This is a genomic window from Tenacibaculum agarivorans, assembly GCF_001936575.1.
Lineage (GTDB): Bacteria > Bacteroidota > Bacteroidia > Flavobacteriales > Flavobacteriaceae > Polaribacter > Polaribacter agarivorans.
Genome location: NZ_MSMP01000007.1, coordinates 1 through 57,671 on the forward strand (window position 1 = coordinate 1; position 57,671 = coordinate 57,671).

The 57,671-nt window shown below is 31.1% G+C and carries 49 protein-coding genes (1 of these 49 running past the window's edge); 21 read left to right on the top strand and 28 right to left on the bottom strand.

All coding sequences use genetic code 11. The features are described from left to right. Positions 1-97: 97 nt before the first annotated feature. Together BVC87_RS06545 and BVC87_RS06550 are read right to left on the bottom strand one after the other, a co-directional pair. Positions 98-829 carry a LytR/AlgR family response regulator transcription factor gene (locus BVC87_RS06545; protein ID WP_075341563.1) on the bottom strand — a complete coding sequence of 244 codons (732 nt, stop codon included), beginning with the start codon at positions 827-829 and terminating at the stop codon, positions 98-100. Between the two features lie 3 nt (positions 830-832). After that, positions 833-3,049, bottom strand: coding sequence for a tetratricopeptide repeat-containing sensor histidine kinase (locus BVC87_RS06550; RefSeq protein ID WP_075341564.1), 2,217 nt, complete (start codon positions 3,047-3,049; stop codon positions 833-835). Positions 3,050-3,252: 203 nt separating this feature from the next. On the opposite strand from BVC87_RS06550, the gene BVC87_RS06555 reads away from it, so the two are divergent. Continuing rightward, the gene (locus BVC87_RS06555) at positions 3,253-3,951 is read left to right on the top strand and encodes an SIMPL domain-containing protein (protein ID WP_143569735.1); all 699 of its coding nucleotides are present in this window, start codon (positions 3,253-3,255) and stop codon (positions 3,949-3,951) included. Between the two features lie 51 nt (positions 3,952-4,002). On the opposite strand, the gene BVC87_RS06560 is transcribed toward BVC87_RS06555, so the two are convergent. Genes BVC87_RS06560 through BVC87_RS06575 form a run of 4 tightly spaced genes read right to left on the bottom strand, consistent with a single transcriptional unit; the run spans position 4,003 to position 8,326 of the window. After that, complete coding sequence (locus BVC87_RS06560) at positions 4,003-4,872, bottom strand: glucosaminidase domain-containing protein (RefSeq protein WP_075341566.1); 870 nt, start codon at positions 4,870-4,872, stop codon at positions 4,003-4,005. Next, the gene (locus BVC87_RS06565; RefSeq protein WP_075341567.1) at positions 4,873-5,805 is read right to left on the bottom strand and encodes a 1-aminocyclopropane-1-carboxylate deaminase/D-cysteine desulfhydrase; all 933 of its coding nucleotides are present in this window, start codon (positions 5,803-5,805) and stop codon (positions 4,873-4,875) included. Between the two features lie 15 nt (positions 5,806-5,820). Beyond that, on the bottom strand, positions 5,821-6,393 hold the full coding sequence (locus tag BVC87_RS06570; RefSeq protein WP_075341568.1) for a hypothetical protein: 573 nt from the start codon (positions 6,391-6,393) through the stop codon (positions 5,821-5,823). Between the two features lie 13 nt (positions 6,394-6,406). Next, entirely contained in the window at positions 6,407-8,326 is a 1,920-nt protein-coding gene (locus tag BVC87_RS06575) for an ABC-F family ATP-binding cassette domain-containing protein (RefSeq protein ID WP_075341569.1), read from the bottom strand. A 130-nt stretch (positions 8,327-8,456) separates the two neighbouring features. Here BVC87_RS06575 and BVC87_RS06580 point away from each other — a divergent pair, with 130 nt between their 5' ends. Then, entirely contained in the window at positions 8,457-8,861 is a 405-nt protein-coding gene (locus BVC87_RS06580) for a DUF983 domain-containing protein (protein ID WP_075341570.1), read from the top strand. A 24-nt stretch (positions 8,862-8,885) separates the two neighbouring features. On the opposite strand, the gene BVC87_RS06585 is transcribed toward BVC87_RS06580, so the two are convergent. From BVC87_RS06585 to topA, 7 genes are all read right to left on the bottom strand, one after another. Next, on the bottom strand, positions 8,886-9,929 hold the full coding sequence (locus tag BVC87_RS06585) for an NAD(P)/FAD-dependent oxidoreductase (RefSeq protein ID WP_075341571.1): 1,044 nt from the start codon (positions 9,927-9,929) through the stop codon (positions 8,886-8,888). A gap of 77 nt (positions 9,930-10,006) precedes the next feature. Then, the gene (gene porN / locus BVC87_RS06590; protein WP_075341572.1) at positions 10,007-10,882 is read right to left on the bottom strand and encodes a type IX secretion system ring subunit PorN/GldN; all 876 of its coding nucleotides are present in this window, start codon (positions 10,880-10,882) and stop codon (positions 10,007-10,009) included. Between the two features lie 21 nt (positions 10,883-10,903). Next, positions 10,904-12,436 (bottom strand): type IX secretion system motor protein PorM/GldM, encoded by a 1,533-nt coding sequence (gene porM, locus BVC87_RS06595; protein ID WP_075341573.1) that lies wholly within the window; start codon positions 12,434-12,436, stop codon positions 10,904-10,906. A gap of 34 nt (positions 12,437-12,470) precedes the next feature. After that, on the bottom strand, positions 12,471-13,127 hold the full coding sequence (porL, locus tag BVC87_RS06600; protein WP_075341574.1) for a type IX secretion system motor protein PorL/GldL: 657 nt from the start codon (positions 13,125-13,127) through the stop codon (positions 12,471-12,473). Between the two features lie 57 nt (positions 13,128-13,184). Further along, positions 13,185-14,555, bottom strand: a complete 1,371-nt coding sequence (gene porK, locus BVC87_RS06605) for a T9SS ring complex lipoprotein PorK/GldK (RefSeq protein WP_075341575.1) — start codon at positions 14,553-14,555, stop codon at positions 13,185-13,187. Positions 14,556-14,644: 89 nt separating this feature from the next. Next, on the bottom strand, positions 14,645-15,805 hold the full coding sequence (locus BVC87_RS06610; RefSeq protein WP_075341576.1) for a formimidoylglutamase: 1,161 nt from the start codon (positions 15,803-15,805) through the stop codon (positions 14,645-14,647). 38 nt (positions 15,806-15,843) lie between these two features. Beyond that, positions 15,844-18,327 (bottom strand): type I DNA topoisomerase, encoded by a 2,484-nt coding sequence (topA, locus tag BVC87_RS06615; protein WP_075341577.1) that lies wholly within the window; start codon positions 18,325-18,327, stop codon positions 15,844-15,846. Between the two features lie 201 nt (positions 18,328-18,528). Between topA and miaB the strand changes: the two genes are divergently transcribed. From miaB to BVC87_RS06690, 15 genes are all read left to right on the top strand, one after another. Next, a complete protein-coding gene (gene miaB / locus BVC87_RS06620) occupies positions 18,529-19,983 on the top strand; it encodes a tRNA (N6-isopentenyl adenosine(37)-C2)-methylthiotransferase MiaB (RefSeq protein WP_075341578.1) in 1,455 nt (484 codons plus the stop codon). An 83-nt stretch (positions 19,984-20,066) separates the two neighbouring features. After that, the gene (locus tag BVC87_RS06625; protein WP_075341579.1) at positions 20,067-21,287 is read left to right on the top strand and encodes a sigma-54 interaction domain-containing protein; all 1,221 of its coding nucleotides are present in this window, start codon (positions 20,067-20,069) and stop codon (positions 21,285-21,287) included. 29 nt (positions 21,288-21,316) lie between these two features. After that, a complete protein-coding gene (locus BVC87_RS06630) occupies positions 21,317-21,832 on the top strand; it encodes an LptE family protein (protein ID WP_075341580.1) in 516 nt (171 codons plus the stop codon). Further along, positions 21,826-22,542, top strand: coding sequence for a hypothetical protein (locus BVC87_RS06635; RefSeq protein ID WP_075341581.1), 717 nt, complete (start codon positions 21,826-21,828; stop codon positions 22,540-22,542). Before BVC87_RS06630 ends, BVC87_RS06635 begins: the two co-directional genes overlap by 7 nt. Further along, positions 22,542-22,877, top strand: a complete 336-nt coding sequence (secG, locus tag BVC87_RS06640; protein WP_075341582.1) for a preprotein translocase subunit SecG — start codon at positions 22,542-22,544, stop codon at positions 22,875-22,877. Before BVC87_RS06635 ends, secG begins: the two co-directional genes overlap by 1 nt. A 181-nt stretch (positions 22,878-23,058) precedes the next feature. Further along, on the top strand, positions 23,059-23,334 hold the full coding sequence (locus BVC87_RS06645; protein ID WP_075341583.1) for a co-chaperone GroES: 276 nt from the start codon (positions 23,059-23,061) through the stop codon (positions 23,332-23,334). Positions 23,335-23,413: 79 nt separating this feature from the next. Further along, a complete protein-coding gene (gene groL / locus BVC87_RS06650; RefSeq protein ID WP_075341584.1) occupies positions 23,414-25,048 on the top strand; it encodes a chaperonin GroEL in 1,635 nt (544 codons plus the stop codon). Positions 25,049-25,165: 117 nt separating this feature from the next. Continuing rightward, on the top strand, positions 25,166-26,146 hold the full coding sequence (locus BVC87_RS06655; RefSeq protein WP_075341585.1) for a hypothetical protein: 981 nt from the start codon (positions 25,166-25,168) through the stop codon (positions 26,144-26,146). Between the two features lie 15 nt (positions 26,147-26,161). Then, a complete protein-coding gene (locus BVC87_RS06660; RefSeq protein WP_075341586.1) occupies positions 26,162-26,665 on the top strand; it encodes a hypothetical protein in 504 nt (167 codons plus the stop codon). A gap of 65 nt (positions 26,666-26,730) precedes the next feature. Continuing rightward, positions 26,731-27,522, top strand: coding sequence for a hypothetical protein (locus BVC87_RS06665; RefSeq protein ID WP_075341587.1), 792 nt, complete (start codon positions 26,731-26,733; stop codon positions 27,520-27,522). 12 nt (positions 27,523-27,534) lie between these two features. Next, positions 27,535-28,107, top strand: a complete 573-nt coding sequence (locus BVC87_RS06670) for a Crp/Fnr family transcriptional regulator (RefSeq protein WP_075341588.1) — start codon at positions 27,535-27,537, stop codon at positions 28,105-28,107. A 12-nt stretch (positions 28,108-28,119) separates the two neighbouring features. After that, positions 28,120-28,818, top strand: a complete 699-nt coding sequence (locus BVC87_RS06675; RefSeq protein ID WP_075341589.1) for a hypothetical protein — start codon at positions 28,120-28,122, stop codon at positions 28,816-28,818. Between the two features lie 82 nt (positions 28,819-28,900). Beyond that, the gene (locus BVC87_RS06680) at positions 28,901-29,254 is read left to right on the top strand and encodes a YciI family protein (RefSeq protein ID WP_075341590.1); all 354 of its coding nucleotides are present in this window, start codon (positions 28,901-28,903) and stop codon (positions 29,252-29,254) included. 23 nt (positions 29,255-29,277) lie between these two features. Beyond that, positions 29,278-29,805 carry an SRPBCC family protein gene (locus tag BVC87_RS06685; RefSeq protein WP_075341735.1) on the top strand — a complete coding sequence of 176 codons (528 nt, stop codon included), beginning with the start codon at positions 29,278-29,280 and terminating at the stop codon, positions 29,803-29,805. 139 nt (positions 29,806-29,944) lie between these two features. Further along, a complete protein-coding gene (locus BVC87_RS06690; protein WP_200799172.1) occupies positions 29,945-30,487 on the top strand; it encodes a Crp/Fnr family transcriptional regulator in 543 nt (180 codons plus the stop codon). Positions 30,488-30,854: 367 nt separating this feature from the next. Here BVC87_RS06690 and BVC87_RS06695 read toward each other — a convergent pair whose 3' ends face one another. Both BVC87_RS06695 and BVC87_RS06700 read right to left on the bottom strand, forming a co-directional pair. Further along, positions 30,855-31,262 (bottom strand): response regulator, encoded by a 408-nt coding sequence (locus BVC87_RS06695; RefSeq protein ID WP_075341592.1) that lies wholly within the window; start codon positions 31,260-31,262, stop codon positions 30,855-30,857. A 16-nt stretch (positions 31,263-31,278) separates the two neighbouring features. Continuing rightward, positions 31,279-32,601, bottom strand: a complete 1,323-nt coding sequence (locus tag BVC87_RS06700) for an ATP-binding protein (RefSeq protein ID WP_075341593.1) — start codon at positions 32,599-32,601, stop codon at positions 31,279-31,281. 238 nt (positions 32,602-32,839) lie between these two features. Between BVC87_RS06700 and BVC87_RS06705 the strand changes: the two genes are divergently transcribed. Continuing rightward, positions 32,840-33,577, top strand: a complete 738-nt coding sequence (locus BVC87_RS06705; RefSeq protein ID WP_075341594.1) for a hypothetical protein — start codon at positions 32,840-32,842, stop codon at positions 33,575-33,577. A gap of 81 nt (positions 33,578-33,658) precedes the next feature. Here BVC87_RS06705 and BVC87_RS06710 read toward each other — a convergent pair whose 3' ends face one another. From BVC87_RS06710 to BVC87_RS06725, 4 genes are all read right to left on the bottom strand, one after another. Beyond that, positions 33,659-34,018: a heavy-metal-associated domain-containing protein gene (locus BVC87_RS06710; RefSeq protein WP_075341595.1), complete on the bottom strand. Its 360-nt coding sequence runs from the start codon at positions 34,016-34,018 to the stop codon at positions 33,659-33,661. Between the two features lie 14 nt (positions 34,019-34,032). Beyond that, positions 34,033-36,276, bottom strand: coding sequence for a TonB-dependent receptor (locus tag BVC87_RS06715; RefSeq protein ID WP_075341596.1), 2,244 nt, complete (start codon positions 36,274-36,276; stop codon positions 34,033-34,035). A 61-nt stretch (positions 36,277-36,337) separates the two neighbouring features. Next, on the bottom strand, positions 36,338-36,754 hold the full coding sequence (locus BVC87_RS06720) for an HYC_CC_PP family protein (protein ID WP_075341597.1): 417 nt from the start codon (positions 36,752-36,754) through the stop codon (positions 36,338-36,340). A gap of 106 nt (positions 36,755-36,860) precedes the next feature. Next, positions 36,861-37,838, bottom strand: a complete 978-nt coding sequence (locus BVC87_RS06725) for a polyprenyl synthetase family protein (RefSeq protein WP_075341598.1) — start codon at positions 37,836-37,838, stop codon at positions 36,861-36,863. 73 nt (positions 37,839-37,911) lie between these two features. Here BVC87_RS06725 and BVC87_RS06730 point away from each other — a divergent pair, with 73 nt between their 5' ends. Continuing rightward, positions 37,912-38,427, top strand: a complete 516-nt coding sequence (locus tag BVC87_RS06730; protein ID WP_075341599.1) for a hypothetical protein — start codon at positions 37,912-37,914, stop codon at positions 38,425-38,427. Positions 38,428-38,432: 5 nt separating this feature from the next. On the opposite strand, the gene BVC87_RS06735 is transcribed toward BVC87_RS06730, so the two are convergent. From BVC87_RS06735 to BVC87_RS06755, 5 genes are all read right to left on the bottom strand, one after another. Beyond that, entirely contained in the window at positions 38,433-40,907 is a 2,475-nt protein-coding gene (locus tag BVC87_RS06735) for a hypothetical protein (protein ID WP_075341600.1), read from the bottom strand. A 6-nt stretch (positions 40,908-40,913) separates the two neighbouring features. Beyond that, complete coding sequence (locus BVC87_RS06740; protein ID WP_075341601.1) at positions 40,914-43,391, bottom strand: hypothetical protein; 2,478 nt, start codon at positions 43,389-43,391, stop codon at positions 40,914-40,916. A 51-nt stretch (positions 43,392-43,442) separates the two neighbouring features. Then, positions 43,443-44,186, bottom strand: coding sequence for a hypothetical protein (locus tag BVC87_RS06745; RefSeq protein WP_075341602.1), 744 nt, complete (start codon positions 44,184-44,186; stop codon positions 43,443-43,445). Next, positions 44,187-45,227 (bottom strand): 23S rRNA (adenine(2503)-C(2))-methyltransferase RlmN, encoded by a 1,041-nt coding sequence (gene rlmN, locus BVC87_RS06750; RefSeq protein WP_075341603.1) that lies wholly within the window; start codon positions 45,225-45,227, stop codon positions 44,187-44,189. A gap of 170 nt (positions 45,228-45,397) precedes the next feature. Continuing rightward, positions 45,398-46,423: a hypothetical protein gene (locus BVC87_RS06755; protein ID WP_075341604.1), complete on the bottom strand. Its 1,026-nt coding sequence runs from the start codon at positions 46,421-46,423 to the stop codon at positions 45,398-45,400. A 208-nt stretch (positions 46,424-46,631) separates the two neighbouring features. On the opposite strand from BVC87_RS06755, the gene BVC87_RS06760 reads away from it, so the two are divergent. Beyond that, the gene (locus BVC87_RS06760; protein ID WP_075341736.1) at positions 46,632-47,156 is read left to right on the top strand and encodes a glutathione peroxidase; all 525 of its coding nucleotides are present in this window, start codon (positions 46,632-46,634) and stop codon (positions 47,154-47,156) included. Positions 47,157-47,163: 7 nt separating this feature from the next. On the opposite strand, the gene BVC87_RS06765 is transcribed toward BVC87_RS06760, so the two are convergent. The 3 genes from BVC87_RS06765 to BVC87_RS06780 form a co-directional block, all read right to left on the bottom strand. Continuing rightward, positions 47,164-47,739, bottom strand: coding sequence for an NAD(P)H-dependent oxidoreductase (locus BVC87_RS06765; RefSeq protein WP_075341605.1), 576 nt, complete (start codon positions 47,737-47,739; stop codon positions 47,164-47,166). Positions 47,740-48,592: 853 nt separating this feature from the next. After that, positions 48,593-49,642 (bottom strand): tRNA preQ1(34) S-adenosylmethionine ribosyltransferase-isomerase QueA, encoded by a 1,050-nt coding sequence (gene queA / locus BVC87_RS06775; protein WP_075341606.1) that lies wholly within the window; start codon positions 49,640-49,642, stop codon positions 48,593-48,595. A 66-nt stretch (positions 49,643-49,708) separates the two neighbouring features. After that, positions 49,709-50,941 carry a 3-phosphoshikimate 1-carboxyvinyltransferase gene (locus BVC87_RS06780; protein WP_075341607.1) on the bottom strand — a complete coding sequence of 411 codons (1,233 nt, stop codon included), beginning with the start codon at positions 50,939-50,941 and terminating at the stop codon, positions 49,709-49,711. A gap of 42 nt (positions 50,942-50,983) precedes the next feature. Here BVC87_RS06780 and BVC87_RS06785 point away from each other — a divergent pair, with 42 nt between their 5' ends. Continuing rightward, on the top strand, positions 50,984-54,094 hold the full coding sequence (locus BVC87_RS06785; protein WP_075341608.1) for a VPS10 domain-containing protein: 3,111 nt from the start codon (positions 50,984-50,986) through the stop codon (positions 54,092-54,094). 102 nt (positions 54,095-54,196) lie between these two features. On the opposite strand, the gene BVC87_RS06790 is transcribed toward BVC87_RS06785, so the two are convergent. Beyond that, positions 54,197-57,671, bottom strand: the 3' portion of a protein-coding gene (locus BVC87_RS06790) for a fibronectin type III domain-containing protein (protein WP_075341609.1). 638 nt of this gene lie beyond the right edge of the window; the window shows 3,475 of its 4,113 coding nt (coding positions 639-4,113); its start codon lies off the right edge, out of view — the gene reads right to left on this strand; its stop codon occupies positions 54,197-54,199.

Below are 57,671 nucleotides of genomic sequence, written 5' to 3' on the forward strand. Positions count from 1 at the left end.
ATCCTTTTCTTATTAACTCAAAGCAAGCATTGATAATCGATAATTGTTTATTGATCATTGGAAAAAACTTCCAGCTTCAGGCTCCAGACTTCTGACTTTACTTAAAATAAGCTAATAAATTTCCTTTTTTAGAAGCTGATACTAAAATTTCTTTCCCATTTGTTAATTCTACACTTCCTCCTTTTCCTTTTTTGTACTTAGTGATTGCATTGATATTCACTAAATACGATTTATGAATTCTAGCAAAAGGATACTCATTTAATACTTCTTCAAAATGTTTTAGTGTTTTGCTTACCACTTTTTTAGTTTCTTTGAAATGGATTTCCGTGTAATTATCATCTGCCTTGCAAAAAATGATATTGTCTACATCTATAACTTCAAATCCTTCTTGAGTAGGAATAGTAATTTTACCTTGGATTGAATTGACTTGAGGTGTCAAAATTTTATTTTGTAATTGACTTTCTTTCTCTTTAATTTCAATAACCAGATTTACTGATTTTATCAATTCATCAATTGATATTGGTTTTAATAAATAATACGTTGCTTGATTATTTAATGCTTCAATAGCATAATGATCATAAGCCGTTACAAATATGGTTTCGAAAGTTTTGTTTTCTACTTTTTCCAATAAATCAAAAGCGTTTCCAAATGGCATTTCAACATCTAAGAAAACTAAATCCAATTCATGGGTTTGAATTAACTCGTAAGCTTCTTGGATATTACTTGCTTCTCCTAAAATTTCTATATTAGGACAATACTTCCCAATATAGTTTCTGAGTATTTCTCTACTTATTTGTTCGTCTTCAACTATTATTGTTTTTAGCTTCATAACTTATTTTTTTAGGATTACTTCTACTCTTGTTCCACTTCCATCTTCAAAAGCATCTGTGATTTTTACTTCTATTTTGTCTTGGTACATATCATTTAATATGGCAATTCTATTTTTTATAGTACTCATACCCTTCGATTTTTGTTTGAGTTGATTTTTTGTTTTCATCTCAAGCGATCTCTTTCTACCGATTCCATCATCTGTAATTGTAATTGCAATAGTCTCTTCACTCTTTTTATCAATAGCGATAGTCAGTTTTCCTTTTTCTTTTTTATATCGTAAACCATGCCAAATAGCATTTTCTATATAAGGTTGTAAGAGCATTGGTGGAATTTGAAACTGTTCTATATCTATAGACTTATCTACAGTAATAGTGTAATCAAATTTATCTTTAAATCGGTTATGTTCCAACTTCACATACAATTCTAACAATTCAATTTCCTTGGTAAAAGGAATAAAATCTTCATCAGAATTTTCAAGTACAGAACGCATCAATACAGAAAATTCAGATAGATATCTATTGGCATTTCTTTCATCATTTACTGCAATAAAACTATTTACTGAATTTAACGCATTAAAAATGAAATGTGGATTCATTTGTGAACGCATCGATTTTAAGGCTAATAGATTATTGGCTAGCTGTTGTTTTTGAGTCGATCTATGTTTGTAAAATGCTAACAAACTCATTAAAAGTAATCCTCCAATTAAAGAGTAAATAACCACAAGCTGCGTTTTACTTTTCTCTAAAGTCAACTCTTTATCTTTAATAGCTAAACTAATTTTGCTATCCGAAAGTTCTTTATCGCGCTCTAAAATTGCTATTCTACTTTGATTATCAGCTATTTTTTTAGTGAGTCTTTTTATTTGATAGATCTCTTGTTCTTTTTTAATGTATAAAGTATCTACAATATCAACAAAATCTCTATAGGTTTTTAATGCATTGATATAATCACCCACAGTAGCATAAACTTCGGATAGTTTTCTTGTCGCATGTTTTTGTACTTCAAAATCTTCTTTCTTATCTGCTTCTACAATACTTTTCTCTAAATATTCAATAGCTTCAGGATAATTTTCTTTTTGGATATAAGCATTTCCTATTTTATAGTTCAATCTTTGAGAGGTTAATGAATCTTTCTCCTCTGTTGACTTATTTTCATATTTCTTAACTACAGTATTTAGATCATTTTTATCAACATTTTTTAAGATTTCTTTTCTTAGCTTTATCTCATTGTCGTATTGTTTGGTTTCATTATAAAAATCCGCTACCTCTTGTTGTACTTGTAATGAAGGTTCTTCTGCTAATTCTGAAGCTTGCTTTAATGTATTTAAAACAGCTGTATTAGCTTTATTTATATTCCCTTCTTTTGCATAAACATTCGCCAGTTTTGCATTAAGGTCAGGTACAACATCGTTAATAAACTTTTCATTCGCAATCTTTAGTGCTTTTTCATAATATGATTTACCTTCTTTATACTCTTTTTGCTTAATTGACACATCTCCTAAACCTTGTAGAATCTGAACTTGATTATAGATACTTAAGCTTTTATCTTTAAGCTTAGTATATGTTTTTTTACTATCATCATATTTCTTTGCTAAATATTGTGTTTTAGCGAGTTGTAGTAATGTTTCCGTTTTTTCATTGATCTGTAATGAGATCTTATAGTTACTGATAGCAATATCATACTGCTTCCAAAAGAAATAAATATCTCCTAAAATTTTATAGGTATTTGCATTTCTACTCCTAGATTCATTGGCTTTTAATGCTTCTTCAATGAAAGTTAAACTTTTATCTAAATCTTTTTCTTTGTAAAAATTTGCTGAATCAATAAGTTGTGTATAATTGGATGTTCTTCTTCTAACTTTAGATTTGGACATGAAACTACTCCTACTTATTTTATCGATATCTTCAATTACTATTTTAATATCTTCATCAGAAGTTATGGTATGAATTACGGTTTCAAAATCGGGGTGACTAACTCTTAATTCATCATTAACTCTAGCTTTCACCCGATACACCCCATGAATATCACACCTACTTGTACTGAATGCATTTACGCTAATATTTGCATCTTTTACATACTCTCCAGTATCTTTATGTACAATCTTCACTTTTAATTCAAATCCTCCTCCATTATCTAGCACAAAATTTTGTGCACTCACAATAGCTCCTGATAGGATTGATAATAAAAATGTTATGTAAAATCGTAAACTCACTTTCATGTTTCTTAATAAACAGTATGTAAACTTATCACCAAAAAATCAATAAAAAAAATAGGGAGATTCAAATTGAAGTGAAAAACACATGAAAAAGCATAGGTTTACTCAACTAAAGAAGCTTTTTACTAATCCAAACCCTTTTGTTACTCATAGTTCTTTTTTTGTTAAAAAAGTTGCTACTAGCTTTGACAAAAAGAGAAATCTATATGAAAATAATTACTACTATATTTTTATTACTCACGACCACTATTTCCTTTGGACAAAAAACTGCAGAAGAAAAACCGTATATAGAAGTTACTGGTACTGCCTTTAGAGAAGTTGTTCCAGATGAAATTTATTTAGATGTTCCTTTAGAGGAGCGTATTGAAAAAGGAAAGAAAATTACAATTCAACATATTGAGAACAAACTAAAACAAGAATTGAAAACTTGTGGTATTCCTGAAGAACATCTTAAAATATCAGATTTAAACTCTACATTGGTAAAAACAGGATGGTGGAATAAAGAAATTTTAGCTAAAGCGAATTATGAATTGAAAATTCAAAACACGAATCATTTGAAAGATATTTTTGAAATTTTTGAGAACCTAAACATAAAAGGAGCTACCATTACTAAAGCAACCAATTCAAAAATTCAACGTATTAAAAGAGAAGTACGAATTTTAGCTATAAAAGCTGCAAAAGAAAAAGCGGATTATTTATTAAATGCCATAGGACAAAAATCTGGGAAACCTTTAATTGTTAACGATGTGAGTTCTAAAAACACTATAGATTTCTCAATGGCTAATGTAGCATATAATAGACGTAAATTAGTTTCCAACCAAACTAAAAATTATACTAAAAATACTATACAATTTAAAAATATAGAGGTTTCATCTAGCATCTACGTAAAGTTTGAAATCCAATAATTGAAAAAAGGAAGAGTCGTTTAGTAAAGAGTAACATTTGTTACTCTTTTTCTATTTTCTTAAAAGCAACTCTTGTCCGATACTAATTGTATTATTTTTTAATCCATTAATCATTTTCAATTGCTGAACAGAAATTTTAAATTTTCTTGCAATAGAATATAAAGTATCACCTTTAATTACTTTATAGAAAAATCGGGTACTTGTAGTATTAGTATCTGTATTTGTTACTGTAGTTTGAGTTGTATCTTTTTTTTGTACAACTACAGGAGTAGACGGAGGCGTTGGAGGTCTATTTTTTTCTCTGTCGTATTGATCTAAATTGTACTTATGAATTAATGCAATTAATTTTTGAGGATATTTTTTATCGGTTGCATATCCTGCCCGTTTCAATCCATATGCCCATCCTTTATAATCTGTGGTTCTTAATTTAAAAAGTCTTGCATATCTTTTTCTTCCCGTTAAAAATTTAGAATGATCTTCATATGATCTTTCAGGGTGTTTATATTTTCGAAAGCATTCCGCAATTTTATCATCATCATGAGTAACGCTTTTTCCCTTCCAACCTCTGTGGCATTTTATTCCAAAGTGATTATTAGATCTAATAGCTAAATTACTTCTTCCGCTTCCTGATTCTAAAATCCCTTGAGCTAAGGTAATACTAGCAGGAATTTTATATTTATGCATTTCTCGTACTGCTATTGGAGCAAACTTTTCTATGTATTCATTTGTAGTTTTTACAATACTTTTTGAAGTTACTTTCTTTTTTTTAGTGTGTTCTACAGTAGGAATTTTAGATTCTTCTTTTATAACAGGCTCATCAACCACTATAGGTTTTTGAGGGGTTGTAGTTACCACCTGTTTTTTAGATCCACAACTTGATATTATTAAAAGTATACTTAATACTAAAAATTTCAACTTCATTTACACCTGAATTAAATCCATATTCTTTTTTGCTAACCTTCGATTGAATCCATCTATTCCTTGAATTCCACCTGTATGAATGGCTAAAATTTTACTTCCTTTTTCAAATTGCTTTTTCTTAATCTTATCTACAATTCCGTATATCATTTTTCCTGTATAAATCGGATCAAGCAATATACCAGTATCCGATTTAAATTGATTGATAAACTCTATTAATTCTTTGGTAAACTTTCCATAACCTCCAAAATGATACTCAGTCTCTAAGCTCCAATTCGTTTTGGTTACCAATTGTTTAATCTCATCATACAAAAAATCACCTTTTAAGGCTGGAAAACCTATTACTTGTTGATGACTTTTTGTTGAGTTTATCAAACCGGCTATGGTACCTCCGGTTCCAATAGCCGAACAAATATAATTGAATTTTTCATCTTCATTTGTCAATACTTCTTCACATCCCTTAATAGCCAGTTTGTTCGTCCCTCCTTCAGGAATTAAATAAAACTCTCCTAGCTTCTCTTTGATACTTTTTATAAAACTGGGCGTACTCTTTTTTCTGTATACGTCTCTTTGAATAAACTCAAATTTCATTCCATTATTATGAGCTACTCTTAAGGTACTATTTTCAGCAATAACTTTTGAAAAATTAATCCCTAATTCTTCTCCTCTTATTATACCTATAGTTTTTAAGCCATTAAGATTACCTGCAACAGCCGTAGCTACTATATGATTTGAAAAAGCACCTCCAAAAGTTAACAATGTATCCTTTTGTTGATGCTTTGCTTCTAAAATATTATACTTTAGTTTTCTGAATTTATTACCAGAAACATATGTATGAATTAGGTCTTCTCTTTTAATCCAAAGTTCTATTTCATACTCTTTTAAAAAAGATAAATTTACTTGCTGATTTTCACTTTTTATGTTCTTACTAAACATAAGCTTTGTTTGTCACTACCAAAAGTTAGCTTCTCTTTCTGAATACCCTATACTTATATTTTCCCAATAAATTTCGCCTTCTTCTGTCTCTATAAAAACTCTATAGAATCCTTTAGCATAACCAGACACATTTATTATAGGAGTACCAGAAGTTTGTAAATCAATATCTTCTACAGCGCTATCACCTATTTCTTTGCTGGTGTACATTCCGTTAGATAATGTCGATTCAAAATCTATATTTTGAAAATCTCTAGTGGGCACTCCTTTAACTATCCATAGTTTTTTTACTTTTTTTGACGTACCTATACTAAATACATCCTCTACTATTGTTGGGTACACTGTAAATACCGAAGAAATAATATCAGAAACAGAAATTGGTTCGTCATCTTTTCTGTTCTTAGCATTTGTTCCTGAATCGTTCCTTAACACATTTGGATTTCCATACACTCCATTAGTAGTCCCAGTAACATCAACTAAGTTGATTCCTGTTATAATATTTAATTTCCCTGCCTCTTCAGGGTTATTTGAATTTCCACTACAAGCTGTTAATAATACTATTATTAATACTAATAAAATACTTTTTCTCATCGTTGCTTTATATTTAGGTTAGTTTATCTATGTTTTCTTCTACTTCTTCCCATTCTATCATTAAATCGTCTAGTTTATTTTTCTTGGCTTTATATTCTTCAAAAAAATTAGGTCTAGAAGATACTTCATCATAATTCTGTGCTAATTCAAGATCAATTTTTTCAATTTCTTGCTCTAAATCAGCAATCGATCTTTCAATTTTGGAAGATCTATTTCGTAATTTTCGTAATTGCTTCTCTTCTTCTTTAGATAATTTATAAGCCTCTTTTTTAGAAGTATCTTTAGTTTCTTTTACAACTGTTTTCTTTTCTGCCTCACGTAAACTATCTATTTTGTGTTGTTCTAAGAAATAATCTATTCCTCCAAGATATTTTTTAATCACTTTGTCTTTAAATCCATAGACATTTGTTGCTAAACCTTGAAGAAAATCACGATCGTGTGATACTAAAATTAGTGTTCCTTTGAAGTGTTTTAATGCTTTTTTCAGTACATTTTTTGAAGCAATATCTAAATGGTTTGTAGGCTCATCCATTATCAATACATTAAAAGGAGTCATTAACAGCCTACATAAAGCTAGTCTATTTCGTTCTCCTCCAGAAAGTACTTTTGCTTTTTTATCTACAGCTTCTCCTCCAAATAAAAATGCACCTAACATATCTCTAACTTTAACTCTATTGGAGTCATTAGCTGCTTCTTCAACAATTTCTAATACTGTTTTTTCTGGCGGAAGGTACTCAGATTGATTTTGAGCAAAATATCCAACTTCTACATTATGCCCTAACTTCAACATCCCTTCAAAAGGAATTTCTCCCACCATCATTTTAGCTAATGTTGACTTTCCTTGTCCATTTTGACCTACAAAGGCAACTTTAGCATTTCTTTCGATCATTAGGTTTACATTTGCTAACACGTGCTTGTCACCATAACTTTTACTAACATCTTCAGCTTCTACTACAATTTTACCTGGCTCTTTAGAAACCTCAAAACGTACATTCATCACAGCATTTTCATCCTGATCAACCTCTATACGTTCAACCTTATCTAACTTTTTAATCAGCGACTGAGCCATAGATGCTTTACTCGCTTTAGCTCTAAATTTCTCGATAAGTTGCTCAGTACGCTTGATTTCTTTTTCTTGATTTTTTTGAGCTTGCATCTGCTTTTCTTTGATGTCTGCTCTTAATTCAAGATACTTAGAATATGGCTTTTTGTAATCGTAAATTTGACCTAATGAGATTTCAATAGTTCTATTGGTAACATTATCTAAAAACATCTTATCGTGAGATACTGTTACTATTGCACCCGCATAATTTTTCAAGAAACTCTCTAACCAAATAATAGATTCAATATCTAAGTGATTAGTAGGCTCATCCAGTAGTAATATATCATTATTTTGTAGTAATAACTTAGCTAACTCAATACGCATTCTCCATCCTCCTGAAAAGGTGTCCGTAAGTTTATCAAAATCTTCTCTTTGAAATCCTAAACCTTGTAGTATTTTTTCAGTCTCTCCTTGGTAATTATATCCTCCAAGTAACTCGTATCGTTCCGTTAATTCATTTAAGTCAATAATCAATTGATTATAACTCTCACTTTCATAGTCTGTTCTTTCCGCTAATTGTTGATTGATATTTTCTAACTTCCCTTCAATCTCTTTAATTTCTTCAAAAGCTTGATAGGCTTCTTCTAAAATAGTTCTTCCTTGTACAAAATCTATATCCTGACGTAAAAATCCAATACTAATATCTTTATCAAAAGCTAATGTACCTCCGCTACTTTCAATATCTTTAGAGATTACTTTTAATAAGGTAGATTTCCCTGCTCCATTTTTTCCTATTAGTCCTACTCTATCTCCTTTTGTTAATTTAAAAGTAATACCTGAGAACAAATCTGTTCCCATAAATGTGACTGTTAAATTATGAACGTTTAGCATTGATATTATGAATTATGATTCTTTAATAAGTTAATTTTATCTTATTAATTATTAAGTCCTATTTATTTTCCTGAAATTTGTACAAACTTACAAAACTGTATTCGTACGGCGTTGCAAATTACTACAATATATGTTTGGCAAAAAAACTAAATTCTACAGTATTCTTAATAATAAATGTCCAAGATGCCATGAAGGTGATTTTTTTAAACATAAAGCATCTTTTAATATTAAAAAAGTAACAGCTTTACATGAGAACTGTTCGCATTGTAATTTAAAATACATGATGGAACCCTCTTTCTTTTTTGGAGCTATGTATGTAAATTATGCCTTGGCGGTGGCACTATTTGTAGCTGTCTTTGTAATTTCTAAAGTTATTTTTCAACAGACTATTTTAACAAGTTTTATTGCTGTTGTCGTAGTTTCTTTACTACTTACTCCTTTTACTTTACGCCTTTCTAGAATTATTTGGATCAATCTTTTTGTTAATTATGATAAAAAGTATGGTACTAAAAGTAAAGAAGTGAGTACGAAATAACCAATAAGCTTTATAATTTGATTATCAATTATTAAATCTATTGATGTCTATTTCAGGATCTAATTTCTCTCCCTTTTCTAGGTGATTAAATAAGTTTTGAGCTACAGTTGGTGCAATCATAACACCTCGTGTTCCTAATCCGTTTAAAACAGCTAATTCATTGTGTTTTGGATGAATTCCAACTAATGGTCTCCTATCTTTAACAGTTGGACGTATTCCTGCTGTATGATCTATGATAGTAAATGGAACTGTAATTGTTTTCTTTAATTTATCTATCAGTTCTAGTTTTCCTTCCTCTGTTGGTGATAATGTTTTATCTGTCCAATTAAAAGTTGCCCCAACTTTATAGGTATCATTCCCTAAAGGAAGTACAAAAACAGCAGACTTTACTAAAAAATCTATATTTAATTCTGGTGCATGGATTGTAATGATTTCTCCTTTGGTTCCATTTAATGGTAGTTCAGTAAAGAACGGATTCTTTTTTAATCCAAAGCCTTCACAAAACACGATTTTGGATGCTTTAATGTTTTTATATGCAAGTTTACTCTCAGTAAGTTCTAGTGCATCATAAGTAAATGATTCTGATATTAAACGATTAGTCTTAATTAGAAACTGTCTATACTCAGAGATTAAATCTTTAGTATCTATTCTTCCTGTACCTTTTAATTCTCCAAAACCAAAATCACCAATTATACCTTTAATCTTTCCTTTTGATATTTCTGACTTCATATACTTAGACAAATTCGGTTTGTCTAACGCAGCATACCAATTGTTTTGATCTCCAATAGAATTGAATACTTTTTTAGCCGTAAATTTAGTATCAAAGTCTTTTCCTAAGCTTTCTCCTATTTTATCATAAAAAGGCATGGCAAATTCAAGTTGTTCATGCCCATTCCATACCGGAGTAAATCGTTTTAAAATAACCGGATTATATGTTCCACTAGCAACACTAGAGGAGTTTTGAGAATTATCTTCAAACACAACAAAGCTTTTGTTATGTTCTATTAATTGTTCCACAAATGCTAAACCTGCTAGTCCTAATCCAACAACGATGTAATCAACTTTCATATATCAAAAGTACTATATATTCATAAAAAAAGCGTTCTGAAAATTCAGAACGCTTTTATTTATAATTTTAAATAGAATTAGTAATTCCACATATCCATTTCACGGTTACGAACTCCTTCTTTAATTCTATCAGCTTCTAACAATTGGAATAAAGAATTTCCACGGATATAGTCACTAATTTGTCTGTCTCCGTATAAGTTTTCTTCTTTCACTATAGTAGAGTTAAAACGTCTTGCATTTAACAAGTTATCGTAAGAAATTGGGTGTGCTGAATTTTTAGGATTAAACACCTTAGATTCATGAAGAACCTCTCGTGCATCTGGGAAGAATACCCAGAATAACTCGTAGATTTCATCATCCTCCACTTCATCAACTCCCATAACTTGAACATCAGGTCCCATTGGAGCTAATGCTAACATTCTATATTTTAACTCTCCTTGACGCTTATCAAAATACCAAATTCCTTTAATTAGGTATCCTTTGATATCCTGAGCTTGTACATAGTAAGTATCCGTATATCCACCTTCTTCTTCACCTCCATCAACTTCTCTTACGTTTACAGTTTTCTCCTCAATTTCTTTCATACTAATTCTAGTAGTGAAATAAGAATCGTTGTACACCTCTTTGATTCTCCCTGTTTTAATTCCTTTTAACAAGGTATCAAATAACGAACGTCTTAGGTTAGAAGTACTAGTAGTATCAATTGGATAATAGTACGGTAAGTTAATTTTTTGGTTTAAATCTACGAACTCCCATACCACTTTAGACCATAGGACATCTCTATCACTAATGTATCCATAAGGTAATGGTTTGTCGTTATCAGAGTCTATTTGTTCCTGAGTTTTAACACCAATCGCCTCTACTGTTTTAGCATTTAATAGATTGGCTTGTGCAAAAGTTGCACTAGTTATAGTTAATGCTATAATTACCAAATTAAAACGCTTCCAATTCATACTATTTAATTTTAATTATTTTTAGTTTGAAACTTTAATACCAACTCCAACTACTTTTTTAACTTTTGCACCAGATCCGGCTACAGTTGCATTGATATCAAAAATGTTTATTACGTCTCCTCTACGAGCTTTAGCAATTGCTTTTTTAGCTCTTGAAGACATACGAGTTCCTGTTACTGGTACTGCTGGTTGTCCAGGTACTTTTACTTTAAAACTCGATACTTTTAATGTTAAATCAAATAAGAAATCAGGTAATCCTGCACCAATAGTAGTTTTACCGATACTATTTTTAGGCATAGAAATAGTACCATACTGTCCTCTAATCATACCTACGGCTGGTGGAATATCTTTAATTCTAAACTTCTTATTTGAACTTACTTTCTTACCATCTGGTAATGTACCAGTTACACGAATAGTTACTTCATTTCCTTTACCAGGAGTCATTACATAACTATCTCCTTTCTTTCTTCTTAAACCTGCAGCTGAAGCAGATACTTTGTTAGAAGGTACACCAGGCATCGAAATCGTCATTGGATTTTGTAAACCACGGTATACTGCATTCATTTTATCTGCAGAAATTACAGCTTCATTTGGTCTTGGAATTACAGAATAACCTCCTGTGATAGGAATCTCTACTAAAGAATCGTTTTCTTTAAAGAAAAATGTTCCTTTAAGTTCACGGTCTCCAACACTACCTGCTGGTCCATCAATGATAACCTGACCTGCTTTAATTTTATCTTCTGGCCAATCTTTACCATTTATTTCTACTTTTTCGGCCTTTAAGTTAGGATCATTTCTACCTAACACAATTTTACCAGATAATTTTTCTCCCGGATAGTATGCATTCTTTTGAAATACTACCATTGCCTCATAATTCTTCAAAGATACTGCACTCTCTAATTCACCTTGTAATAATTTTGATAGTGCATCAGTTTCCGTAGTTTTAATATCTGCTTGAATTTGAGTAAGTTTTGTCAATGATGCAATTAATGGAAAACCTTCATAATTATAATTTAACCAGTTTAATTGTGCACCATCTTTATTCTTAACCGGATCTGTACTGAATCGAGATGATATAACACCTGCCAATTCCGTTTCTCCTAATACATTTAAAGCTGACTTTCTGAATTCATCCATTTTAGATACAAACTCTTTACCTTCAGGAGTAATTGTACCACTTACAAAAAATAACTCGTCTAAAGTTTTAGACTTATCCATAGTTTCGTAATCTTTCTTATCTTTTAGATCCGAAGTTATTTTAGTTTTTAAATCCTCGATGTATGTATAGAACTCATCTGCTTCTATTTTTAACGTATCTGTTTTTCCTTTAGCTGCACCATACTGCTTTTCTTGCTCTTGTGCTTTCCTTGCTAAATTTTCGTACGCTTTTAAATTTTGCTCAGTTGCTCTTGTGTTAGCATCTGTTAACTTTTCGTTCATTAGACCGAAAGCTGATAATACCTCCTTACTCATATTCATTGCTAACATTGCAATGAAGATCAGATACATAAGGTTAATCATCTTCTGCCTTGGAGATTGTTTTCCGCCTGCCATAATTTAAATTAGTTTATTTAAAAAGTTAATTAAATTATTTAGTTGCCATTGCAGAAAGCATACCTCCATATACTCCATTTAATGAAGATAAATTTGTTGCTAATGATTGCATTTGCTCTTGTAAACGTTGGCTATTTTCAACCATTGCAGAATTTAATTCTGATTGTCTAGAAGCATTTTCTACTTGTGTTTGGTATAAGCTATTTAAAGACGCCATTTGAGAAGCCGCTTTAGACATTTGCTCATTATAATTATTAGTAGCTGAGATAGACTGAGATGCAGAAGCTAATGGCTCTACTGCTCCTTGGAAATCTTTAATACTGCTTCCTAATCTAGATACTAATTGTGCATCTAACTTTGCTTCTTTTAAAATATCGTCTAACTTCTTAGATAATAAAGATTGTGCTTCTTCTGGAGTAGCTTCTTTTTTATCCTTCTTTCTTCCTGAAGGAGAACCGTCAGCTAATTCAGGGTAAACTTTAGTCCAATCTAACTCATCTTCTACTGGCTCGAATGCAGATAATGCGAATACAACAGCTTCTACAGCCATACCTAACGTAAGCATTACTCCACCGGTTAAAGGACCAATTTTAAAGTGCATAATTTTAAATAATGCTCCTAAAATTACTACTGCAGCTCCTAAACCATAAGCCATATTAAACAATTTCTTCGTCGATTTTGATTGTGCCATAATTTTGATTTTTAATTAATTAGGGATATATATGTTTGTGTTTATAAACTATTTTAGTTATTGCTTTTTTGTTCCTAGATAATCTTGTACTGTTCTGAAACCGATATAACTTCTTGCTGTATCTGCATATTCCCAGTCACGAGAACCTACTTCTAAGAAATAAGCAACGTCTTTCCAAGAACCACCACGTACAATTTTACGGTGATTAATTCTATTTTCTACGTTTGGATTCATTGTTGATCCCATGTAGTAAGACATTTGATTATAAGCTGTGTTTGTCCACTCTGATACATTACCTGCCATATTATATAATCCAAATCCATTAGGATTATATGATATTGCTTCTACTGTATATAAAGCACCATCTGCTGCATAATCTCCACGTACTGGCTTAAAGTTTGCTAAGAAACATCCTCTATCACTTGTAGTAGAAGGCCCTCCCCAAGGGTATTTAGCGAAGTCTAATCCTCCACGAGCTGCATACTCCCATTCTGCCTCAGTAGGTAATCTGAATGAAGGAACTAAACCTAAACTCTTTTTTGATAATTGATATGAATTCTTGTTTTTAGTTCTCCAGTGGCAAAAAGCTCTAGCTTGGTGCCAGCTTATTCCAACTACTGGATAATTTTCAAATGCTTTGTGTGCAAAATACTCTTGGTGCATTGGATCATTATAAGAGTAGTTAAAATCTTTAATCCAAACTGTAGTATCAGGATATATATTTAATGTTTCGTCTTTTAAGAAGTCTTTTCTGTTTTTTCCAGTTCTTGCAGCTTCTTCATTATCAAACCAGAAGTATCTGTATTCTAAAAGTTTTGTATTAAAACTTCTAATACCATTTAATGCTTCATCTTTTTTAATGTATAATGAATCCATTACCTCTACATAGTTTTCATCTGGATAATCTTCTCTGTTCCAAACTAATTCTTCTTCCCAACTTAATGGTTTTATCGAATCTATTCCTTCACCTATTTCGTAGTAATTTTCTCTCATATACTTTTGATATGGAGATTCGTTTACTGTATCTTTAGAAGCAAAAGCATATAATTGGATTCCTTCAGGCTTTTTTCCATCTCCTGCAGTTTCGTCATCTGCAGCAAATTCTGCTTGGTATGCTAATTTTGTTCTTACTACAGAGTCTCTCACCCAATTCACAAATTGTTTGTATTCACTATTTGTGATTTCTGTTTCGTCCATGTAGAAAGGTTGTACTGTAACTGTTCTTGTAGGAGCATTCATAGCACCTAAAGGATCTTCGTCTTGTTTACCCATAGTAAATGACCCACCTTTGATAAAAACCATTCCATAAGGTTTTTCAGCAAACCATTTTCTCTTAGATTTTACACCTACAAGCTCTCCTCTATCATTGTTAGAACCACAACTGTATAGAACTACTAATATTAGGGCAAATAGTGCTACTTTCTTCATATTTTTTTTATTAAAGAGTTTGTAACTTTTTTTAAACTATATTTTTTATTCAACATTTTACTTAATCAAGAAACACAAATATAACTTTTTTATGTAAGTTTTTGTTGTGCTTTATACCATCTTTCAGGAATTTTTTGCTCTGTGGCCTTAATATAATCTTGATATGCACATGGTATTAACGCATGTCTTTGATATTTATTATCTGTAATTAGATTAATCTCCATCCACCAACGCCCACTTTTATCACTTTTATAGAAATTAATTGGATCATCATCTTCTAAAATCACACTAAATTTCTCATAATTTTTTTTGCAACAATACGGATAATCTTTTGCTCTAAAATTTACTCCTTCGACGAAATACCAAATTGCTTGGGCAATTAAACTAGATGTTTGGTTATTATCATCAAAACTGTCGTTATATTCATAGATACCAAAAGAACTCACTTTGTCACTTATTCCTGCATATCTTGCAATTGCACAAAGCTCTTCTCCATAAAATCCATTAGGATTTGCGTTTTTATTTGCTGGAGCATCACTTTGACGGACACTACCTATATCAACACTAACTATATCTGCATCTCTTAATATTGGCTCTACCAAGCTTAAGTTTTTAACCTCACCTAATCTATATGCATCAAAATATAGATTTTGAAGTAAATTAATTTCTTCTTGTGAATTAAAATAAGTTTGATATCCAATATTACTATAATTGAAAAGGTTATTAGGCTCTTCCATTATAATTTTACTTAAATAGGTTTGAGAATTTAATTCTTCTTCTAGAGTACCTAAATCGAAATGGCTATCAACTACAGATAAGTTAATTGTTTGTTCTAGCTTATCATATGCCCTGTAATTTGCATATGTAACATCTTGTCCACCTCCTATGATTACTACAACAATATTTTCTTTTACTAAAGAATATACTACTTCAGAAACTGCAAAATAAGTATCTTCTATAGTATTCCCTTTTTCTATATTTCCAATATCTGCAACTTTCAAGCTCCAATCTCCAGGAAATAATTTATAAAAATTTTGTCTGATTTTTGACAGATCTTGTCCGCAACCTAAATTGCCTTCTGACCTTCTATCTTCTTTAACCCCTAATAATGCCACACTAACATCTTGCAAATCGGGAAACCCGTTTTGAGTAGTATGGATTAATATGTTGTTTCCTAAAGAATTTGGTGATTGCAACACAGAGTGGGCATACACTTTTTCATCTATAGGAGATAAAAAATCAGTGTTCATTACTATGGGGATTAGTGAATGCGGGGCAATATATAAATTTATTTTTTCCTAGAAGTGCTTCTAGTTGTTTTTTTAGTTGTTTTTTTCGAATCCATTAATTTCACCGCTTCTTCCTTAGTAAATTTGTCGATTTCTGTTGTTTTAGGAAGTTCTATTTTAGTTTTACCTTTAATAACATTGAACCTTCCCCATCTTGCTTTTTCTACTCTAATCCCAACATCTTCCCAGTTGTGAATTAGCTTTTCTCTTTCCTTCTTCTTTTTATCTTCAATAAGTTCTTCTAGATCCGACTGTGTTAAGTTATCGAAATCATATTTCTTATTGACATTTATAAATATTGAATTCCATTTTATAAAAGGACCGAATCTACCTACTCCTTTTTGTATGGGCATTCCTTCATAATGTCCAATTGGAGCATCCGCTTTTCTTTTAGCCTCAATCAACTCAATTGCTCTGTCCATATCTACCGACATTGGATTTTCATCCTTATCTAAAGAAACATATTTTCCATCAAACTTAATATATGGCCCAAAACGTCCGTTTGCCACTATTACTTCTTTTGCTTCATACTCTCCTAAAGTTTTCGGCAGCTTAAATAAGTCCATTGCCTCTTCATAAGTAATCGAACTCATAGACTGATCTGCTTGTAAACTAGCAAATTTAGGTTTTTCTTCATCTGTAGCTTCTCCAATTTGTACCATAGCTCCAAATCTTCCTAAACGTACATATACATTCTTACCTGAATCTGGATCTACACCTAACAATCGTTGTCCACTTGCTCTCTCTGCATTTTCAGCCACATCTTTAACTGTAGGATGAAAATCTTGATAAAATTCTTTAATTACAGATGTCCAATTCTCTTTTCCTCCTGCAATATTATCGAAATCAGTTTCAACTTTAGCCGTAAACCCATAATCTAAAATACTAGAGAAATTAGCAACCAAGAAATCATTTACAATATTACCTATATCAGTAGGCATCATCTTTCCTTTATCAGCTCCTACTTTTTCTGTTAAAGTTTGCTCTTTAATTTGATCGTTCTTTAGTACAATCTGCACATATGATCTTTCTGTTCCTTCCGCAGTACCTTTTTCAACATAACCTCTCCTCTGTACTGTTGATATAGTTGGCGCATAGGTAGAAGGACGACCAATACCTAATTCTTCTAAGTGTTTCACTAATGATGCTTCAGTATATCTAGCTGGAGGCCTTGTGTACCTTTCTGTAGTATTGATATATTCATTATCCAAGCCTTCGCCTACTTTCATCTTAGGTAGCATTCCTGCTTGCTCTTCTTCTTCATTATCTGTTCCTTCTAAATATACTTTAAGGAAACCTTCAAAAGTAATTACCTCTCCGTTAGCGGTAAATATTTTATCGTTTTTATTATTAGATATTTTAACATTGGTTCTCTCTAACTGAGCATCGCTCATTTGAGAAGCAATAGTTCTTTTCCATATTAAACTATATAACCTATCCTGATCATAATCTACACTAACCGTATGTTGTGTCATATTTGTAGGACGAATAGCTTCGTGCGCTTCTTGAGCCCCTTTAGATTTTGTTGAAAAACTTCTAGGTTTACTATATGACTCTCCGTAAGAATCTTTAATTTCTTGAGCAGCTGCATTTACAGCTTCAGATGATAGATTTACACTATCCGTTCTCATATAGGTAATTAACCCCGCTTCATATAAACGTTGGGCCATTAACATGGTTTTAGCTACAGGGAATCCTAATTTACGAGAAGCTTCCTGTTGTAAAGTTGATGTTGTAAATGGTGCTGCTGGTGATTTTTTAGCTGGCTTAGTTTGTAGATCTGAAACAGCAAACTCAGCTGCTATACACGAGTTTAAAAATGCTTCCGCTTCTTCTTTAGTTGAAAAGTTTTTCGGCAGTTTTGCTTTAAACTTTTTACCATCTGCGTTAATAAATTCTGCGTCTACTCTATATGAAGCAACAGGCTTAAAACCTTCTATATCACGCTCACGTTCTACAATTAAACGAACAGCAACCGATTGCACTCTACCCGCTGACAAACCAGCTTTCACCTTTCTCCATAATACAGGAGAAAGCTCATAACCTACTATTCTATCTAAAACTCTTCTTGCTTGTTGCGCATCTACCAAGTCATAATTAATAGTTCTTGGATTTTCTATGGCTTTTAAAATTGCGTTCTTAGTAATTGAATTAAAAACAATACGTTTTGTATTCTCTTTATTTAATTTTAGTTGTTCTGCTAAATGCCAAGCAATCGCCTCTCCTTCACGATCTTCATCGGATGCTAACCAAACCATTTCTGCCTTCTTCGCTAAATCTTTCAATTTTTTAACTACTGATTTCTTATCGGAAGAAACAATATATTTGGGTTTAAAATCTCCGTCTACATTAACACCTAATTCCTTCGATGGTAAATCTGCGATATGACCATAACTCGACTCTACTTGAAAATCTTTACCTAAAAATTTCTCTATCGTTTTTGCCTTAGCAGGTGACTCTACAATTACTAAATTCTTCGCCATGTATCTTTTTTATCTGGTTTTTGACACCATTTTAATAGCATCTCTTACTATGCAAAAGTATATAGTTTTTTTTTATTTAAAATTGTTTTGCAAGAATTAACGCTAATTTAAATTAGATTACATGATTATTTTTGATGACAATTTGTCATACAATCATAAAATTGGTTGTATATTTGCCGCCTACTTAGAAGAGATACGAATATGGATCAGATTGAAAAAGTTATAGACGAAAAAAAACAGGGAAAACCTCTATTAACTGAGCAAAAAGAAGGTAATGCAAAAAAACTTTTCATTGAAAGTTACGGTTGCCAAATGAATATGAATGACAGTGAAATTGTCGCTGCAATTCTTGCTGAACAAGGTTTTAATACCACAGGCAATATTGAAGAAGCCGATTTAGTTCTAGTAAACACTTGCTCTATCAGAGAAAAAGCGGAACAAACTGTTAGAAATAGACTTCAAAAATACAATCACGCTAAAAAGCGAAACCCTAAAATGAAAGTAGGAGTTCTAGGTTGTATGGCTGAACGATTAAAAGCGAAGTTTTTAGAAGAAGAGAAAATAGTAGATTTAGTAGTAGGGCCTGATGCTTATAGAGATTTACCAAATCTTGTTGAAGAAGTTGAAGCAGGTAGAGATGCTGTTAATGTTATCCTTTCTAAAGAAGAAACTTATGCTGATGTTTCTCCTGTTCGCTTAAATTCTAATGGAGTTTCTGCTTTTGTGTCGATTACCAGAGGTTGTGATAATATGTGTACTTTTTGTGTAGTACCTTTTACACGTGGTAGAGAACGCAGTAGAGATCCGCAAAGTATTATTGAAGAAATTCGATCAATGCATGATCAGAATTTTAAAGAGATTACATTACTAGGACAAAATGTTGATTCTTATTTATGGTATGGTGGCGGACTAAAGAAAGATTTCAACAAAGCTTCTGAAATGGCTAAGGCAACTGCTGTAAATTTTGCACAACTTTTAGATATGTGTGCTACTGAGTTTCCAAAAATGCGTTTCCGTTTTTCGACTTCTAATCCACAAGACATGACCTTAGATGTAATTCATGTAATGGCTAAGCATAAAAATATTTGTAAATACATCCATTTACCAATCCAAAGTGGGAGTAATACTATGCTTAAAGCTATGAACCGTTTGCATACTAGGGAAGAATATTTAGAATTAGTAGAAAACATATACAAGATTATTCCTGAAATGAACTTAAGTCAAGATATGATTGCCGGTTTCTGTGGTGAAACTGAAGAAGATCATCAAGATACACTTGACTTAATGGAGAAGGTAAAATATAGTTTCGGATTTATGTTTGCGTATTCAGAAAGACCTGGAACTTTAGCTGCTAAAAAAATGGAAGACGATATTCCATTAGAAGTTAAGAAAAGAAGATTACAAGAAATCATAAATCTTCAACAAGAACACAGTTTATACAGAGCCAAAGAACATGTTGGTAAAGTTCAAGAGGTGCTCATTGAAGGAACGTCTAAGAAAAGTGAAAATGAATGGAAAGGACGTAATACTCAAAACACTGTAGTTGTATTCCCTAAAGAACATTATAAATTAGGTGATTTTGTGAATGTAAAAATAGAAGATTGTACTTCAACAACATTGAAAGGTGTTGCTGTTGGATATTCAGAAAACAATTAATAAAAAGTCCTAAGGAGAAACACCAAAGTCAAAAAGTTATTTATTAATATGAACTTTTCTCTTTAAACTTTAGACTAAAAAGCATGGAAAACTTACAAGCAGTAAAACAACGATTTGGAATTATTGGTAATGACATTCACCTAAACAGAGCTATAGAAAAAGCTGTAAGGGTTGCTCCTACCGATATTTCAGCTTTAGTTATTGGTGAAAGTGGAGTTGGAAAAGAAAGTATTCCTAAAATTATTCATCAACTATCTCATAGAAAACATGCTAAATATATAGCAGTAAACTGTGGAGCAATTCCAGAAGGAACCATAGACAGTGAATTGTTTGGACATGAAAAAGGAGCTTTTACTGGAGCTACACAAACGCGAAAAGGATATTTTGAAGTTGCTGATGGAGGGACTATATTTTTAGATGAAGTTGGTGAATTACCTTTAACTACTCAAGTTCGTTTATTACGTGTCCTCGAGAATGGTGAATTTATCAAGGTTGGTTCTTCTCAGGTTCAAAAAACTAATGTTCGTATTGTAGCTGCTACGAATGTAAACATGCAAGACGCTATTAGAAAAGGGAAATTTAGAGAAGATTTATATTATCGTTTAAGCACTATAGAAATTGCTCTTCCTCCTTTAAGAGAACGAGGAAATGACATTCATTTACTATTTAGAAAATTTGCTTCTGATTTTGCACAGAAGAATAGAATACCAGTAATTCGCTTAGATGAAAATGCCAGTAAAATTCTTTTAAATTATAATTTCCCTGGAAATATTAGACAGCTAAAAAATATTGCTGAGCAAGTTTCAATCATGGAAGAAAACAGAATTATTTCTCCAGAAATTTTAACGCAATATTTACCTAATAACTCAAGTAATTTACCAATGCTTGTTGATTCTTCTTCATCTTCTAATGATTTTTCTACAGAACGAGATATTATGTACAAAATCTTATTCGATATGAGGAATGACATTAATGATCTCAAGAAATTAACATTAGATTTAATGCAGAGTGGAAATGTGCAAGAGGTAAAAGAAGAAAACAGAGGATTAATTCAACGTATTTACAATGATCCTCCTCCTTCTCACAGCGTGGAAGTAGTAGAATTACCAGAAGTTTCTTCTCAGAACAATTATGATTTTATTGAGACTATTGAAGAACACGAAAACTTATCTTTACAAGAAAAAGAAGTTGAAATGATCAAGAAATCATTAGAAAGAAATAGAGGTAAACGAAAATTGGCGGCAAAAGAGCTTGGGATTTCCGAGCGAACATTATACCGTAAAATCAAACAATACGATTTGTAATTATTGCAAATTATAACTTGAATCTAAAAATGAAACATAAAATTTCAATATTTCTAGCTGTTTTTAGCTTTGTTTTTCTTGCTGGTTGTGGAGTTTATTCCTTTTCCGGTGGAAATACTGGTGATGCTAAAACTATACAAATCAACTTTTTCCCAAATCAAGCTCCTTTAATAGAACCTACGTTAAGCCAACGATTCACTCAAGAATTACAGGATTTATTTACACGTCAAACTAACTTAACTTTAGTAAGATCTGGAGGTGATTTACAATTTGAAGGAGAAATTACAGATTATAGAATTACTCCTATGAGTGCTACAGCTAGCCAAGGTACACAAACTGCAGCACAAAACAGATTAACAATAACTGTTAATGTTCGTTTTACTAATACTCTGAAAGAGGAAGATGATTTTGAAAGACAATTTTCATTCTATCATGATTATGGAGCTTCTGAACAACTAGCAGGTGGAGTTTTGGATTCTGCTTTAGAAATTATATTACCGAGAATCCATCAAGATATTTTTAACGCTTCTGTAGCTAAATGGTAAAAGAAAATTACATAGAAATCCTTACTGATATTCAAAAAATAAAATCTTTTAATTCTCAAGAATTAAAAAACATAATTGATGATTATCCTTATTTTCAATCTGCTAGAGCTTTGTACTTAAAAGCACTTAAGGATCAAAAAAGTTTTAGACACAACAATGAACTAAAAATAACTGCAGCATACACATTAGATAGGTCTGTTTTATTTAACTTCATTACTTCTGAAATTTTTAGTACAGCTACTGCTGACAAGGAAATAAACTCTAACATTGACACTGAAGAAATTGTAAGTGAAGAGGTTAAAACCCCTAAACAAAAAATTGAACAAGAGCTAGAGATTGGTAAACCGTTTACTTTTACTAAAAATGAATCTTATTCATTTAATCAATGGCTACAATTATCTTCTTCAACAACACCTGCTCCAAAAGAAAGAAATGAAAAAGAATTGCAAGAAGATATTATCAATAAATTTATAGCTAACAATCCGAAAATATCAAGAATAGACAAAAATGCAGTTCCTAATAATAAGCCCAACAAGGTAGATAAAGAACCTACTTTAATGACTGAAACGTTAGCTAGAATTTATTTAGAACAAAAGAAATATGATAGTGCTATAAAAGCTTATGAAATATTAAGTTTGAAATATCCAGAAAAAAATAGTTTCTTTGCAGACCAGATTAAAAAAATACGAAATTTACAAAACATAAAATAATGACAACGTACACTATACTATTAATTTTAATCTTAATCGTTGCAATTGCTTTAATTCTAATTGTAATGGTACAGAATCCTAAAGGAGGAGGTTTATCATCTACGTTTGGTGGTGGAGGTATGAATATTGGAGGTGTGCAAAACACCAATAACTTCTTAGATCGTACTACTTGGACATTAGCTATAGCAATGTTTGCTTTAATATTATTAGCTAATTTCGCAATTCCAAGAGGAAATAGCAACAACGCTCCAGATTTAAAAGAATCGTTAGATGGTATTGAGACTACTCAACCAGAACAACCAGCTGATCCAGCAACAAAAGATTCTGTTCAGTAATTGAATAGATACTTTTCAATATAATATTAAATGCCAACGATGACACGTTGGCATTCTTTTTTTCTCAGAATACGTATTTTTTTTTAGCACAGTAAAATTGTCAGTTTTGTTCTAATGGCATAATTTCTGACGAATTGAAAAAGACGTAAATAAAGATTAATCAAAATTATTTAAAAATAAAATGGGATTAAACATCAAACCTTTAGCAGACAGAGTTCTAGTAGAACCAGCTGCAGCTGAAACTACTACCGCTTCAGGAATTATTATACCTGATAATGCAAAAGAAAAACCACAAAAAGGAACTGTTGTTGCCGTTGGAAATGGTAAAAAGGATGAGCCTTTAACTGTAAAAGTTGGCGATACGGTTTTATATGGAAAATATTCTGGAACTGAACTTAAGTTTGAAGGAAAAGATTATTTAATGATGAGAGAGTCTGATATTTTGGCCATCATCTAATCTTAATTAAGTAAACAAATCAACAATTTACCTATTGATTTAATAATAAAATATTAAATCATACAAATTCTAAAATAAAATGGCAAAAGACATAAAATTTGATATCGATGCTCGCGACGGACTAAAACGTGGTGTAGATGCATTAGCTAACGCTGTAAAAGTTACTTTAGGCCCTAAAGGACGTAATGTAATTATTTCTAAATCTTTTGGTGCTCCTCACGTTACTAAAGATGGAGTTTCTGTAGCAAAAGAAGTAGAGTTGGAAGATGCTCTAGAAAATATGGGAGCGCAAATGGTAAAAGAAGTGGCTTCTAAAACTAACGATTTAGCTGGTGACGGTACTACTACTGCTACCGTTTTAGCGCAAGCAATTGTAAAAGAAGGATTAAAAAACGTTGCTGCAGGGGCTAATCCAATGGATTTAAAAAGAGGAATTGATAAAGCTGTAAAAGCATTAACTGAAGATTTAGCAAAGCAATCTAAAGAAGTTGGTGATTCTTCAGAAAAAATTCAACAAGTAGCTTCTATTTCTGCTAATAATGATGCTGTTATTGGTGATTTAATTTCTACTGCTTTCGGAAAAGTTGGTAAAGAGGGTGTAATCACTGTTGAAGAAGCTAAAGGTACTGACACTTACGTAGATGTTGTTGAAGGAATGCAATTTGATAGAGGATATTTATCTCCTTACTTTGTAACCAATGCTGATAAAATGATTGCTGAGTTAGAAAATCCATACATCTTATTGTTTGATAAGAAGATTTCTAATCTACAAGAAATTTTACCAATCTTAGAACCAGTTGCACAATCAGGTCGTCCTTTATTAATTATTGCTGAAGATGTAGACGGTCAAGCTTTAGCTACTTTAGTAGTAAACAAATTAAGAGGTGGATTAAAAATCGCTGCTGTTAAAGCTCCTGGATTTGGAGATAGAAGAAAAGCAATGTTAGAAGACATCGCAATATTAACTGGAGGTACAGTAATTTCTGAAGAAAGAGGTTTCTCTTTAGAAAATGCAACTTTAGATTTATTAGGAACTGCTGAAACAGTAACTATTGATAAAGATAACACTACAGTAGTAAATGGTGCTGGTGATGAAGAGCAAATTAAAGCTCGTGTGAATCAAATTAAAGCACAAATTGAAACAACTACTTCTGACTACGACCGTGAGAAATTACAAGAGCGTTTAGCTAAGTTAGCTGGTGGTGTAGCTGTATTATACGTAGGTGCGGCTTCTGAAGTAGAGATGAAAGAAAAGAAAGATCGTGTAGATGATGCTTTACATGCAACTCGTGCTGCAGTAGAAGAAGGTATTGTTGCTGGTGGTGGTGTAGCTTTAGTTCGTGCTAAAAAAGTTTTAGAAAGCTTAACTTCTGATAACTTAGACGAAACTACAGGAATTCAAATTGTAAATAAAGCAATCGAGTCTCCATTAAGAACTATTGTAGAAAATGCTGGTGGAGAAGGATCGGTTGTAATCAATAAAGTATTGGAAGGTGAAAGTAACTTTGGTTACGATGCTAAAACTGAGCAATATGTTGACATGTTAGAAGCTGGTATTATTGATCCTAAAAAAGTAACTCGTGTTGCTTTAGAAAATGCTGCTTCTGTAGCTGGTATGATCTTAACTACTGAATGTGCTTTAGTAGACATTAAAGAAGATGCTCCTGCTGGTGGAATGCCTCCAATGGGTGGTGGAATGCCTGGAATGATGTAATTTTAGATTACAAATAGTTTAAAAACTCTGTCAAATATTTTTTTAAACTATACACATATACAAAAAGCAATCTCAAAATGAGATTGCTTTTTTATTTTTACGAAAATATACGATTAAATGTACTATAAAAAGTTTCTTATCTTTTCTTTACTATTACTCTTTTCAAATGGTGATGTATTTTCACAAGAATTAATTGAAATTAAACCCAATAATACTTCTCATAAATTCCCTTTTTTAAAATATCAAAATAAACCAGACATTCAAGAAAAGGTAAATGCTTTTTTACAATTGAAGTACTTATTACATCTACCAAATGATTACAAAAACAATCCTTTTGAAAAAGTATTCAATAGAGAAATTGTTGCTAATGATTATGAATTTATCAATTGGAAACAACGAAAATTAAATGATAATATAATTTGTATTCAACTCGACCAAAAGTTGAACGGAAAGTCAGTGATTTATCTTGAACATTTCGATAAAAGAACAGGAGATTTTTTTGATTTATATGACCTTTTTAATAACAATGGAAAACAAAAACTTCATGAAGAAATTTCAAAAAAAATCAAACAACTAGTAGATATTGGTAAAGTCCCATCTTTACAACATAATGTCAATATTTCTTATCGTTTACTTGAAGAACAATTAGAAATTGTTTTTATCAAGATTACTAACGAGAAACTCATTTTAACTTATGATGCATTAAAACCATTTTTATCTGCATTTGGGAAAAACTTATTTTTCCCTTCAGAAGACATTATTAGAAGACCAGACTTATCTAACAAATTACTAAGAGCTGAAAGTGATTCATTTATGGGGAAAGACATCTATCATATTTTAATTCTTAAAGTCGCCACAGATGGTAAAACAAAGATCTACAAATGGAGAGATAAGCGTAAAAAAGCTGACAAGTATACCGAAGCTTTTGTGAAAAATGATAGTATTAAAGCTGATGATTTTGTTTGGGATTCTTTACAAGAAAAGAAAGTACATGCTATGAACAAATTGCATTTAAAAAGATTAGATAATGATAGTGGCTGGAAAGGCGAAATACAATCTGGATCAATGGTACAATATTTAACTTTTAAAGAATACTAAAAACATCTTCAAACAATGGAAATCAATTTACCTAATAAACTCCTAAAAGCGTTAGAAAAAGAAGCTAAAAATGCCAATGTAAGTTTAAATGCACACATTATTAAAAAACTAGAATCAATAACGCCTCCAAGTGAATACATTGATCTCAAAGTTTTAGAAAAGGGATTACCTGTATTAGTAGATTTTTTAACTCAAATTCCAAGTGTAGATGTTCTTTCTAGCGATATAACCCCAGACGCATATTGGTGGATTAAATTGAATATTGACATTCATCATCATCTTGCTTGGCAAGTTATACAAGAACTAGGATTTGTTCTAAATTACATTTCTATTCAGGAACCTATGCCTACGGTATTTAAACCTGTTTCACCTCCTCCTTATTTAAATGGAGGACCTGAAGATTTTTTGTCTTGGACCATAGAATCTACTTATAATTATATTGATCCTAAATGGGTAAAAGACGTACTTGAAGGCAGACTTCCAAATCCTGTAAATGATGAAAGTAATTGGAATGGATAACATAAAGAGTTATATTGAATCCCGAACAAACAATGTAAACGAAACAACAGTCTAAAAAAATTATTATGGGTTGGGATATTAGCTATCATCCGATTTCTAAAGAACAAATAATTGAACGATATTTTAATGTTCTTAATGACAAATCGTTAATTACTGAATTATCTAATAAACATCAAATTAAAGATTTTTATGCTAAAAAATATGAAGAGCTAATAGATATTGCATTAGTTACTACACCTGAAGATGTTTTCGATAAAACTCATGGATACTACATAGCCGTTGTTCAAGGTTTTTTTGAAAAATATTTTTATGTAAGAGGTAGTGCTATTTCTTTTTTGGAAGGAGATGAGCTATCTAGGTATACTAAAAATTGGGAAGAAATTCTTCCTAAAGGTTTACTTACAGATGAAATACACAATCGGATTACAGAAAATTACTGTTCTGGGAAATTCATTCCTAAAGAAAACATAACACAACTACTTGATGATTATGAAAATAATATAGAATTACAAGAAGTTATTCATACTTTATTTTCACACAAACGTATTGCTATTTTTCTAAAAGCATTATACTATGCTCAAGACAAAGGACTTGGACTCTTAGAAGCTACCGAAGTAGTTGAACCTAATCCAATAGATTTAAATAGTTCTGCCTGTTATTCTAATCTTTTCAATTGTGATCCACAAGGAGCCTTACTATATCAAGAAACTGCGATGGAACAATTTGCAGAAATTGAAAAAGAAAAAGGTTTAGAATCTGGGACTATAGCATCTAATGCAGAATATGAAGTTAAAAACCATGAACCTGTGCAACAAAAAACTAAGAAGAGTTTTTGGAAACGATTATTTAAAAAGTAATCCTCTTTTGCTATGGAACACCATTTTTTACATACTATTTTTAAACCCGAAAACTTCTCTACAGAAGAACTTAAGTTAATACTTGATCAATTCGAAAGTGTCACCTTTAAAAAAAATGATACTTTAATTGCAAAAGGCAAGATCGCTAATTACTATTATTTCTTAGAAAGTGGTTTTTTACGCTCGTATAGTATTAATTTAGAAGGAAATGATATTACTACAAAGTTTTTTTCTGAAAGTGATATTGTTATCGATTGGCATTCTTATTTTCTGAAAAAACCTTGCAGAGAATCTACACAAGCTTTAACAAAAGGTAAATGCTGGAAAATACATTTTAATGATTTTATGAACTTATTTCATATTGAAGCTTTCAGAGAAGTGGGAAGAACTCGATTGGTTAACAATTATTTTGAACTTAAAAATCATTCGGTCTCCGTAATTGTAGATCAAGCTAAAGATCGTTATTTACAACTCATCAAATCCAAACCAAAACTAATTCAGAATGTTCCTCTTAAACATATAGCCACCTATTTAGGTATAACTGATACGTCTTTAAGTAGAATCCGAAAAGAAATAACTCTTTAAATACTAACTTATATGTTCTCCAATCAAATACCTTTATTTATAAGTATACTTTTTCTTATTGCTTTTTGTTTTCCCATACTACTAATTGCTAATTTATTTAAAGATACTTCTCAAAGTAATACAAGAAATAGAACTATACTATTTTACACTATATACTTAGCATTAGTAACAATAGCTAGTTATTATGGGTTATTCGACACAATTTCTCTACCTCCTAAAATTATACAACTCACAACTTTCCCTCTATTATTATTTTATCTGATCATAATTAGTAATACTACTTTTTATAAAAAGGCATTAAAAAAAATAGCTTTATCTAAATTAATACAAATCCATATTTTTAGACTTATCGGCAGTACCTTTATCATTCTATATGGTTATAGCTTACTTCCAAAGTCTATTGCTTTAATTGCCGGGATTGGTGATATAACTACTGCTATATCTTCATTATTTGTTGCTAAAGCAGTAATAAATCAAAAGAGCTATGCTAAAAATCTTGCTTTAATTTGGAATACTTTCGGAATGCTTGATATCCTAGTAACTTCTACATTGGCTATACTATTAACAAAAAAGAGTATCGATACAGGTAGTTTAGGTGTTGAGTTCTTAGCTGAATTTCCATTTTGTTTTATTCCAGCCTTTGCTCCTGCTACTATTTTATTTCTTCATATCTCTACTTTCAAAAAAATCTTAAACCCTAAATACGCTTAAAGTTGTTTTCTTGTCATATGCCAAGTTTTTTCTGAGCCTTCATTTTTAGTTTTGAAGTGTTATTAATTTTAAACTAAAAAACATGAAATCAGATCAGTTATTTATGATGGTATTTAGATTTGAACCAAACTTTGAATACCAACCAACAGCACAAGAACAGAAAGAAATTAGCGAACAATGGGGTTCTTTTATAGGAAATATTGCCATAAAAGAAAAACTAGTGAGCACACATCAATTAGGTTTTGAAGGGAAACAGATATTTTCTGATTTAAGCACTAAAGATGAAATTTTAATCACCGATCACAAAACTATAGGCGGAAATATGATTGTTAAAGCCAACTCAATTGAAGAAGCTACTGCAATGGCTAAAGAAAGTCCTATTTTAAAAATTGGAGGGTCTGTAGAAGTTCGTAGCATTATCCCAATGGAAAACTAAATAAATTTAAAAAAATGAAGAAAATGATTATAACAACTCTATTGGTACTTATAGCACTATTTTTAAGTATCGGCTTTTATAACGCAAGTAAATTACAACATATACATATCCAGAAAAAAGTAACCATACAATCAGATTTAGAACCTGTTTTTAATCAAGTAGTATATTTAAAGAATTTCCCTAAATGGTCTCCTTTTTATGAAGCAGATCCTAGTCAAAAAATTAAAATCACTGGAAATGATGGAAATATAGGAGCTAAATACCATTGGGAAGGTAATGGAGGTAAAGATTTAGGTTATCAAGAAATCAAAAAAATAACTCCAAATAGCTACATAAAAATGGTATGCGATATTGAAAAACCTTTTAAAGCTAACCCAACATTTGAATATCATTTTACAAAACAAGATAACTCTGTACTTGTTACACAAGATTTTAATTTAAAATCTGGATTTGTAGATGCTTTTTTTATGGGATTATTTGGTGCAAAAAAAGACATGGAAAAAATGAATGCTAGAGGTTTGGAACTACTCAAGAAAATATTTGAACACTAATCGTTTTGAGAGTAAGTAATTAAAAGCAACCTAAATAAGGTTGCTTTTTTTGACTATCATTATTTTATCTTTTAAATTAGTAGTGATTTTTTATTATTCATATATGTCTCTTCATAATTTTCTTAAAAAATTAAATCCAATGTCAGACGATAAAGCTGATTATATTAGTACTTTTTTTGAGAAAGAAACTGTAAAAAAAGATGATCTACTAATAAAAGAAGGGAAAACTAGTAAAAAATCTTATTTTTTAGAAAAAGGGATTATTCGTTGTTATATTATTGATCTTAATGGAGAAGAAGTTACTACCCGTTTTTATTCTGCTCCTGACTTTTTAAATGATTATTTATCTTTTTTCAAGCAAAAACCTAGTGAAGAAAATTATGAAGCTTTAACTGATTGTAATGTTTGGAGTATTAATCATGAAAAGGTGCAATATTGTTTTCACAATATACCCGAATTTAGAGAATGGGGTCGAATGCTATTAACATTAAATTATGTTAAAATGCATAAGCATATGATTTCATTTCATAAATATACTGCACAAGAACGTTATGAAAACTTACTTAAAAAACATCCAGAAATTATTCAAAAAGTTCCTTTAAAAATTATCGCTTCTTATTTAGGGATTACCAAGTTTTCATTGAGTAGAATACGTAAAAATATAGTCAAAACTACTGTTTGATTTATTCTTAGAACTTTTATTTTCTTTTCTCTCTTATAACCATACACCTACTTAAAAGATGTTAGAAATAAAAATTTAACACTCTTCATAAATAAATCTTTTTACTTAAAATACAGGGTTTTACCTTTTTTATTACAACCTAATTAGTTGTAATTTTAAGCAACTTTCTTTCCCCCCGATCACAGTGTATGTTGATCAGAAAGTCTCTCTTTAACTACGGGAGACTTTTCCTTTTTTAAATATATATTTAGCTAAATTTTAATTGAAAAAAGGGTTAAAAGACAAATTATGAAAACTTTTTGAGGAGTAACTCAAGACCTATTCAACTGTCTTGTTTAATTTCTTTTATTAACTATTTATCATTTTGTTAATCGTTTTTGAAATATTTTTCTTCCAAATCCGCTAACATTTCTTTAGTGAGTGGTTTGTTTCTAAACTCAGATATTAATTCGTTAGAAATAGCCCTCTCTTTATCATTCGCATTTAAAGAAGTTGTTAACATTACAACTACAATCTGTGCTCTTTTATGTTCTGGTAGTTCTTTATACTTTTTCAAAAATTCCCACCCATCTACTTTAGGCATATTAATATCTAAGAAAACAATATCTGGTATATCATTATCTCCTGCAGATTCGAGGAACTCTATTGCTTCTTCTCCATCATATTTGGTTACTATTTTATTACAGTAATTATTATCTTTAATAATTAACTCATGTATAAAATTCGTAGCCTTATCGTCATCAACAAGCAAAACGGTATTAATTTTTGCGCTCATTTTTTGTTGCTGTTCTTTACAAATTGAATTTAACTATTTCTTTTTTAATAGTAAAATAAAAATCACTGCCTTTACCTTCGGTAGAGTTTACCCATAATTTACCATCATGCATTTCTACTATTTTTTTGCAATGTGATAGCCCAATTCCAGTACCTTCATATTCTTCCTTACTATGTATTCTTTTAAAGATTGAAAAAATTTTCTCTATATATTTCTCCTTAATCCCTATACCATTATCACTAACTTTAAACTTCCAATATTCTTCTAAGTTTTCTGACTCTATTTCGATTTGAGGTTGATTCTCTGGATATTGAAACTTTATAGCATTAGAAATTAAGTTTTGAAAAAGTAATCTTAACTCAGACTTATAAGCGGTAACCACTGGTAAAACATCCCATTTAATAATAGTATTATTTTTAGAAATCATACTACTAAGATCTTGTTTTACATCATTTAAAATTTCATTACAATCCACTTCCGACAATTTTTTATTTTGTCCTAATACTGAATACTCTAACAAGTCTTTTACCAGATTTCTCATTCTGCTTGTAGCAGATTCTATAAAACCTAACATCATCCTTCCTTGCTCATCAAAACTATCTTTATACTTAGTGCTAAATATATCAACCATACTCGATACAGTTCTCAGAGGTTCTTGAAGATCATGAGAAGCAATGTATGTTATCTCGTTTAGTTCTTTATTTTTTGTTTTAATTTTTTCAAATGCGTGGTTTAACTTCTCATTCTTATCTTCTAATACTAAACTCGCAGCCTTCATTTTCTTCTCTATTGGACGATAGATAAAATAAACTTCAAGAATAAGAATTAATAATGCTAGAAAAAAAAGCAGATATTCTATTTGTACTATAAAACTTAGTTTCTTGTCTGAACTATTTTCTAAAATTTCAACAATAGCGTCCATTTCAGAAAGAAATTGATTCTGATTTTGAGTAATTGCTTTAAGATCTGCTTTTGAAATTCCAACTAATTCTTTTTGGTTTCGAATAAACTCGATATACGGATCAAGTTTTTTAAGTTGATCGCTAACATTCTTACCTTCTTTAGAAACAACACTGTTGTTACCTGTTCGAAATATCAAAAGATCATGTGCGCTTGTCCATTGATTAAATAAGCTTTCTAAAAACACACTAGATTTTGCTTCTCTAGCTATTACATAAAACTCATTAGCAATCCTTTGACTAAGCATACGTTGTTTTCCTGCTACGTTAATTGTATTTGCATCTGTCTTTTTTTGCTTTAGCCAATATTGTATAAAAACTTGATTGATACCTAACACTAAAATAGTAATGCATATACCAATTATATACCTTTTGTTCATAGCGTAATAAGTTACAAAAATAGCGTCATAAAAACATCAATTAGAAATTAATAAAAAATATTGCTGTTTCATAGAGGTTATTAATGTTGTACTTGTACTATAAACAAATTATGATTGGCACTCATTTTTTAGTAAAATGAAATTGCTTGCTTTCTAATTAACTTACCATAGTAGAAGTTGTCATAGAGCAACTCTTCTTCTTAAAAACTGAGTTTACTTTGTAAAAAAACAAATTATCATGGATTTCTCAATTACTCCAGTACCTATTTGGTTATCAGCTTTATTTCTTATTACTTTTTTCTTTATTCCTCCTTTTTTAATTGCTAATGCAGCAAAGAAAGCTTACGATCAGGCAGGTTTATCAAATGGAAACAAAATCAAAAAAAATATTCAATTCTTTTATTGGATTTACCTCATTAGTATTGGACTCATATCATTAACCGGTGCATTTACGGTAAACACACTTCCTCCAAGAATTATTATTATAACCGTTATTCCACTATTTCTTTTCTATATATTTTATATTTCTAGGAAAGATTGGTTTACAATAGTATTAAATAATATTAGACTTGAGCAACTTATATTTATACATGTATTTAGATTTGTTGGAGTTTTCTTCTTCTTTGTACATTACTATGGAGCTTTACCAAAACTTTTTGCTAATGTTGGTGGTATTGGTGATATTCTTTCAGCTGCTCTAGTTTTCCCTGTTATTTATATCATTAAAAGAAAAATGAAATGGGCTAAAACAGTAGTATGGATATGGAATATTATTGGCTTAGCTGATATCGTTTCTGTATTAGTTATAGCCATTTACGTAACCCGACAAGCTATTCAAAATGGAGAGAACGGTGTATTAGAATTTGGAGCTTTTCCATTTAGTTGGATTCCTGCTTTTGCTCCAGCCACCATTATATTTTTACATATTTTAGTTTTTAGAAAACTATTAGAAAAAAAACTCAGGAATAATTCCTGAGTTTTGTTATATATAACATTATAGATTACCATCTGTTTAAGCTTATTACTTTCAAAATGATCCTAAAATATAATATACTTTCTAATGATGATTTTTCACTACCTCTTCATCTCTATATTTACAACATGGATCTAATTTATTATAAGCTGCTTCCGTAGCTTTTAATTCTTTTGTATCATGACCAACTCCTGCCACACTTTCACAAATTGTTTTCTTATCTGTTTTTCTTTCGTCAATAATTACCATTAATTGATGTGATTTTACATCCCAATTAGCAAATTTCACTCCCTTGGTATGTAAAGCGGCTTTTTCTATTCTTTTTTTACACATCATACAAACACCATCTACTTCTAAGGTTAACTTTGCATTTTTTTTCTTTTTTTGTGCTTGGCTAGTTAATGCTATAGCAACTAGACAAATAATTGTTAGTATTTTTTTCATCTTAATTATATTTTTTAGTTTAATTTATATCGAAACCCTGCATAATATGCACTCCCAAATATTGGTGCATATACTATGGTACTATCAAAATTTGATCCAAATGGATCTTCACTTCCTAAAATAGGATTTTCTTGTCTTACGTTAGTTATATTTTCTCCTCCAACATATACTTCAAATCTGTCAGAAAACACTTTTGTAATCTGTGCATTTAATAAACTATAGCCTTCTGTATATTCTGGTAATTGTAGACCAATCGGATTGGTTGAAGTATTGGGCAATCTTTGTTTCCCTATAAAATTATATGTAGTATCAAACTTCCAAAGCCCCCCTCTATCACTTTTAATTGTTTCATATGAAGCATTCATAAAAAAACGATGTTGTGGTTGAATTGGTTTTGACAAATTTCCAGAAATATAATCTGTGGAAACATCAAAGAACTTATAAGCTGTTCGTACATTGAACTTATTAAAAGGCGAATAATTCATTTCTACTTGAAAACTATTTGCAATACTACTACCGTCTAGATTATAAAAAGAAATTTGCCGTGGGTTTTCCCAATCTACTACTACTTGATTTTCAAAATTTGTTTGATAAAAATCAAAAGTAACATCTCCTTTTCTATTAAATAATTTAAACCCTTGTAAGAAAGAAACTCCATAGTTCCATGCTTCTTCAGGATTTAGACCGTAAATATTTCCTCCAGTATTGATTCTATTAATTTGCCTAGAAGAAGCAAATAATTGTTGATTCTCAGCAAAAACATTAGCACTTCTGGTTCCCTTTCCTACAGAAGCTCTAAACACGCCTTTTCTCCAAGGCGCGTATCTTACATGTAACCTTGGAGTAACAAAAGTACCTAATAAATTATGTCTATCTAAACGTAGCCCTGCAGTTAAGCTAAAATCTTCACTATTGTCATAGGCATACTCAAAGAAAACTCCTAAAGCGTTTTCATCTCTAGAAAAATTTGTAGTTTCTACTAGTTCTTCGTAGTCATCATACGTAAAGCTAATCCCTGTTTTAAACTTATGACGCGTATCTCCAATAATAGAGTTAAATATATAATTAGCATAGACACTTTCATGTTTAATATTATAATCTCTTAATCCAAAATACGAATCTTGATCATGACTACTATATGCTAATTGTAATCCCATACTTTGGAAAGGTAACTCAGGAAAAACATATCCTAGCTTTCCTGAAAAATCAAATCGTTGTGTTTTTATTTCGCTTCCCCAGATAGTATTAGAACCTCTATTAACATCAGGGTTAAAATCAAGTTCTCCTGTTTGTTTTTTATCATCTAGGAATCTAAAATTCAAAAAACTTACCCAACCTGTTTCATTATTCGCATACTGCCAACGATTCATTATATTAATTTGCTCAGCTAATGGTGTATCTAGAAAATTATCATTGTTATTATCAAACTTTTCTGTTCTTAAATTTCCATGAACATAAAGACCAGTTTGCCATTTTTCACTTAGTTTTTGATTAAAATGGGTATTTAGTTCTAATCTCCCATTTAAATTTCCATAACCATTAATAAAAAACTTATTATCGGTATGTGGTTTTACTAATTCAGCATTTATTTGACCAGAAATACTTTCAAATCCATTAACTACACTTCCCGCTCCTTTAGTAATTTGAATACTTTCCACCCAAGTTCCTGGTGTAAATGTTAGTCCGTACACTTGAGACGCTCCTCTGACCATAGGAATGTTTTCTTGAGAAATCATTAAATATGGACTATTCAATCCTAACATTTGAATTTGACGTGTTCCTGTTAATGCATCGGAAAAATTAACATCAATAGACGGATTAGTTTCAAAACTTTCGGCCAAATTACAGCAAGCTGCCTTCAATAGTTCTTCACTATTTACCGTAAACACATTTTGCGTTTGTAAAAATGATCTTGATGTAGCCTGTTTTGTTGCTGATACTGCTACCTCTTCTAAAACGCTTTCTTCCGTAATAAAATGATGAAGGTTTTCTAAGCCTTTAATTTCAATAGTGTCTGTTTTATAACCTACAAAACTTACCACTAGTTTTTTATATGATGGTTTATATGGGATTTCAAACCATCCTTTGTTATTTGTTGTAGTTCCTATTTTGGTATTTAACCAATATACATTTGCACCAAACACTCCTTGATTGTCTTTAGGTAGATTGGCATCCATAACCATACCTTTTAGCGTTTGCTGTGCTATTAACTGAACACTTATCAAAATAAATGCACAGCATAATACCTTAAATTTCATTAGTATTTATATTATATAGTTTTACTTTTTTTAATCGATTTTGATAACTAAAAAAGGTAAATCATATGATATAAACTTCGAGAAGCACTTGTAAATCTTGTATTAAGTTTGGTGGAGAATAATGCTCATAGAAATTTGTTTGTACAACATAATCTACAAACAAATTATAATATGAAGTGATAAAAGCAATTGTAAATTGCTGCTTTTTAAGATCAAATTTTTCTACAGAATTTTTAAGATTTTCTTGACCTTCTACATGCTGAACCTCATCCTTGCAGCAGTTCTTTTTTTGTTCAACTTCTGGTGTATCACAGCCATCGTCTTCTATTTCATCCGTACATTTTTTGGTATTACCAAAGTAAGACACATCTACTAAATGATCACCACAATAATGCTTTTCTATTGTAAAAGATAGTGTAGAAAACAGCACTAAAAGTGCTAATAAACAAGATGATATTTTAGTAAAAAGCGTTTTCATTCTTATTTACAAATTTAAAAAAGTTCTAGATAACTTTCATCAACATTAACTTTTTAGTAACAAATTATTTGATCAAATGCAGCTTTATATCGACGAATAAACGCTTTTAAATCTTTCGTTCGACTACATAATCAATCATCATTAGCAAAGAGTCTTTATACTCTGAGTCAGGATAATTATCTAAGATTTTCAAAGCCCTATTTTTATAATCGTGCATTTTTTGAGTTGTATATTCTATACCTCCATTATCCTTTACAAACTGGATAACTTCTTTTACTCTTTTCTTGTTTTTATTATGTTTTTTAACTGAGTTGATTAACCATTTTTTATCTTTTTCACTACAATTGTTCAATGTATAAATTAGAGGCAATGTCATTTTTTGCTCTTTTATATCTATTCCAGTAGGTTTACCTATTTTATCTTCAGTATAATCAAATAAGTCGTCTTTAATCTGAAAAGCAATTCCAATGTATTCACCAAATTTCTTCATTTGTTTAACGGTTTCATTACTTACACTCACAGATGCAGCCCCTATACCGCAACAAGCAGCAATTAACGTAGCTGTTTTTTGACGAATAATTTCATAATACACTTCTTCCGTAATATCTAACTTTCTTGCCTTTTCAATTTGTAGTAACTCTCCTTCACTGATTTCTTTTACTGCAGTTGAAATGATTTTAAGTAAATCATAATCTTCATACTCCATAGATAGTAAAAGTCCTTTAGAGAATAAAAAATCACCTACCAAAACGGCTATTTTATTTTTCCATAAAGCATTTATAGAGAAAAAACCTCTTCTCATATTACTATCATCCACAACATCGTCATGTACTAATGATGCGGTATGAATTAGTTCTACAATTGATGCACCTCGATAAGTACGCTCATCAAAACCGCCATTAGAAACCATTTTTGCGACTAAAAAAACAAACATTGGTCGCATTTGTTTTCCTTTTCGCCTTACGATATAGTATGTGATTCTGTTTAGTAATGGAACTTTAGAAAGCATAGAGTCTTTGAACTTAGATTCAAAGAGTTCCATTTCTTTTGCTATTGGAATTTTTATTTGTTCAACAGGTTTCATTAAGCCTCCCTTATTCTTGCCAAAAATAAAGAAATTAATTAAGATGCTTATATTTGAAAATAAAGTTTAATTTATGAAAAACGTAGTTACTTTTTTATTTCTTGTTTCTTCTTATTTTTTAACGGCTCAGAACAAAGCAACTAATTTTCCTGAAGCGTTTTTAGGAAAGTATAAAGGGAGTCTTGAAATTTCCACTAAAAAGGGCAACCAAACCATTCCAATGGAATTCCATTTAACAAAAACAGATAAAGACTCTGTTTTTAATTATATTCTTGTCTACAACAAATCTCCTAGAAATTACTTATTAAAAATAGTAGATAAGGAAAAAGGGATGTATAATATTGATGAAAATAATGGTATTATTTTACCTGCTTCTTATAACAAAAAAGTACTGCATAGCTTTTTTGAAGTTCAAGGTAATTTTTTGAGTACTCGATTAGCTTTTAATGCTAATCAAATTGATTTTGAGATCTTATTTTCGAAACTTGAAAATAAAGTAAAAACAGGAGGAACATCCAAAGACATACCAGAGGTCTTTGGATATCCCATTGCTGTTTTTCAAAAAGCTATTTTAACTAAATTTAATTAGTTTTTTCATTTATTATCAATTGTCAATATTTTTTCAGTGGTAATTAATGCTCCATTCTCTGTTATTCCTTGAATAGATACTCGAATTGATTCTTGATGTAATCTTGGAAACGTAAGGGTGTATTCTCTTTCTTCTTTGTTAAGAGTAATATTAGGTTCCCAGTGTAAAGCACCGTACTCTCTGAATGCTTTACTTTCTGTAGCTACATATTTAGGTTGATAATATTCTTTTTCTACACTAAAAGCTAGGGGCAATTTATATTCTAAATAGTTCTTCTTACCTATAAATTTATCTTTTTTGGTAAATAAGTGTATCTCTTGTGAAATTGGAGAGTTAGATATAAAAATCTCATCGTACTCTCGTAATAACGATAACCTCAATAAAGCTAAAGCCGCAAAGTCTTGGGTAACTTCTATTCTATCTACAAAAATTCTTGCTTGTGTCGGTTTCATTACGGCTGTAATTAAACCTGGTTCCTCCTCTAGAGATGGAGCTTTAGTAGGCATATCAGAATCTTTTTTTCCGTTACCTCCTAAACTCTCATTACCTTTTGGAGCTTTTAATTGTTTAGGAGGTGCCCCATTTAGTTTTAACTGATTATACCGTCTACTTTCAAATTTTATTTCCCCAAAAGGATTCTCAATCAACCTATATCCCTTAGTTCTAATTAATTCAAAAAGCATTCTTCCTTCCCATGATTTATAGTCTTCCATTTTATAGGAATCTCTGAGACCAAAAAGAATTGGATTATTTGTGAATTTTCGTTTTCCTTTAACCTCTACTTCATTTAATAATTCATCCTTACCAATCATGGTAGGAATTTTCACTTCATCTTCTACACTTATAAATTCTTTCGATTTTACTTTTTCAATATTTAATCTTGTAGAACTATTTGTAGAAGGGATGAAACGTAAATATGCTTTTGGTTGTTTTAATATACCTCGCTTATTATTATATGAAACACGAATACTAGAAGTATCTTTTACAAACAAATTCTTAAACTCAAACTGGTTATCCTTTACCGAACTTGTAAATACATTACCTGTATCTGTGGTTAGAAAAATATCAGACACGTTTACTCCTAAATGATCCATATTCAAGGTTCCCTTTACTGTAATCCCTGATTCAAACTCATGTACATCTACAGGGGGAGTATTAAAAATATTATACCAATTATACTTGGACCAGCCTTGTGTTAGCAGCACTAAATCTAACTCTTGTAACTTTTTTCTATCTACATCTTTAAAGAAGTATTCACTATTCTTTACATTTCCATTAATATATGGAGCTAATAGGAATTTCGAGTAAATATCATGCTCACTGTTATTAGTCTTAGTTTCTTGTGGTAATACTGAAGCACTTAAAAAATAAGTTCCTACATCTTCTTTTGATTTTACATTCACTGTAACAGCATCTGCAGACACTTCAGTTACACTAAGATTTACGGTATTAAATAATGATTCTTTATAATTAAAAAATACTCTTTCCCCAATAGGCTGATAATCATCTGTAAACAAAGTAGCAATATTGGTTCCTTTGGTAAATAATTTTTTATTGAAATAGAAAGTATAAGAAGTTGCATCTAGTTTAAAATTTACCTCTCTTTTTAAATATGCATTTGTATTATGAATAAGTAAATAATATTTTTTACCTGCTAAATCTTTTATTGTTTCTAAGTTAGTATTTACAGTAAACTTAGTCATATTACTACTGATATCTTCAAATGCTAGAGAGACTCCTTTTAACTCTTTTTTAGGCAATAAACTAGTAATCAATTCTCCGTTATCTAAATATACTCTTGCTTCATATTCCTTATCACTTTCTAGAACTAAAGAAATCTTTGATAATCCAAACTGGTTAAAGGTAAACTCTTTAACTACCTTTCCTCTACCATCTACAATTTCTCCTTTTTTAGTATCAGGCACGTTGCCATTTCTATCTTTTAAAATTATACCTAAACAATTTAAAGAATTTGCTAATAGATGTCCGCCTTCTGGCAATATTTGTAAATCGTAACTATTCTTTTCAGCTTGAATTGAAGTTATTTTTTCTTTATTATTTACAATCTGTATTTTTTGCACGAAAGACTCATCTTCCTTAAAATTCTTCATGTAATTGGTTGATGCTCTTAAAAAATAATTCTCTCCTGTAAAAGTAGAGTCTATTTTAAAGCTACCATAAGCCATTCCATCAATTACATGCAAAAGTTTATTGTCCTTTATTTCTCCTTTTTCATTATACATAGTACAATACAAATTCTTGGTTTTCTTATGAAGTTTTTGATTGTTCATGTTTAAAACATAAGCTTTAAACCAAACTTCTTCACCTTCAAAAAAACTTGTTTTGTTTAGATGCAAGTAAGGTATTTCCCGTTCGTTATTAAAGTATTTAACATATAAGCTATCAATACTTTTCCCTTGTGAAAAAGTATTGATAACGTAAAAGATTAAAAAAAACGAAATTAGTTTTGATTTTTTCATAACAAGTTAGTCTTTTGCATTTAAGTTTGTAATATCTTTTTTAATATGAATTAACTCTCCTTTCTTTGAAATACCCTCTATATGAATACTAATATTATCTTGAGATAATCTTGGCAACGTAAAATTATATTCATAGTTACTATCATCATTTAAAGTAATATTAGATTCCCAATATAAAGCACCATACTCCTTAAAAGTTTTACTTTCCGTAGCAATGTATTTAGGTTGATAATACTCTTTTTCTACACTAAATGCTACTGGTAATTTATATTCTAAATAGTTCTTTTTATTTTTAAATCTATCCTCTTTAGAATATAAATGTATTTCTTGGGAATTTGGCGAGTTAGATATAAAAATCTCATCGTACTCTTTTAATAAAGATGACCTTAATAATGATAACGTTGAAAAGTCTAAGGTAATTTCTGAACCATTCAAGAAAATTCTTGCCGAAGCTGGAGCTATTCCTCTAGTCATCACCCCCACTCCTACTTGTTGATTAAAAACTATTGGAGGCATATTAGAACCACCATCTCCTCCAAAGATCTCATTTCCTGTGGGAACTTGTAAAAGTATAGGATCTGGTGTTATATTTAGCATAAATTGATTATTTCTCCTACTTATGAATTTTATTTCTCCATAATAATTTTCAGATAAATTATATCCCTTGGTTTTTATTAATTCAAAAAGCAATCTTCCTCCCCATGACTTATAATCATCCATTTTATAAGCATCTTTAAGTCCAAATAGAATTGGATTATTTTTAAACTTTCGTTTTCCTTTTACCATCACTTCATCTAATAATTCATCTTTTCCAACCATGTTAGGTATTGTTACATTATCTTCTATATTAGTAGTTCCTGTTGGTCTAATATTGTTAACCTGTAATTTTTTAGAATTATTTATAGCTGGCACAAAACGTAAATATCCTTTTGGTTGTTTCAATACGCCATTATTGTTATAAGAAACACGAATTTTAGAAGCGTCTTTCACAAATAAATTCTTAAACTCAAACTGATTGTTTTCTACCGAACTTGTATAAACATCACCTGAATCTGTAGTTAAAAAAACATCCGATACATTTACGCCTAGGTGATCCATATTCAAGGTACCCTTTACCGTAATTCCTGCTTCAAATTCATGTAAATCTGCTGGTGGGGTATTAAAAATATTATACCAATTATACTTAGACCATCCTTGTGTTAGCAGCACTAAATCTAACTCTTGTAACTTTTTTCTATCTACATCTTTAAAGAAATATTCGCTATTCTTTACATTTCCATTAATATATGGAGCTAATAGAAATTTCGAATAAATATTATGCTCACTATTATCAGCCTTAGTTTCTTCTGGTAATACTGAAGCACTTAAAAAATAGGCCCCTACATCTTCTTTTGATTTTACATTTACTGTAACAGCATCTGCAGACACTTCAGTTATATTCAGATTCACGGTATCAAATAATGATTTATTATAGTTAAAAAATACTCTTTCAGCAATGGGCTTATGTTCATCAGTAAACAAAGTCACTATATTGGTTCCTTTACTAAATAACTTCTTGTTGATGTATAAAAAATATGATGTTGCATCAGATGTAAACACCACTTCTCTTTTTAAATATGAATTGGTATTGTGAATTAAAAGATGATACTTTTTACCTACTAAATCATTTATTGTTTCGGTATTGGTATTTACAGTAAATCTAGTCATGTTACTACTAATATCTTCAAAAGATAACGTAACTCCTTTCAGTTCCTTTCTAGGTAATAATGTAGTAATCTCCTCTTGATTTTCTAAAATTACTTTTGCTTCATATTCCTTTCCTTGTTCTATAACTAGTTCGGCTTTTGCTAATCCAAATTGATTAAAGGTAAATTCTTCAACTACCCTTCCTTTACTATCTATAATTTCACCTTTTTTTATCTCTGGTACTTTACCATTCTTATCTTTAATAATTATACCTAAAGAATTTAAAGAATTGGCTAGTAAATGACCACCTTCTGGTAACACCTGTAAATCGTAACTATTTTTCTCTGCCTGAGTTGAATTTATTTCCTTTTTATTGTTTATAATTTGAATTTTCTGTACAAAGGATTCATCTTCCTCAAAATTTCTCATGTAGTTGGTTGAGGCTCGTAGAAAATAATTTTCTCCTGTAAAAGTAGAATCAATCTTAAAACTTCCATGTGCCATTCCATCTGCTACATGCAAGAGTTTATTGTCCTTTATTTCTCCTTTCTCATTATAAATAGTACAATACAAGTTCTTTGTTTTTTGATGGAGCTTTTGAGTATTCATGTTTAAAACATAAGCTTTAAACCAAACTTCTTCGCCTTCGAAAAAACTTGTTTTATTTAAATGCAGATAAGGTATTTCTCGTTCGTTATTAAAGTATTTGACATATAGGCTATCAATACTTTTTTCTTGCGAAAAAGAAACGGTTAAATAGAAAATTGAAAAGAATAAAAGTAATTTTGAATATTTCATAGTATGTTGGTTTTTAACACCTTAAACACCACAAAAATTATTCCAAAAAGCTTAATATGATTTATTTATTTGCTTAAATCTTTGCCATATTTCTTTATGCCTTCTTTTGTAAATAGACATAGTTCCTCTATCTAAGCCATAATAGAACAAGCAAATTCCTGAAGGAGGGTTCGCACTTGGTAAAAAATTGAAGTAATCAAAAGCCGTTTTAGGCCAAACCCAGCATTCAAAAGAGGTACCTACTAGCTCTACACAAGAAACAATAGCATACATTACGAGATAAAACATTCGCTCTTTAGGGTATTTTCGTAAGGAAACAAACACCAAAATAGTTAGAACAAATCCAAAAACGTCTTTTCTAAAAATTAGAAACAAAACTGAATATATGATTATACATATAGTAATAAAGCGTTCTATTTCTTTCCTGTAGGCTTTTACTTTTGATTTCCTAGAGAAAAAATAAACTCCTAAAAAGATTACAGCATGACCAAAGGGAACATAATGGGGTATGTTTTGTAATCTATACTCATACATTCCTAAGCCAAAACAGAAAATATGCTCACCTACAAACCCTATTATAAATGCATAAATAAGCTGTTCTTTAGTTCTTTTTGTTCCTTTGTAAAAGAAATACACAAAAACACCAATAACTAAAATATTATTTATCCATTGCGAATGCTCAAAATAGGTTTCTGAAAACCACTTACTATCAAGAAAAAGCCCTAGAAAAATAATAAAAAACAACCATCCAAGAGATTGTATAGTCTGACCGAATAGGGATTTTGAAAGATTCATTTACGATTTATTTGCCAATTGTCCGCAAGCAGCATCAATATCTTTTCCTCTAGATCGACGAACATTTACTACAATATCATGCATTTCTAAATTAGATATATAATTATTTAATGCGACTTGTGAAGCTTGTTGAAACTCTCCATCATCAATCGGATTGTACTCTATTAAATTTACTTTAGCAGGAACATATTTACAAAATCGGACTAGTGCATCAATATCTTCTTTTCTATCGTTAATTCCTTGCCAAACCACATATTCATATGTAATCGTTCTTTTGGTTTTTTCGTACCAATACTCCAATGCTTCTTTTAAATCCGTTAAAGGAAAAGTAGTGTTAAAAGGCATTATTGATGTTCTTACTTCATCTATCGCTGAATGTAAGGAAACCGCCAGATTAAATTTCACTTCATCATCTGCCATTTTTTTTATCATCTTTGGAACTCCAGAAGTTGAAAGTGTAATTCGTTTTGCAGACATTCCTAATCCTTCTGGTGAAGTTATTTTATCTATAGCTTTAATTACATTATTGTAATTCATTAACGGTTCTCCCATTCCCATAAATACAATATTGGTAAGCTTATGATTATGGTATAATCGACTTTGCTGGTCTATAGCTACTACTTGATCATAAATTTCATCTGCGTTCAGGTTTCGCATTCGTTTTAAACGTGCTGTAGCACAAAATTTACAATCTAAACTACACCCTACTTGGCTAGATACACAAGCTGTAGTTCTTGTTTCAGTAGGTATTAAAACAGATTCAACAATTAAACCGTCATGAAGTTTTATTGCGTTTTTAATAGTACCATCATTACTTCGTTGCATGGTATCTACTTCGATATGATTAATCACAAAATTTGCATCTAACATTTCTCTAGTGGCTTTTGAAATGTTAGTCATATCATCAAAAGAATGTGTAGCCTTACTCCATAACCACTCATAAACTTGGTTACCTCTAAAAGCCTTATCTCCGTTTTCAACAAAGAAATTTCTAAGTTGTTCTTTAGTAAGCGCTCTGATGTCTTTTTTCTGTGATTTCATTATTGCAAAAGTACGGTATTGAAAGTAAAAGAACTATACAAACTTTTACCCTTACATTAAATAGAATAGGTACTTTTATAAATTATCCCTGAATATTACAATAAATACTCAGGGATAATACTGTATTTTAAAAATTTAGAAATTACTTTAGCTTATGCAAAGCAAGATTCCTATCTTTCGTAAACACTAATTGCTATAGCATAATAACTGCTAACATCTTCTGCTAACTTTTTTAACGTAATAAGCTCATCATTTTTCCAATATGCTGCCTTTCTATCTGGACCACTACCTAAAACTCCAGAAACATATCTATTTTCTTTAAAAAATTTAATATCATTTGCAGTACTTCCTTCATCTAATGATACTGTTCCTGAAGCACTCCATACCACTGCTTTTCTATTAAATAAATCCTCGTAACCTACTGCATTAAATGTTGTTCCATCATAAGCTATTGAAAAAGATTGCGAATCTTCTGCTAACAAGGTACGGTCTCCATTATGCCACATCACAGCATCTCTTAAATCTTCTCCTATTATATAAATATTATTAGCATCTACATAAACATCATAAGCTATACGAGATCCAAGTGATGTAGGCTTATTTTTTTCTAATGATGAACTCACCCCGTTAGTCCATAAAATAGGATCCCAACTCCCTTTATTATCATTTTGCCCTCCAACTACATACACTTTATCATTATAAACATACACTCCTTCTGCATTAGAATTTCCCTCTTTTGCTAAATCTTCTTTCTCTCCATTTTTCCAGTATACCGCTCTTTGATTACCTCCTTCTTCCATTTGAATTCCAACTACATGAACATCATTATCATCAACATAAATACCTTTAGGAGCAGCATTTCTACTACCTTCCCATAACACTATAAGTTCATCATTCTTCAACATAACTGCTTGTCTTTTCTCTCCTTGATTTCTCGCTCCAATAACATATAAATCGTTACCATAAGCTATTGCCCCTGTAGGGAAAAAATTTTCTCCTTGCTTCACTAATCGACTAGGTTCTCCATTACGCCAAATAGTAGCTACCTCTCTATCTTCTCTTCCATCGTCATATAATGAGTATCCAATAACAACTTCTTGTAATTCTTTAGGCATTGACACATCTTCATCACCACTATTACATGAATATAGTGCTGCAATACATACTACAATTATACTTTTAACTAATATTTTCATTTATTACTATTTTTATAAATTCCTGCAAAAATAGCTTTGCCCCTTACAATTAGTATCGCCCAAAATGGGTGATTTCTTTATATTAGTCTACTGTAAATTTTATATTACAATCTTATAAGCTCACAATTAAAACATTGTAATACTGCACATAAATTCTTAAATTTATATAAGACAAATTATTCACTTAATGTCTAAAACAAATAAAAAAATGAAAACAATACTTAAGGCTAAATTATTTTCTAGCGTTTCAGACACAAAAGAAAAGCAATCTATTTATAACATAGCTATTAATGATATCTCAAATAAGCCAGTTTCTCTTTCTCAATTTAAAGGAAAAAAGATATTGTTTGTAAATGTAGCTTCTCAATGTGGTTTCACCAAGCAATATGCAGAATTACAAAAGTTAAGTGAAACATATAAAGACCAATTAACGGTAATTGGACTACCCTGTAATCAATTTGGAAATCAAGAACCTGGGAATGCTAGTCAAATCCAAGAGTTTTGTAGTCTAAATTTTGGTGTAGATTTTTTAATTACAGAAAAGATACGTGTTAAAGGAAACAAACAACATCCTTTATATGCATGGTTGACATCTAAAAATTTAAATGGAAAGAAAAACTCTAAAGTGCGATGGAATTTTCAAAAATATCTAGTTGATGAACAAGGTGATCTAATCGATTATTTTTATTCAACAACCAAACCCTTGAGTTCTAAAATAACATCGAAAATATAACGATTAATTATATCATTTTTTTTCCAAGAGAAAACACTTTCTTTAACCACTTTTCACGAAAGTTTTGTGTTGAGTTTTTAATAGGAGCTATATAAGTCAATTTTGTTGGTTTCACACCACAGAATGCTAATACCCCTTTTTTGAGTTCATTAATCACTGGGCTTTTCAAGTATACATAATAATACCATCTAGGAGAGTCTGATGTTATAATTAATCTAGCTGTTTTGTTCTTCAATAACTTTTTTGGCAATAACTTACCTTCCGCTATTTCAAACATAATACCAGGTAGAAAAACTCTATCTATAAAACCTTTTAAAATGGCTGGCATTCCACTCCACCAAACTGGTAAAACCCATACTAAATGATCTGCTTCTTTTATCTTCTTTATTGCAAACTCTAAATCTGGTTCAAGAACAGTTCGTTTTCTATATCCAAATTGTAAATTAGGATTAAAATTAAGCTCCCTAATATTTATAATTTCAACGAAATTGGTTGATAACTTTGCGCCTTCATAGTATGAATTTGCTAAAGCATTATTAAAACTCTCTTTATCTGGATGTCCATTTATAATTAATACATTCATTGTTTTTATTTTTAGCTAAATAACAATGAACTGAAAGGGTCACAAAGGACAAATGTCTAATAAATTGTTTTTCTGATTCTACTTAAATGTCTTTGTGTAATTCCTAAGTAGGATGCTAAATAGTTTAGAGGAATTTCTTTGACTAATAGAGGTTGATTCTTTATTAAATCTAAATATTTATTTTCAGCTGTCTCTTTTTGAAGCATAAAAATCCTGCGCTCTAACTCGATATATTCATATTCTGTTAAAATTTTCAACAACATTGTCCAATTAGAGCTTTCCTTTTCAAGTGCGATCAGCTGTTCTTTAGTCCAAACTAAAACTTCAACATCTGTTATGGCTTGTAAGCTTTCTAGAGAAGGTTTTCCTGTAAGATATGAAGAGTAAGCTGATGCAAAAGAATTTGAAAATCGAAAACAATAGGTTATATCTTCTGCTGTAGAAGACCAATAAAATGATCTTAATATTCCTTGTTTTATAAAACCAATCTTAGTGCTTACTTTTCCACTTTCAGCAAAAAAAGCACCTTTGTTTCTGCTTGGTTTACAAAATTATAAATCTCATCCTCTGATAAAACTTGAAAACTTCTTAAATAATCTTCTAACATTTGAATGGCTTATAAAATTTAAATTGTTAAAACAACCCCCTATAGACTGAAAGTCATTTTTAATATCATTTTTTGCTTTTAGCTCTTGGCTATTAGCTAACAGCCAAAGGCTAATTGCACTCGACTCTAGTTGCAGAAACTGAAAGTCAGATCCACTAAAGTACATAATTTCAACTATTCCTGATACCAATAAAAAAACCGAATAACATAAAGCTATTCGGTTTCTTTTATATTTTTTAAAGAATGTTATATGATTAACATCGCATCTCCGTACGAGTAAAACTTATATTTCTCTTTAATTGCTTCTTGATATGCTTCCATTACAAACTCATGACCTGCAAATGCCGCAATCATCATTAACAATGTAGATTTTGGTGTATGGAAATTAGTTACCATACAATTTGCTATACTAAAGTCATAAGGAGGGAAAATAAATTTATTAGTCCATCCTTGATAAGCATTTAATCTATGGCTAGCAGAAACCGATGATTCTACTGTTCTCATTACAGTAGTTCCTACAGCACAAACTTTTCTTTTAGTTTCTAAAGCATTATTTACAATATCACATGCCTCTTGAGGAATAATAATTTGTTCAGAATCCATTTTATGTTTAGATAAATCCTCTACTTCAACAGGATTGAATGTACCTAAACCAACATGTAAAGTCATCTCAGCAAAATCTACTCCTTTAATTTCTAAACGTTTCATTAAATGCTTAGAAAAGTGAAGCCCAGCTGTTGGAGCTGCTACTGCACCTTCATGTTTCGCAAAAATTGTTTGGTAACGCTCTTCATCTTCAGGCTCAACATCTCTCTTTATATATTTTGGTAGTGGTGTTTGTCCTAATTCTATTAATTTATTTCTAAACTCATCATAAGAACCATCAAATAAAAAACGTAAAGTTCTACCTCTAGATGTAGTATTATCAATAACTTCAGCTACTAAACTTTCATCTTCTCCAAAAAACAATTTATTACCGATTCTTATCTTACGAGCAGGATCTACCAATACGTCCCATAATCTGTGTTCTGCATTTAACTCACGTAATAAGAAGACTTCAATTCTCGCACCCGTTTTTTCTTTATTTCCGTACATACGTGCTGGAAAAACCTTGGTGTTATTCAGCATCATCACATCTCCTTCATCAAAATAATTGATTAAATCTTTAAACAACTTGTGCTCTATTGTTTGTTCTTTACGATTTAATACCATTAATCGAGCTTCATCTCTATGCTCAGAAGGGTATTCTGCTAATAATTCTTGAGGTAAATCGAAGTTAAATTGAGATAATTTCATTCTTGTTATTTATTGATGGCGGCAAATATACGATTTCAACATAGGGCTTGTCAAGCGTTTCATCTTTTATTTTAACACTTCATGCTCTATTCCAACTTTTTCAAAGTCAGACCAAAAACCCTGATAAGACTTTGTTACTACTTTTGCATCAGCAATTTGAATAGGTACTTTTAATGCTAATGGAGCAAAAGCCATGGCCATTCTATGATCATGATAGGTTTCTATAGTTACATTTTCATGTATTTTATTGGTTACTTTTAAAAATAACTCTTCATTAGTCACCTTTATTTCTCCTCCAAGTTTTGAAAGCTCTTCTCTTAAAGCTTCTAACCTATCTGTTTCTTTAATTTTTAATGTATGTAATCCTTCTAAATCACAAGGCACTCCTAGAGCAAAACAAGTAACCGCTATAGTTTGTGCTATATCTGGTGCTTTTACCAAGTTCAATTCTAACTTTTCTTTACTCGTTTCTCGTTCTTTTCTTAACGTAATTGTATGTTCTTCAAAAGCAGTAGTTACTCCAAAATGTGTATAAATTTCTGCTAAACAACTATCTCCTTGTAAACTTTCTTCTTTATAAGAAGACAATTTTATTTCAGTACCTACTTCACTTAAAGCTACAATTGAATAGTAATATGACGCAGAACTCCAATCTGCTTCTACAACAATCTCCTTTGACTCTATCTTATCTTTAGGAAATACTCTAATTTTATCATTAATAAAAGAAGTTTCTATACCTAATTGATTCAATAAACTCAACGTCATTTTTATATAAGGAACGGAAGTTATTTCACCTGTAAGTGTCAATTCTAATCCATTAGATAAACTAGGTGCAATTAGTAACAATGCTGAAATGTATTGACTACTAACATTTCCTGCAATAGACACTTTATCTTGAGTTAATTTTTTCCCTGTAATTTTTAATGGTGGATATCCTTCTTTATCCAAATAGGAAATATCCGCACCTAAATCTCTTAGCGCATCTACTAAAATTTTTATAGGTCTATTATGCATACGTTCAGAACCTTGTAAAATTTTCACTTGTCCTTCTTGTGAAGCGAATAAAGCTGTTAAAAATCGCATAGTAGTTCCTGCATGACCGATATCTGCTACTTCAGCATCACTTTTTAATGCGTTTTGCATATGAATAGAATCGTCAGAGCTTGATAAATTCTCTATACTTAATTCTGGGAATAACTGTTGTAAAATTAACAATCTATTTGATTCACTTTTTGAACCAGAGATTACAATACTGTTTTTAAATACTTTATTTTTAGGAATCTTTAACAATAAGTCCATATACAAAATTTTATATTTAGCTATTTTAATCAACTAAACCAAATGAAAAAACTACTTTTCTTAGGAGTTTTATTACTCCTACTGTCGAGTATCAAAGTTAATGCTCAAAACGACAATAGCCAATTTTCTGAAGAATATTTTAACGCAATCGAATGGAGGAACATTGGTCCGTTTAGAGGCGGACGAAGTTGTGCTGTAACTGGGGTCTCTAAAAAACCTAATCTTTTTTACATGGGAACTACTGGTGGAGGAATATGGAAAACCATTGATGCTGGTAATACTTGGCAAAATATCTCTGATGGTTTTTTCGGTGGCTCAGTAGGGTCAATAGCCATAAGCGAATGGGATAATAACATCATTTATGTAGGAATGGGTGAAAAAACTGTTCGAGGTAATGTATCTTCTGGTGATGGAGTTTGGAAATCTGAAGATGCTGGAAAAACCTGGAAACATATGGGACTTCCAAATGCTAGGCACATTCCTAGAATGCGCATACACCCTAAAAACCCAGATATTGTTTATGCTGCTGTTTTAGGAGACTTATATAAATCGACAACGGAAAGAGGTGTTTACAAATCTTTAGACGGTGGTAAAACTTGGAAAAAAGTATTATACAGTAATGCTGATGCTGGCGCTATTGATTTAATTATAGATCCTAGTAATCCACGAACTTTATACGCTTCTACTTGGAATGTAAGAAGAACTCCATATAGTTTATCGAGTGGTGGTGAAGGTTCTGGTATTTGGAAAAGTACTGATGAAGGTGAAACATGGACTAATATTTCTAAAAATGATGGACTTCCAAAAGGAATATGGGGAATTTCTGGCTTAGCTGTTTCTCCATTAAATTCTGATATTGTTTGGGCACTTATTGAAAATGAAAAAGGGGGAGTTTATAAATCTTTAGATGGCGGTAAAACATGGAAACTCATCAATAAAGAAAGAAAATTAAGACAACGAGCTTGGTATTACACTAGAATTTATGCCGATACACAGGATGAAAATATTGTGTATGTATTAAATGTTAGATATCATAAATCTACAGACGGTGGTAAAACCTATAAAACATATAATGCACCTCATGGAGATCATCATGATTTATGGATTGCTCCAGAAGACAATCAACGTATGATCATTGGTGATGATGGCGGTGCTCAAATTTCTTTTGATGCTGGTGAAAATTGGTCAACGTATTTAAATCAGCCAACTTCACAATTTTATAGAGTAACAACCGACAATCACTTTCCTTATCGAATTTATGTAGCACAGCAAGACAATTCTACAATTCGAATTTCTCACAGAGGTAACGGACAATTCATAACTAACAAAGATTGGGAAGAAACTGCTGGTGGAGAAAGTGCCCATATTGCTGTTGATCCATTAAATAATGATATTGCTTACGGAGGTAGTTATGGTGGATTATTGACTAGAGTAAATCATAAAAATGGCGCAATTCGCGCTATAAATGTATGGCCTGATGATCCTATGGGACATGGTGTTGAAGATTTTAAATATCGTTTTCAGTGGAATTTCCCTGTACTATTCTCTCCAAACAACCCTAAAAAATTATATGCTGCTTCTAATCATTTACATGCCACTACCAATGAAGGGCAATCTTGGGAAATTATCAGTCCAGATTTAACAAGGAATGATCCTAAAACTTTAGGCCCCTCAGGAGGTCCAATTACTAAAGATAATACTGGTGTAGAATATTACGGGACTATTTTTGCTGCAGCTGAAGTACCAGGTGAAGATGGTGTGATTTATACTGGATCTGATGATGGTTTAGTTCATATCACTAAAGATGGAGGTAAAAATTGGCAAAATATTACTCCTAAGAAAATGCCAGAATGGATGATGATTAATTGTATTGAAATTGATCCACACACTAAAGGAGGTGCTTATATTGTTGGAACTAAATACAAAACGGGAGATTATCAACCTTATATTTATAAAACTGAAGACTATGGTAAGTCTTGGAAAAAAATCACTACCGGAATCGGTAACGAAGATTTCACCAGAGCATTAAGAGCTGATCCAAAACGAAAAGGATTATTGTATGCTGGTACAGAAAGAGGTATGTATGTGTCTTTCAATGATGGAAAGAACTGGCAAAAATTCCAACTAAACCTACCTATTGTTCCAATTACAGATCTAGCTATAAAAGAAGACAACTTAATAGCTGCTACCCAAGGTAGATCTCTTTGGATTATAGATGACCTTACTCCCTTACACCAACTCAACAGTACATTAACATCTAAAGATTTCTTTATTTACAAACCTAAAGAAAGCTATAGAATGGGTGGAGGAAAAGGAAAAAAATCGAAACGAAATGGAACAAATCATTACGGAGGAATACCTATTAACTTCTATCTTAAAAACTACACAGAAAAGGATACGGTAAAACTTCAATTTTATGATGTTTCAAAAACTTTAATTCGTGAATTTAGTAATCACACAGCTAAAGATAAAAAGGACACAAAACTGAAAAAACTGAAACAAGGAGATAACCTATTTTATTGGGATATGATGTATAAAGGAGCAGAAAAAGTAAAAGGTATGATTTTATGGTGGGCTTCTTTAAATGGACCTATGGCTTTACCTGGCGAATATACTGTAACTTTAGATGTTAATGGAAAAACAACATCTAAAACCTTTGCTATTAAATCAAAACCTAATACTGAAGCTTCTCCTATTGATTTAAAAGCTCAATTTGATTTTATCAATAGTATAAATACCAAAATGACTGAGATACATAAAGCCCTGAAGAATGTAAAAAAGGTAAGAACACAAGTAGAACTTCTTAAAAAATCAATTAAGGATACAAAAAAGCACAAATCTTTATTAGATTTTGCTGATCAATTGGTAAAAGATATGACTATTGTAGAAAACAATCTATACCAAACTAAAAGTAAGAGTAATCAAGATCCTTTAAACTTTCCTATTAAGTTAAATAACAAATTAGGTCACCTAAACTCTCTTTCTCGTATAGGAGATTATAAACCTACTGATCAAGCTATAGCTTTTAAAAATGAAATCACTAAAGATATCGACATTGAATTAAACAAACTATATACTATTTTCAATTCTAGAGTTAAAGACTTAAATCAAAAGGTAAAAGAAAGTCAAATTGATTTTATTCAATTAGATTAACATGAATTTTATTTAAGAATAACAACTACACAAAAAGAAAACTGCCTGAAATTACTTTCAGGCAGTTTTTTTATACTAATATTTTATTTACTAGATCTATATTTATCTAACAATAAAACTTTTAGAACTTTTTGTAAACTCATTATCAAAATTAACAATATACATTCCTGGAGTTAACCTTTCTGTACTTATTAACCCGTTTTCTAATGTCCCTTTACTAATTTCTTGTCCGAATACATTATATAAAACATAACCTGTATTTGATAATCCATCAACATTAGACGATAATACTCTTAGCTTATTACCTCTAACCACTGGATTTGGTGCTAAAGTTAAAGATGATAAGATATTTTCATCTTCGTCTCCTATAACATCTATTCTAGAGCTAGATTGTTGTGCTGTTACAAGACTTGTTGTATTACCACAAGTACCTTCATAAATCCTCACATTTGTAAATGTAGAAGTATTTCCAGAACCACCATCATTATCATTAATAAACACTAACCTATCCATAGTACCAGTGTACGAATCTCCTACTCTGATTACATAAGTTTGGGTTCCACCCGCGTAGTTATCAAAATTAGTTACACCGTAATTTTGTGTTCCATGTACCTTAAAGTAATTTCCAGATGACAAATCATTATCATTTTCGAAACCAATACCGTGAATTTCACCTTCTGATGTACTACTGAATTCAAATTCAATCACAGTTTCTGAAGTAACAGTATAATTTAAAGGAATAGATTTCCACGTATTATTTGTTAATGTTAATGAAGCTCCATTAGTACTAACAGAGAAATTACCTGCATTATCTTGATTAGAGAATGAACTTACTGTAAAATCATTAAAATCTAACGCCTCACATCCTGGCTGTGGATTTGTAGAACCACCTCCAGAAGTTAATGAAAGATTATCGATTGCAATATCACTAGACCAGCTTGTTCCTGTTCTACCTACAAAACGTAAACTAACCGTATCTCCTACATAAGCAGCTAAATCTACAGTAACATCATTCCATTGATTCCCTTGATTTCCTGATTCTGTCCATACATTAGTCCAAGTTGTATTATCTGTAGATGCTTGTAATGTTAATGTTCCTACGCTAGTTCCAAACATATGATTACTAAATGAGAAACTTGCAGCCGATACTCCAGAAAGATCAAAACAAGGACTTTGTAAAATAGCTGTTGCATTTGAACCTATTTGACCAGCACTACTATTGTTTGATGCCTCTAAGAACATATAAAAACTACCATTAGCTCCACTAGCTGGACCTGTTCCTGAGGAAGGAGTTCCATTTGCATCTCTTACCCAATTTCCATCATCTCCTGTAGCTTGAGTCCACCCGTCATTAGATTCAAAACTTTCGCTATATGGGAAAGAAGAAACAGTTGAAGAACAAGAGATTGTAGTTCCTGTTGTAGTAACATTAACTGCATTACTAGCAGTAGACTCATTTCCTGCAGCATCTTTAGCTCTAACTGTAAAAGCATAAGCTGTGTTTGCTGATAAACCTGTAACATTAAATGAAGTTGTTGTAGATGTTCCAACTACAGCCCCTCCTTGTAAAATGTCGTACCCAGTTACCCCAACATTATCAGTTGAAGCATTCCAGCTTAATCTTACTGATGTAGCCGTAATATTTGACGCTGATAAACTACCAGGTCTTGTTGGCGCTTGTCTGTCAGCAACTGTATTTGCTGTAAATGTTCCTGTAAACACCCCTCTACCGTAAGTAGAAGCTATAATTCTATTTTCAGTATTATTACCGTTAACATTCCAGTAGTCAAAAGAAGTTACACTAACATCACTCATTCCGTTGTAAGCTTGTGTCCATGATGGCGCTGCACTATCAAAGTTAGAGGTAGACCAAACTCCTAATTGAGTTGCAATAATAGCTTCACTTCTATCTAATGGATTTTGTAAGAAATCTCTTACAGGAATATTAGGTAAATTGCCTTCTTTATTGTCCCAAGTAGCACCACCATCATCTGTAGCCCAAACACTTACTACTCCATAGTTATGCATTGTTACAAAAATATCATTCTCAGTCGCTCCAAATCTTACTGAAGAAACAGATCCTACAAAAGGAGTTGTGATTTGTAAAAAGGTTGCACTTGAATTATTTACGTTAGAAAGTCTTAAAAGTCTTCCATTAGCTAAACCAACAAACCATCTATTAGCCGTAAATGGTGAAGCTCTAAACGCTGTTGGTTTTGCATTCAATAAATCATTTGTTATTGTACCTCTTGAATTAGCCGCTACATTAATACTTAAAATAGCGTTTGTAGCTGGTGTAGTATTCGTTGCTCTTGTACTTGCATTCGACAATAAACGATTTGCATCACTATCAAAATCCATTTGATTTACAAAATCTCCCGTAGTTTGGCTACTAGAAAGCGTAGTTGCACCACCTTGTCTTCTTCCTCTACCATTCCATGGTAAATTAAAACGATATATTACATTATTTACGAAAGTTGCAATCATAAACTGACCATCCTTATCAACAAATGTGTAGAAACCATCTCCATCACTAAGTTCAGTTGAACCATTAATTCCAGCAGCTGCATTTCTAAATGCCTGAGTACCGTTATCTTGAGCACCAGCTGTAAAGATACCTCCAGTGTCACCTCTACCGTCAGGTCCAATCGCAGCTTTCACAAATTGAGTTACATTATACCCTCTGTTTCTTGCATTTATTGTACCTCCTGAATTATTAGAATAATATACACCTCCATCATTTCCAAATAACATTCTAGCAGATGAATTATTTCCAAACGCAATAGCATGTTGATCCGCATGTACATTATTTGGAAGATTCCATTGTGATAACTGAGTCCAAGTTGTACCTCCATTAGCACTTCTAAATAAATCTATTCCTCCTACATATACAATATCATCATTATTTGGGTCTGCTTCTATTACTAAATCATAAAATGCCTGACCTCTTGTGAAATCGTTTGTAGGTATACCTCTATCAGCATCATTTGGTAGATTTAAAGTTCTTACTGTAGCAAAAGAATTTGTAGTTTCAAAAATACGTACTGGTGTTGCATCTGTAGTACCTTGAGCTAACACATAAAATCTATTACGATCTGTAGAAGAAGGTTCTATTTCTACTCTGTTAGACTCCACTAAAGGTGAAGCAGCAGATTCTGTCCAAGTAGCACCATTAGTAGAACTATATACTCTACCCCCAGTTCCAATAGCAGAACCAATAGTTCCCATCCAAAGTCTATTATCTGCATCTACTTCTAAATCATTAGGTATATGATAGTAATCTGTACCGCTAAAATCAAATCTCATATTAGCAGTTTCTATTCTATTCCATGTGTTACCTCCATTTGTAGAACGATATAAACCTGCAGATTGTAAACCTAACCAGTTCGTTGGTGAAGACGAGTCTCCATATACATGCGCCCCAACAGCTACAAATAATTCAGTAGATGTTCCATTATCCCAAGCTAAAACATCATTTACATAATGGATACCTGATAAGAAAATATTATTCGCATTAAAATTGATATCTCCTCCTCCAGCTGCTGGAATATTAACAGCTGTCCATGTAGTTCCTCCA

Coding starts and splice junctions, on each gene's coding strand:
- BVC87_RS06700 (WP_075341593.1), bottom strand. CDS start 32,601: ATGAACAAAAGGTATATAATTGGTATATGCATTACTATTTTAGTGTTA.
- BVC87_RS06710 (WP_075341595.1), bottom strand. CDS start 34,018: ATGAAAAAAATACTAACAATTATTTGTCTAGTTGCTATAGCATTAACT.
- BVC87_RS06645 (WP_075341583.1), top strand. CDS start 23,059: ATGGGATTAAACATCAAACCTTTAGCAGACAGAGTTCTAGTAGAACCA.
- BVC87_RS06655 (WP_075341585.1), top strand. CDS start 25,166: ATGTACTATAAAAAGTTTCTTATCTTTTCTTTACTATTACTCTTTTCA.
- BVC87_RS06585 (WP_075341571.1), bottom strand. CDS start 9,929: ATGAAAGTTGATTACATCGTTGTTGGATTAGGACTAGCAGGTTTAGCA.
- BVC87_RS06545 (WP_075341563.1), bottom strand. CDS start 829: ATGAAGCTAAAAACAATAATAGTTGAAGACGAACAAATAAGTAGAGAA.
- miaB (WP_075341578.1), top strand. CDS start 18,529: ATGGATCAGATTGAAAAAGTTATAGACGAAAAAAAACAGGGAAAACCT.
- BVC87_RS06715 (WP_075341596.1), bottom strand. CDS start 36,276: ATGAAATTTAAGGTATTATGCTGTGCATTTATTTTGATAAGTGTTCAG.
- porK (WP_075341575.1), bottom strand. CDS start 14,555: ATGAAGAAAGTAGCACTATTTGCCCTAATATTAGTAGTTCTATACAGT.
- BVC87_RS06665 (WP_075341587.1), top strand. CDS start 26,731: ATGGGTTGGGATATTAGCTATCATCCGATTTCTAAAGAACAAATAATT.
- topA (WP_075341577.1), bottom strand. CDS start 18,327: ATGGCGAAGAATTTAGTAATTGTAGAGTCACCTGCTAAGGCAAAAACG.
- BVC87_RS06555 (WP_143569735.1), top strand. CDS start 3,253: ATGAAAATAATTACTACTATATTTTTATTACTCACGACCACTATTTCC.
- BVC87_RS06745 (WP_075341602.1), bottom strand. CDS start 44,186: ATGAATCTTTCAAAATCCCTATTCGGTCAGACTATACAATCTCTTGGA.
- groL (WP_075341584.1), top strand. CDS start 23,414: ATGGCAAAAGACATAAAATTTGATATCGATGCTCGCGACGGACTAAAA.
- BVC87_RS06765 (WP_075341605.1), bottom strand. CDS start 47,739: ATGAATGTATTAATTATAAATGGACATCCAGATAAAGAGAGTTTTAAT.
- BVC87_RS06680 (WP_075341590.1), top strand. CDS start 28,901: ATGAAATCAGATCAGTTATTTATGATGGTATTTAGATTTGAACCAAAC.
- BVC87_RS06705 (WP_075341594.1), top strand. CDS start 32,840: ATGGATTTCTCAATTACTCCAGTACCTATTTGGTTATCAGCTTTATTT.
- queA (WP_075341606.1), bottom strand. CDS start 49,642: ATGAAATTATCTCAATTTAACTTCGATTTACCTCAAGAATTATTAGCA.
- secG (WP_075341582.1), top strand. CDS start 22,542: ATGACAACGTACACTATACTATTAATTTTAATCTTAATCGTTGCAATT.
- BVC87_RS06740 (WP_075341601.1), bottom strand. CDS start 43,391: ATGAAATATTCAAAATTACTTTTATTCTTTTCAATTTTCTATTTAACC.
- porL (WP_075341574.1), bottom strand. CDS start 13,127: ATGGCACAATCAAAATCGACGAAGAAATTGTTTAATATGGCTTATGGT.
- porM (WP_075341573.1), bottom strand. CDS start 12,436: ATGGCAGGCGGAAAACAATCTCCAAGGCAGAAGATGATTAACCTTATG.
- BVC87_RS06690 (WP_200799172.1), top strand. CDS start 29,945: ATGTCAGACGATAAAGCTGATTATATTAGTACTTTTTTTGAGAAAGAA.
- BVC87_RS06755 (WP_075341604.1), bottom strand. CDS start 46,423: ATGAAAATATTAGTTAAAAGTATAATTGTAGTATGTATTGCAGCACTA.
- BVC87_RS06785 (WP_075341608.1), top strand. CDS start 50,984: ATGAAAAAACTACTTTTCTTAGGAGTTTTATTACTCCTACTGTCGAGT.
- BVC87_RS06685 (WP_075341735.1), top strand. CDS start 29,278: ATGATTATAACAACTCTATTGGTACTTATAGCACTATTTTTAAGTATC.
- BVC87_RS06580 (WP_075341570.1), top strand. CDS start 8,457: ATGTTTGGCAAAAAAACTAAATTCTACAGTATTCTTAATAATAAATGT.
- BVC87_RS06575 (WP_075341569.1), bottom strand. CDS start 8,326: ATGCTAAACGTTCATAATTTAACAGTCACATTTATGGGAACAGATTTG.
- BVC87_RS06720 (WP_075341597.1), bottom strand. CDS start 36,754: ATGAAAACGCTTTTTACTAAAATATCATCTTGTTTATTAGCACTTTTA.
- BVC87_RS06570 (WP_075341568.1), bottom strand. CDS start 6,393: ATGAGAAAAAGTATTTTATTAGTATTAATAATAGTATTATTAACAGCT.
- BVC87_RS06625 (WP_075341579.1), top strand. CDS start 20,067: ATGGAAAACTTACAAGCAGTAAAACAACGATTTGGAATTATTGGTAAT.
- BVC87_RS06695 (WP_075341592.1), bottom strand. CDS start 31,262: ATGAGCGCAAAAATTAATACCGTTTTGCTTGTTGATGACGATAAGGCT.
- BVC87_RS06610 (WP_075341576.1), bottom strand. CDS start 15,805: ATGAACACTGATTTTTTATCTCCTATAGATGAAAAAGTGTATGCCCAC.
- BVC87_RS06635 (WP_075341581.1), top strand. CDS start 21,826: ATGGTAAAAGAAAATTACATAGAAATCCTTACTGATATTCAAAAAATA.
- BVC87_RS06780 (WP_075341607.1), bottom strand. CDS start 50,941: ATGGACTTATTGTTAAAGATTCCTAAAAATAAAGTATTTAAAAACAGT.
- BVC87_RS06735 (WP_075341600.1), bottom strand. CDS start 40,907: ATGAAAAAATCAAAACTAATTTCGTTTTTTTTAATCTTTTACGTTATC.
- BVC87_RS06560 (WP_075341566.1), bottom strand. CDS start 4,872: ATGAAGTTGAAATTTTTAGTATTAAGTATACTTTTAATAATATCAAGT.
- BVC87_RS06670 (WP_075341588.1), top strand. CDS start 27,535: ATGGAACACCATTTTTTACATACTATTTTTAAACCCGAAAACTTCTCT.
- BVC87_RS06725 (WP_075341598.1), bottom strand. CDS start 37,838: ATGAAACCTGTTGAACAAATAAAAATTCCAATAGCAAAAGAAATGGAA.
- BVC87_RS06565 (WP_075341567.1), bottom strand. CDS start 5,805: ATGTTTAGTAAGAACATAAAAAGTGAAAATCAGCAAGTAAATTTATCT.
- BVC87_RS06730 (WP_075341599.1), top strand. CDS start 37,912: ATGAAAAACGTAGTTACTTTTTTATTTCTTGTTTCTTCTTATTTTTTA.
- rlmN (WP_075341603.1), bottom strand. CDS start 45,227: ATGAAATCACAGAAAAAAGACATCAGAGCGCTTACTAAAGAACAACTT.
- BVC87_RS06550 (WP_075341564.1), bottom strand. CDS start 3,049: ATGAAAGTGAGTTTACGATTTTACATAACATTTTTATTATCAATCCTA.
- BVC87_RS06630 (WP_075341580.1), top strand. CDS start 21,317: ATGAAACATAAAATTTCAATATTTCTAGCTGTTTTTAGCTTTGTTTTT.
- porN (WP_075341572.1), bottom strand. CDS start 10,882: ATGAATTGGAAGCGTTTTAATTTGGTAATTATAGCATTAACTATAACT.
- BVC87_RS06675 (WP_075341589.1), top strand. CDS start 28,120: ATGTTCTCCAATCAAATACCTTTATTTATAAGTATACTTTTTCTTATT.
- BVC87_RS06660 (WP_075341586.1), top strand. CDS start 26,162: ATGGAAATCAATTTACCTAATAAACTCCTAAAAGCGTTAGAAAAAGAA.
- BVC87_RS06760 (WP_075341736.1), top strand. CDS start 46,632: ATGAAAACAATACTTAAGGCTAAATTATTTTCTAGCGTTTCAGACACA.